The organism is Nocardia sp. CA-290969 (genome assembly GCF_050936135.1).
GTDB lineage: Bacteria > Actinomycetota > Actinomycetes > Mycobacteriales > Mycobacteriaceae > Nocardia.
Map to the genome: position 1 here is coordinate 3204869 of NZ_JBNJNJ010000001.1, position 57671 is coordinate 3262539.

Sequence of the window (57671 nt, forward strand, 5' to 3'; positions counted from 1 at the left end):
CCACGCGTCGAACAGGCCCGATTTGGCCATCACGCTGAGCAGCCAGATCGGGGTGTCCACCGAACTCATTCCCCGCCAGTTGCCGCTGTCGAAATGGCCCGCATCGAAACTGTGCGAGGGCACCGCCATGTTGAACAGCATGTGATGCGCCATGCCGTAGCGGGCACCGTGCACACTCTTGGCGTGTTCCAGCAGGGTCCGGCTCAGGTAGATATCGCGGATCTCGTCGTAGAAGGCCACGCCCTCTTTGGCCAGGTAGCCACGGAACACCGGTGCGGCGAAGTCCGAGAGTTTCGCATCCGGGCGGCGGTTCGCCCCACCCGAGACGGCCAGATACTCCTCGGTCGAGGAGAAATGATGCGCCAGGATCAGCGGCCAGGGACCGTGCTCGGCGATCACGCCGAACAGGGCGGCGACCTCCGCGCTCGAGTAGAGGTCGGCGACGACGCTCGGCGGCGCGACCGGAACGAGCGGATGCCGACCGGACGGGGAGAGAGTGGCAGTCATGATGTTCCTTCTTCCTTCGATCCCGATGCCGCGACAACGCCGCGACCGGAGAGTGCGGGCGGGCGCGGCCGGCGCGACGGAATGCGGCTGCGCTACGCCGGGCCGGCCGGAGGGAGACGGCCGGGGGTTTCCGCGCCCGCGTTCCGCACGGCTCACATGCGTGCCGCCGAACTGCTGATGGCGCCCCCGCGCGGTCCGGATTTTTCACTTTCGACGCTAAGCCGCCGAAGCTGCGGATACCACCGTGCCTCCCGCTGAGCGAGAAGAACGGCGGCCCGGCCGGCCGACCGCAGTGAGACTTCTCGTCACAGGCGTTCGAACAGCTCCAGCACATGCCCTTCCGGATCCGCGATGAAGGCGACGCGGATACCGACGTCCGCCATCGTGGTGGGCGGTTCGGTGACAGTACCCCCGGCCTCCTCGGCCCGGCGCACGATGTCATCGAGACCGTGCACCTCGAAACCGATCACCGCGGAGCCCGGAGCCGGCGCGGGCCGATTCTTGTAGTGCAACAACACCAGTGACTGCTCGGATCCGTCCGGGGACGTCATGATGATCTCGGCCAGCGGATCGGGACGGTCGTCGAATTCGTATCGAGTTCGTTCCACCCGTCCGAATATCTTTGTGTAGAAATCGAATTGGGCCGGCAAATCGTTCACGAGAATTTTGGTGAAGGCGAATCGAGGACCGGGCATGTGTGTATTTCCTTTCTTCCGCGGTACGAGTGAACGGACCGCGACAACGGGACGACTCCCGAGCGCCGGGGAGGCCGGGGGTAACCGGAATCGGTGCGGGAGCGCTGTCGCTACCCGGCGGAGCTACCGAGAACCGCGTGGCGGTCGCCCAACTCGATATCGATCACGAAGGTTCGTTCGGCGATCAGCCAGCCCCGCGCCGACCGGATCAGCCGATCCCGGTACTCACCCGCGCATTCGTAGGTGATGTTCGCGTTCTCGCCGGCGCCGATATGCAGCACCCGGGCTTTGCAGACCGACGTGGCGGTATCGCCGTCGATATCGATGACGTGGTTGCCGAGCAGGTGCTGGGAGGGCCCGCACCGATCCAGGAAGGACCGGATCATCGCGACGATCGCCGCACGCCCGCGGACCGCGGGCGCCTCAGCGGCGCCGTAGCGGGCCACGGCGTCCGGGGTGAACACGTCGTCGAGCAGGTCCCAGTCCCGGCGGTCGAGGGCGTAGGTGTAGCGGTTCACCGTATCGGCGACGGCCTCGGCATCGGGTTTCACCCGCCCATGGCGTACGGAATCGGACGAAGAAGTCACGATCGGATCGTAGGGGTAGGTCGGTTCGGATCCGGGCCGTCGATCCCGATGAACGGGAGGGATGCTCACGCGGCCCTCCCGCGGCCGACCCGTACGGCGGGGCACTCGCAGCACCCCGCCGTACGGGGATTTCGGCCGGTCGTTCCTACGCATCGACGTCGAGACCGGATCTGGGACCGGTACGCGCCCCTCGGTCAGGCGTATGCCGCCGATGTCGCGCTACCTTCCTCTCCGGACGCGATATCACCGGCCGGCTTCGTCTGCTGGTGCGGCCTGCCGATGAACAGGCAGACGGCGGCCACGATCAGCGAGCAGACAATGAACCAGCCCACCGACAGGTTGAACGAGGACAACGTGGGCGCCGTGCTCCCCGGCACCGTCGAGATCGAGAGCATGACGGATACGATGGCCACACCGACCGCCGAGAATGCCTGCCGGGCCGTGCTCAGGATTCCCGTCGTGACACTGGTGACGTTGTCGGGAACCGATTCGATGACGATCTTCGGGTAGCCGGTGTACGCGAAGGCCGTGGCGACCGCCGCGACTCCGACAGAACCCATCATGACCGGTAGAGATTTGTGCCCCACGAAGATCATGACGTTGGCGATGGCGAACAGGGCGGCCCCGATCAGGAAGGCCGACCGGCCACCCCATCGGCCCGCGACCACTCCGGCCAGCGGCGAAACGACGAAACCGACCAGCGCCGCGATACCGGTCACCAGACCCGTGACCGTCGCCGACATTCCGAGTCCGACGGGTAACGAGGTCGGGGACTGCAGGATCATCGGAGTCACGATCTGCACCGCACCGACAGGTCCGAGTGCGAGCACGGACAGCGCGATCAGGTTGAGGAACATTCGTTTGCTCGCCAGCACCCGGAGATCGACCAGAGGTTCGCTGCGCCCCAGCTCCCAAAAGGTCCACACGGCCAGGATCGCGAGCCCGGCAAGGATCAGACCGAGGACCGGAAGGCTGGTCCACCCCCACTTCGGTCCCTGCGTGATGCCGTACAGCAACGCGAGCAGGCCCGGCGTCATCAGAATCGCGCCCACATAGTCGAACCGGGGAAGAGCCGACCTGGTATGCGAGCCGGGAAACACGACCGCGGCCACCGCGGACGCCACGACGGCCAGGACAGCGGCGACGACAAAGATCATATGCCAATCGGCGATATCGAGCAGGACACCCGCCAGCAGTGAACCACCCGCACCAGCCAGTAGTGCCGCACCGCTGAGAAATCCCACAGCGATCGATACCTTCTCGGCCGGTAAGGCCTCGCGGGCGAGGCCGTAACAGAGCGGCAGGATCGCGCCCGCGGCCCCCTGCACGCCGCGCCCCACGATGATCGCGGCCATCGAATCGCCGAACACACTGATCAGCGAGCCGAGCACGGAGATCAGCATGACGGCGATGAGAACCTGTTTGCGCCCGTACATATCACCGAGACGACCGCCGACCATGGCGGTCGCCGCCGCGACGAGCATGAAGGCGGTGACCGCCCACCCCGTTGTGGAGGCCGGCGCCCCGAAGATTTCGGCGAATCGCGGCAATGCGATGAAGATCGTGCCGGCTTCGAAGGCGCTCACGCATTCGGCGAGGATCAGCGCCGCGATGATCAGCGCCGGGGATCGGAACCCCGGCGTGGTTTCGTGACTCCCGGTGGTGAGCCGGGATGAGGGATCGGACATCGATTGTCCTCCTGAGACGAGATGGGCCCGGGTTCCGGCCGTTGCGCCACCCGGCACGCGCTCGCGGAACTGCGACATTCCACGGTGTTGACGAGGGTCCGCCGGCAGCACCCAGCGGGCCGACGACACCGCGGAAACTGCGCCGGCGCCGGCACCGAAACACGTATGGGACCCCGATCGGGCGCCCGTCGTGATGTAGGTCTCCGACTGCCGGCGCAACGGACGATAAGCCGTGCCCGAAATATCGTCCGGCGCTGTTTCCGGTCAGCGGGATCAGGCCGGTCCGGCGCCGACTTCCCATCTGACGGAACAGCGGCAGCCACGCGAGGACCCGATGCGGTCACATAGGTCTGTCGCGGCGGCCGACGGTGCCGTCGAGAAAGGAATCCGATGCCATCCACCGCGCAGATCGCCGCCACGGTCGCCGAATATGTATCCCTGTTGGGAAAGGGCACGGGGAAAGAAATCGGGGCACTGTACGACGAATCCGCCACCTTGGAAGACCCGGTCGGCGGCGAGGTCCGGACCGGGCGCGCGGATATCACGACGTTCTACAGCGCGCTCGACAATGTCACCACCGCCGCGGAACTGATCACATGCCGGGTCTCCGGGAACAGCGCGGCATTCCACATGCGGGTTGTCACCACCCTGCCGGATCGGATCGTCACCATCGAGCCGATCGATGTGATGACGTTCAACAACGAGGGGCTGATCACCAGTATGCGCGCGTACTGGGGACCGGCCGATGTCATCACCACACAAGGAGAGTGACCCATGCGTGAGCTGACGGGCCGGGTCGCGGTCGTCACCGGAGGCGCGAACGGCATCGGCACAGGGCTGGCGACCCGCTTCCTCCAAGAAGGTATGAAGGTCGTCGTCGCCGACAACGACGCCGGCGATCTGGAGACAGCGGTGACCGAGTTGTCCACGCTCGGCGAAGTTCTCGGCGTGCTCACCGATGTCGCCGACGCCGATTCGGTGCAGGCGCTCGCGAATGCGGCGATGGACCGGTTCGGCGCGGTGCACGTGCTGTGCAACAACGCCGGAGTCGGCGGAGCCCAGCACTTTTCGACCATCCCCCACGCCACCTGGGAATGGACGCTCGGCGTGAACCTCTGGGGTGTCATCAACGGCTGCCGGATCTTCCAGCCGATCCTGGCCGCCCAGGATGAGGCGTATATCGTCAACACCGCATCGATGTCGGGTTTCCTGACGGGTGGATACCTGACGCCCTACAGTGTCTCGAAGGCTGGGGTGGTGGCCCTGTCGGAAGGGTTGGCTTTCGAATGGGCCAGCGAGTTTCCGCATATCGGGGTCGCGGTGCTGTGCCCGGCCTACACCGCCACATCCATCCGGCACGACGAACGCAATGCGCCCGCCGGTCATATCCCCCGCGCTGTCGCCGATCCGTCCCTGATCGAACATCAGGCGGAGGTGGACCGGACCATCGAACAGGAGGGGATGCCGGTTTCGCAGATCGCGGAACTCGTCGTGCGCGGTATGGCGGAACGCAAGACCCATATCTTCCCCCACCCCGAGTGGCTGAAACTGTGGACCGACCGCGTGGAACGCGTTTCGGCACAGGTTGATTCGCCCGCCGCGGCGGAGCGGCCCGAGTAACCCGCGGCCACTCCGGCCGACGATGGCATCGACCGGTCCGAGTGGCGGCGCGATTGCCGGCGATCATGGCCGGCACCCCCGTTTCCCGTTCGTGAACTCCGAGGAGATGACCGTGCCCGTTCCCCCGCTCGATCCCGATGTCCAGGCGCGCATCGACGCCCTCGGACCGATGCCGTCGATGCGTTCCCGGGGTATCGAACAGGTTCGCGCCGGGGTCGAGGCGATGAAACCCCCGGCCGAGACCCTTCCGATGGCCGAAGTCGAGGACCACACCGTGCCCGGGCCGTACGGACCCATTCCCCTTCGCGTGTACCGGCCCACCACCGAAACCGCGGCCCCGGCCGTCGTCCACCTGCACGGTGGCGGTCTGGCGATGGGCTCCAACACGTCCTTCGAACCGCTCGCCCGGCAGATCGCGACCGCCGCCGGCGCGACGGTGATCGGCGTCGACTACCGGCTGGCGCCGGAATGGGGAGCGCCGGTGCAGATCGAGGAGTCGTACGCGGCCACCGCCTGGGTCGCGGCGAACGCGACCCGTCTGCGTATCGATTCCGGCCGCCTGGTGGTGCTCGGCGACAGCGCGGGCGGCGGTCTCGCGGCCGGCGTCGCGCTGCTGGCCCGGGACCGCGGCGGGCCCGCGCTCTTCGGCCAGGTGCTGATGTATCCAGGGCTGGACCGCGATATGGGCGCGCCGTCGATCGTATCCATGCCCGACGCTCCCATGTTGCTCCGCGACGACATCACCTATCTGCACGAACTCGCGGACACCGGTGCGGACGGGCCCCACGACTGCTATCGGATCGCGGCCTATGCCGAAGACCTGTCCGACCTCCCCCAAGCGATCGTGGTGACCGCCGAAGCCGATCCGATCCGGGACTGGGGCGAGCGGTACGCCGCCCGGTTGCGGGATGCGCGAGTGCAGACCACTGTCACGCGGTACCCCGGCGTGCTGCACGGCTTTCTCATGCGGCCGGAGAATTCGGCACGCGCGACACTCGCGATCGCCGAAATCGGCGGCCTGCTGCGCGCCAAGTTCGCCAATCCCCTGCCCTTCGGCCGATTCGCGGCGAGCCCCGGCTGAACCGTGTCACCCGATCGAACCGCCGGATCGGTGGGCAGTGAGATCAGTCCCTGATCGAGGCGCGGCATTTCGACCGATCATGCCCACAGGCCTTGTGGTTCTCCGCTCGCCGGAACAGAGTCCGGGCCGCCATCCCGCACCGAGCCGGCTGTGCGGCACGAATGGGGCACCGCACCCTGCCGGCAGAATCGTTTCGCAATCAGTCCTGCCCGGCCTCCGCGAATTCACGAGTGCGGATTTCGGCCAGTGCGCCGAGCTGCTCACAGTAGTGATCGGCCGAACTCGCCTCCATGCCGCAGCCGATGATCGTCGCACCAGCCGCTCGAGTGTCCTTCGCGTCCCGTCGGCGTCACCGAGTGGGTCCATGTTTCCCGCGGACAGCACGACGTCGAACCCCTCCGGCAGCGGACGCCGGTTCAGCATCGCGCCCAGCTCGCCGAGGCTCAGCCCGAACGGAACCCAGCCGTCCGCCAGATCACAGGCCCGGCGCAGCGACCGCTGGGTACGGCCACCGACCCAGAGTGACACCCGCGGCTGTACCGCATGCGGTTCGACGATCATGCCCGAGAACTCGTAGTAGGCACCGTGATACCGCGGTTGCCGATCGGACAGCGCGGCCCGCAACGCCCGCAGCGCATCGTCGGCCCGGGCGCCCCGATCGTCGAACGGAACGTCCAGCAGTTCGAATTCCTCGCGCGGACCTCGGCCACCGGCGCCGGGACGGCCACATGCTCACTGCAGGTGAGGTGGTGAAATCCCGCGCGGTCCGCGGCCACCGCGATCCGGGCGAGTTCCTCGATACCCGCCGTCCTCTCCCACGGCTGGTGCGCACCAGGGAAACGGGTCACCACAGGGCTGTTGAGGCCTATCCGCACCGCCGTCACCGCCCGGGCCTGTCCGTCCCCGCACCGGCGGCCGAGGCGGGCATCCCGGTCAAGAGGCGGCGCCCTTCGACGCTACCGTTCAACGGCCGGGTGACCCGCCGGGATACGCACCAGCCCTCGTCGGTCCGGCGCAACTCGATCCGATGGACACCAGCGCGCCAGATGTAGAACCTGCCGTCCTCATTGCGGACCAGGATCGATTCGCATACCGCCGTGGCCTCCTCGCCCTCGATACGCTCGATATGCGCGGGACCGAAGAAGTGGGCGCTGCCGCCGGTGATGATGTCCTGGTGCGATTCGGACCGCACCATGGTCCGCAGGTCGGCGCGTCCGATCATCCGCCAGCCCTCGACGTCGTATTCACCGTCTTCGGTCCACAGCGCCGCCACCGCGTCGGCCTCCCCCGCGTCGACGAGCGGGCCGTAGGCGGTCAGCTTCCGGATGATGGCCAGTTCGTCTTCCAGGCGCTGGACCCGCTCCGCCAGTCCGGCGAGTGACTCTTCATGGTTCATCTGTCGACCTCTCGTTCGTGGGATCGCATTCCGGCCCGGGTAGCCTCGCACCGGCATTTCGTATCGATCGGACACCAGCGGTACGGTGGCATGAAATCAGCAGACAGACCGGCCGACGGCGCTACGTTCCGTTGACCGGGAGCTCCGAGTTCCCGCTCGCCTTTGGCAGGTTCTGCCGTAATGTCATATCCTGACGATATTGATCGTGAGGCGGTGCCCTCGAACAGCATCGCCGCGGAACCCGCACGGGAGCAGGAAAAGGGAGGTCCGGTGGCCAAGTCGGCTCGCCCCACCCTCACCGAGCGCCGGGCGGAGGAACTGCGGCGGGCCATCGCCCTCACGGCACGGGACCTGTTCATCGCCGACGGCAACACCTCGGCCACGGTCGAGCAGATCTGCGAGATCGTGGGCATCTCGCCACGCACCTTCCACCGTCATTTCCCGGTGAAGGAGGACGTACTCTCCCCACTGTTCCGGCAGAGCGAAGAACTGATCGTCGAGATCCTGCGGACGGCATCCGCCGAGTCCGATCCGGTCGAAGTCCTCGCGCACGCGTTCACCACCGAGGTCCATCGGCGCCAGGTACCCGAGTTCGACCGGAAATTCATGGAGCTGATGATCAATACGCCGCCGTACCGGTTGCGGTGGCTGGAGTGGGGTGAGGGGCTGTACGGAGAGATCACCCGCTTCCTGGACCGGCATTTCGAACTCGGTCAGGACCCATTCGTCCGTGAGCTGCCCGCGCAGCTGGCGATGCAGACCATGCGCCAGGCCTACATCCACTGGGTCGACGCCGGCCACTCCGGCGATTTCGCGGAGGTGGAGCGCCTCCTGCTACGCGGTATGCGAATGCTGTTCGACGGTATCGATGCCGCCACACCCCCGCGGTGAGCCGACCTTCCCCACGATCCGCCGGGCGGCGGCGGTACCATTTCGGGCCCAGCGGCCGGGAATTCCGCTGAGTGGACATCTCCGGCGCTTCCCGGACGGTCACCTCGCTAGCGTCCGCATATGAATAAACCCTGGCCCAGAGAAGAACTCGAAACGGCGTTCCGGACGTGGGAGACAACGGTCGCGCGAGCCGCCGCCGGCGAAGGTAGCTGGCGCGAATTCGTCGATCTGTTCACACCCGACGCCGAGTACCACGAGCAGATGGTCGGCGTATTGAAAGGTCACGACGCCATCTGGGCGTGGGTGGAACCGACTCTCGCCCAGTTCCCCGGATCCGCGATGACCTCGTTCCCCGTCCATTGGCACCTGATCGACGATGTCAACGGTGTGATCGTGGTGAAGCTGAACAACCTGATGCGTGATCCCGGGGACGGCGCCCGGATGGGGGCGGACAACATCAGCATCCTCACCTACGCCGGGCACGGGAAGTTCTCCAAAGAGGAGGACATCTACGATCCCGCCGAATTCAACGAACTCGTGCCCGCCTGGATCGGACGGGCGATGGAGTTGGGCACACTCAGCGCGGCCGAACTCGAATGGTGCGCGCGGGCCCAGCAGCAAGGATCGGCGCCGAGCTGATCTCGCTCCGAACACGTAGGGCGAGTCGCGGCAACCCGACGACTCGCCCTACGTTCTCTCCACCCGAGATTCAGCGCGTGACCGCCTCCGCGCCCAGGTACGCGCGCTCGACCCGTTCCGGATCGTCCCGCAACTCCGCGGCACTTGCCCGGTCGGCGATCCGTCCGTGTACCAAGACCGCGGCCCGGTCGGCGACCCCCAGAGCCAGATGGACATGTTGTTCCACCAACAGCACGCTGGTGCCCTCCGCGGCCGCCAGCTTCTTCAGCACATCCAGGATCTCGGTCACGATCACGGGAGCCAATCCCATACTCAGCTCGTCGATCACCAGCACCGCGGGCCGCTGCAGGATCGCCCGCCCGATGGCGAGCATCTGCTGCTCACCGCCGGACAGCCGGCCGGCGGCAACCGGCAGCCGCTTCTCCAACGCCGGGAAATACTCGAGTACCTCGCGTAGACCGGCTTTTCGCCGCGCACGTTCCCCGACGGCGAGCAGAAGATTCTGCTTCGTACTCAGCTGCCGGAACAGGGCCCGGTCGTCGGGCACCAGCACCAGCCCGGAACGGACCGCGTCCCGGGGACGCCCGCCGCGGACCGCACGACCGGCGACGACGAGCTCACCCTCGGTACGCGGAAGCAGCCCGGCCAGGGCCGTCAACAGTGTCGTCTTGCCTGCGCCGTTCGGCCCGAGCAGACAGGTGATCTCGCCGTCCTGCAACGTCAGGTCGACGTCGCGTACGCACGGGCGTTCTTTCAGGTAGCCGGCGGTCACGCCTCGGCATTCCAGCGCTTTCATCGCGATACCTCCGGGGAAGTGAGCGGCCGGGCATGCAGTTCCGGGACAGCCCCCGCGTCGAGAGCCTCCGAGTCGGCCGGTACGCCGAGATAGGCGCGAAGTACCTCCGGGTTCGCGCGGATCTCCGCGGGTGTACCGGTGGCGATCACCGTTCCGAGATCGAGCACGATGACCTGATCGCAGACTGTCAGCACCAGTTCCATATCGTGGTCGACCAGCAACACACCGGTGCCGTCGGCGGCAACTGCGCGCAGTTTCTCGCCCAGCCAACGGCTTTCGGCGCTGTCCAAACCCGCGGCCGGTTCGTCGAGCAGAGCGACCGCGGGGTCGGCGGCGAGAACCCGTGCCATCGACACCAGCTGCCGCTGTCCCTGGGACAGCAGACCCGCCTCCCGGTCCGCCAGTTCGCTCAGGCCGAGGACGGCCAGCGTCCTGCTCACCCGCCGCGTGACGGGCAGCTCCGAGCCGGACCGGGCCGCGCCCACCCCGACGTTCTCGGCGACCGTGAGATCGTCGTAGAGCTCGACGTCCTGGAAGCTGCGCCCCAGTCCGGCCCGGCTGCGGGCGTGCGGAGGCTGCCCGGTGAGCGACCGGCCCGACAGCGTCACCGACCCGGTGGCCGAGGCGAATCCGGTGATCGCGTCGATAACGGTCGTCTTACCGGCGCCGTTGGGTCCGATCAGGCCGACGATCTCACCGGGCCGCACCTCGAACGCGACATCGGTGGCGGCCTTCACCACACCGTAGGTGACATTCACCCCCTCGACCGAGAGGATCGGTTCGGAACGGTCGGCCACCGTCCGGCCGGCCACCGGCTCCGTCGCCTCGATGCCCGCCGCCCCGCGACGTGGGACGGCAGGCCACGGGATCCGCGGCAGTTTGCTCGCGATCCCGTCGGGGTTGGCCAGCACGGTGACCACCAGCAGGATGCCGCTCAGAACCGCGTAGTAATCACCCACGTGCAGGAACCGGTCGACCAGGAGGTACAGAATTCCACCGGGCGCCATCACACCGGCGAGAATTCCCCCGGTGATGGAGGTGATGCCCGCGACGTATACGACAGCGAACAGCGAGATCCCGAGGAACACCGCGTACGGTTCCGGCGTGGCGAGCATCTGCTGATACCCGAGCAGGGCACCACCGAGGCCGGCGACGAACGCACCGAGGGCGAAAGTGATCAATTTGGTGCGGGACACATCGATACCCGCGGCCGCCGCCGAACGCTCGTTTGCCCGCACCGCGAGCATGGCGGTGCCGAGGCTGCTGCGCCGCAGCCACGCCACACCGAGTCCGACGGCAGTGAGGACAACAAGGCACAAGAGGCCGAATGCGATGCGTGGGTAGGCCTCACCCGCCCCGATGCCGAGGTCGATTCCGAACAGCCGTGGTGTATCGATCGGAGCGCCCTGCACACCGCCGTTGAGCTCGGGGTTGCGAAACCAGAACGCCTCCACGAACACCGCGAGGGCGAGCGTCACCACCGTCAGTGGCAGCCCGCGAACTCGCAACGCGGGCAGTCCCACGACGACCCCGACCACGGTCGCGAACAGCGCCGCGATGATCGGAGCGAACGGGAACGGAATGCCGAGGTGCTGATTCAGCACGCTCAACGCATAGGCCGAAACCCCGGCCAGCGTCAGCTGCGCCAGCGATACCTGACCCGCGTAGCCGGTGACGATGACCTGCGAGAGCCCGAGGATCCCGAAAACGATGCTGCTGACGAGCACGGCACGATAACTGCCGGTGGTGGCCAGCAGAGCGACCACGGCTACAGCAACCGAGAACAGTGCCGGAACGAGGATGTGGTCGGGACGCGGTGCCCGCCCGAGCGTCCGGTGGATCACCGAACCCCGATCGGGCAGCGGGCGTCCCTTGACCACCAGGAAGATCAGGATCAACAGCAGTGAGATCGCCTCCGCTGTACCGGATCTCGGCCACCAATCATAGAGTCCCTGCAAATTGGTGGCTTCTGCTTGCAGGGCGCCGATAACGATGCCCGCGGCCACCGTCAACCAGATCGAGGCGAAATTGCCCACCAGCGTGGCCGCCAGCGCCGGCACGATGAACAGGGAGTACGCCACGGGATTGAGCGCCACCAGCGGCGCGATGAGAATACCGCCCAGCCCGGCGACAACCGACGACAACGCCCAGTTGGCGAACGCGATCCGGTCCGGCGACAAGCCGGTGAGGTAGGCGCCCTTCTCGGATTCCGCCGCCGCCTCTGTGGCCGTACCGAACCGGGTGTAGCGGAAGACGAGGGTGGCCACGATCGCGAGACAGATGATGGAAACCGCCAGGAGCACACGATCGGTGGGCACCAGGTGGTCACCCAGCGAGAAGGTGTCGAGGGCGAAAATCGGTTTGACCGAGACCAGGCCCGTTCCCACCCGTTGTGCGATCACGGCCTGGATCACGATCATCAACCCGATGGAGGCGACGGCCTTGGCCACCACCGGGGCAGTGCGCATGGGCCGGAAGACCAAGGCGTAACACAGCACGCCGAGGACACCGGCGGCAGCCAGGGAGATCGCCATGGCGGGTGCCACATCGAGCGGCCCACCGAGGTCGATCGTCGGGGGCAATCCCGGTATCGGCACCAGCAACTCACCGGTCCGCAACAGGGCGTAGGTGTAGGCGGCGTAGAGCGCCACCGTGCCGGTCGCGAAGTTCACGACCCCCGAACTCTTGAAAGTCATCACGAGTGCGAGCCCGAGAGCGGCGTACACCGCCCCGTTTCCGAGGCCGAGCACGAGATACGAAAGGTGGTCTGTCATGACTGATCTCCCTGGCCGGAATACCGCTGGTGGGCGGGTTATCCGGTCACTTTCGGATTCACCGGCACACCCTGGTCATTGATCTCACCCATCAGCATCTGGCGCGAGCAGATCGACGGCATCTGCGGTACAGCGGTGCCGTCGCAGGTGAAGGTGATACCGCCGCCCGCGGGCATCTCCACGGCCTTCGCGGTGCGCAGCGCCTCCTTGATGCTCACCGGCGTGACGTCTCCCTGAATGTTGCCGGTGGCCGCGGCGAGCGCCATGACGACCTGGTAGCCGGAGGAGGCGGCACCCGCCACCGCCGCATCGGGGGCGTAGGTCTGCAGAACGGAGCGGTAGAGCACCGAATCGGGGCGGTCCGACAGATAGTCGGTCGCGGTGATGCCGATACTGCCCTCGATGGAGTCCACGCCCAGGATGTCGATGACATCGGGGGCCAGGCAGGTCGGGATGTAGACGCGTTGAACCGCCGGGTCGGTGGTCTGGATGGCCTTGTAGACCGAGGCACAGGTCGCCGCGTCGGCGATCACGCTCACACCTTGCGGCTTATCGGACAGCCCGGAAGTCACCAGCGGAGTGGGGTCCGGCACGCCCAGCGGGATCGGCACCACGTTCAGTTTCACCCCCGCGGCCTGGAAGAGCGGCGCACCCATCGCGTTTGCCAGGGCGCCGAGGCCGCCGCCGTCACTCGCGAAGAGCGTGAACGTGCTCATGCCCTTGTCCTTGGCCGCCGCCGCCATCGCGGTGATGGTGCCGGGCAGACCCGCCGACAGCGCCGCGGAATCGGGCGAGGTCAGTTCAAGCTGTGAGACGCCGTTGAGGGTCACGTAGGGGATACCGGCGCCGGCGACGATCGGAAGGATGGTTCCGCCCTGGGAGGTGCCCGGTGACAGCACCGCTGTCACCTTCTGCTCGACGAATTCGTTGGCGCACTTGGTGGCCGAGGTCGGCTCCTCCTGCTGCTTGCAAACCACGAGTTCGACCGGATGTCCCGCGATACCGCCGGCGTTCTTGTTCACATACTCGACGGCGGCCTCCGCACCCTCACGCATCTCCGGGAGCGACACCACCGCACCACCCTCGGTGGATACGAAGCCGATCCGCACCGGCGTCCCGGTGGCCGGTTCGTCGGGTAGCGCGGTGGTCGCTGCCCCGGCCACCGCGCTGTTGTTCGTTTCGTCGCCGCCGGCACACCCCGACGCGGCGAGCGCGATCGCCAGCGCCGCGGCGCCCATACCGGCGACGGCTCGCCGGTGCCGGCTCAGACCACCAAGTCCCATGGTCGGGTTCTCCTCTCCGAAGGCGAGGCCGCACACCAGGTGGTTCCCGATACACACAACGTCCTCGCGTGGTCCACATCACTTATCGATGCGGCGGAGAATTATGGACTCATGTACGACCCGACTCAGACGATCGCTTCCCATTCACCGGGATAATCGTGGCCGGGTGTCACCGGGTTCGCTAAACGCATCACCCGACGCCCTAGCTGCGAAAACGCCGCAGGTAGGCAGGTAGCCGCCGCAGCGGGACCGCACGCGGCCAATCGTCGGCGCGGAAATAGGCGTCGCTGCCGCCGTCGACGAACACGACACTGCCGCAGAGGAAGCGCGCAGCGTCGGACAGCATGAAGACCACCCATTCCGCCAGATCGCCGGCGTCCCCGAAACCGCCGATCGGTACCGGGAACCGGCGAATGGCGGCCGCTTCGGCGGGTGTGGCGAGTTGCTTCTCCAGCAGCGGCGTCAGGATGGCGCCAGGGGCCAGCACGTTGAGCCGGATTCCCGCGCCCGCCCAGTCCGCGGTCACCGCGTGGCGCCGGACCCAGCGGCTCACCGAAGCGGTGCACGCCACCGGCGCCGCTGTCTCGGCGCAGATCGGGCATGCCGGTCCGGTCGCCAACTCGCGCTCGAACGGCCTGCCGTCGCTGTCCCCGTCGACCAGACCCAATCCGCTGTCGATGAGTTGGGATCGCGCGGCTTCCGAGGCCGACATCCGGCGGATCATCGAGGACCACGCGCGGGCGACGCGGTACGCGATCGAGGTGGGCTTCGACGCGGTCGAAGTACACCTGGGGCACAACTATCTGGCCAGCTCGTTCTTGAGCCCGAAGATCAACCGGCGCAAGGACTCATGGGGCGGGTCGCTGGCGCGCCGCGCGGAGCAAATGCTCGAACGCGACGGCCACGTCGACGCACTCGAGCTGACCGGCGGCTCCTCACTGCTCAACCCGATGTACCTGTTCCGGGGCGACGTACCGATTCGTGAAATGGCCGAAACCCAACGCGGCATCGTCAAATTGGGCATGAAGCTGTTCGGCCGCCTGGTGTTCTCGCACTACCCCTACGAACCGCTCTACTTCCGCGACTACGCTCGCCAGTTCCGTGACGCGGTGAACCTCCAGCTCGTGCTGCTCGGCGGGATCACCGACCTCGCCGGTATGAAGGCCGCGATGGACGACGGGTTCGAGTTCGTGGCGATGGCGCGGGGCACTGCTGCGGGAACCCGACCTGATCAACCGCATCCAGGCGGAGTCTTCGACGGAATCGCTGTGCATCCACTGCAACCTCTGCGCGGCAAGCATCTTCACCGGCACCGCTGCCCACTGGTGAGCACCACCGAGAAGGCGAAGCCGGCCGACCAGCTGTCGTGACGGCATCCGAGAATTCCGGCGATAATTCGGGCGGCGTTCCTCTTTCCCGCCCGCCCGTAGCGTTGACATGTCAGTTTGCGCCGGACGGCGAGAGTGATGCGCGGACTTCCGCCGCGTCGAACGATCTGGGCAGGAACAACTCGCGCCTACTCGCCACCGGCCTTGTGAGTTGCGCCCGCAGGCCGTGCGACCCGTCGGCCATACGTACCGAACGGATACCGAGCTGCGGATAGTCCCGAGTCTGCCCAGAAGTTCTTGCCGGAGAGCAGCCGGAAGCGGTCCGCACCGACCGGTCGCGGAGTTCGGGACGTCGGCCGAGCTCGGAAGGTTCAGGGATTACCTCCGGCTCATCGAGTTCCCTGCAGTCTATCTATCAAGGTGCACATAGCTTCAGCCGGCACGTCGGCGGACCGCGCTGCAGTGCGCCCGGCTCAACCCGGTACGGCCCGGTACCGACGGCCGGATCTCATCGGCGCACCCGGCTCAGCGCTGAGCGGAGTACGCGGCCGCGACCCTGGCCCATACCGCCGGATCCGTGCGCAGCCCGCCCGGAGTGTCCGGACCGTATCGCTCGATCTCGGCCCCGATGTCCAGCGGCGCGGTCATCGAGGCGCCCCGGAGCGCCTCCTCGACATGTTCATCGGGGACGAGCCAGCACACCTCGAACTCGATACCGTCGGGGTCGCGCCCGTAGAGTGCCTTGGTGGATCCGTGATCTCCCGCGCCCGTCAGCGCTCCGGCATCGGCGAGACTCCGGCGCGCCGCCGCGAGCTCGGCCAGCGTGTCCACTTCCCAGGCCACGTGATACAGCCCGATCGATCCGGGTGCCGGCACAGCCGTACGCCGGGACTCGAACAACCCCAGGTCATGGTCGTTGGCCGAACCGGCATACCGTAGGAACGCGCCACCGGGGAACCCGCCGGGCAGCCGCTGGAATCCGAGTACCTGCTCGTAGAAGTCGAGGCTGCGCGAGAGGTCCGAGACGTACAGGACAACATGGTTGATTCCACGCATACCGGAAGACCTCCTGAGCCGATCACGACATCCACCCCGCTGCACCTCCTGGCGGAGCGGGCTTCCAACCCATCATGCTCCACCGCCGTGGCGGTCTCCCGGTAGTTCCCGGCGACCGGAACACCACGAACCGGACACGAGTCCGGCGCTCCGGATCAGCTCAGGCGTTGGAGGATCATCGCCATACCCTGACCACCACCGACGCACATGGTCACCAGACCGAACTGCTTGTCGTGGGTCCTCATGCCCGAGGTACTCGTACCGGCATTACCCGCGACGAACAGGACCGCGGGGGTGTGCGCGCACAGAACCGTGCCGAGCAGGCCCTCGCCAGCGGCGTCTCCGAGCGGGAGACTGCTTACCGGGATTCGGGAAACACCTGATCGCGAGCTCGTCGGCTCCGGGTGACCACGGCTCGGAACCCGAGTCCCGATTCCCCGGAACTCGGGTTCCGGTGGCTCAGCCGAGGCTGAACGGCTGCCCCCAGACGGTGACAACTTCCTTGGCCGTCGCCGTTTCCACCTCCACCTCGGCGAATGCCCTCGCCTGGGCATAGCCGGCGCAACCGGAAAGGCCGATGGTGCTGTTACGCCAGCTCACGCTCCCGTTGGTGGCGGCATGGGAGGAGAAGGGCCGATGCGATTCCGCGCCGAAGGCATCGGGGGCTTCCAGGTCCAGCAGGTAGAACTTCTTCGCCTGCCCGGGACCAAGGCTCAGATTCCCGCCGAGGCTCCCGCCGGCCGACGGATTCTGCCCGGCCCAATCCTGGCTGTAATTCGCGCCGCTGTTGGCACCGCCTCCGGCGATATTGACCTGGCAGCCGACCACATAGCCGGGTTTGATCTTCGAGCGCGCCGGCCCCGACAGCTCGAACTGGGCACTCGCGGACACCCACGCGTTGCGGTGCAGCGGTGTGGCACCCATGGACGGGCTGATCGTGGCCGATTCAGCGACGATGCGCACCGTGACAGCTGTTCCGTCACCGAGCGTTTCGGTGATCGCTGCCCCGGGCAACGGGACGAAGGTGTCGGCGGCGGCGACACCGATGGTCATCAACCCCGCCGCTGCCGCCCCCACGAATGCCGAACGGACGAGTTTCCTGTGATCCATCATTTCGAAATACCTCTCCGGGTTTCATGACTTGGTGACGGTCGGATATCTACCTCGCTCATCCGATACTGAACGGCGCCCCGTAGAGAGTGGTCTTCGAATAATTCTCCCCGATGATTTCCACCACCGTATAGGCACGAGCCTGCGCGTAACCGCCGCAACCCTGGATCTCCATCTCGAAATCCCGGTATCCGAGGCTGTAGACACCGGGACGGAGAATATCCTTGAAACCGATCCGGACGAATTTCACCTGACCGGGGCCGAGCTGGATACCGGCCGAACCACTCAACCCGGCACCGTTGGTGTTGACATTGCCGGAAAGCCCCGCGGTGATGGCACTGTCACCGATACTTACCTGGCAACCGACGATGTAGCCGGTGCTCACCTGCGACGCACCATGGGTCGACGAATTGTTCGTCCCCGGCCAGTTCTCCGGCGTGGAATACGGACCCGGACGTTCGACCGTCGGCGTATTGGTGACATCGGCAGTGACCGCGCCGGACACCCAGACCACCCGGCCTGCCCCGTTAGCGGCCATAGACGGGGAAATCACGGCATGTTCGGCGGTGCGGCTGAGGGTGGCCCCGGGGGCGACCTCGTGACCATCCGGCAACGGCACGAAGGTATCGGCCGTGGCGTGGCCGGCGGACAGGACGGCGACAGCGGCGAATACCGCACTCATTCCGCTCAAACGCATTCCGCGACGGACGCCGCAGGAAAGTGGGTGACGTGGGACGTTTGCTGTCATCTGTATTCCCTCATCTCGATCGAAACATGCCCGCATCGGCAGGCCCTTCCGGACTGTCGCCGGAAAAATATGGGAAGTTCACTCCGCCGCGCGACGCGCGAAATTCCGACAACGCGGGCGCGAAATGTCCCGAATCGATTAAGGAACCCGGGTGACGAAGCGACCTCGATCTCCGAACAGAATGTCGGCGATCGGTGCAATAAATACGGCGAGTTTCCGCGCCGGACATCAGGCCCGCCGCCCGGCATCCCGGCGGCGGATACCGCGACTATGTGGGTTGAAACTATTGGACTCCGGTGGTGACGTTCCCTTCTTCTTCCGCACCTGCGCGGAGGTTCTGCGGCGCCCGGCCGTTTCTCTCGTCGACCGATTCGGTCGGACGCACAGGCATTCCGGACGATTCGATACCGACGTTAAGTCGACTCCGCAGAAGAGACCATCGCCACTCCCGCCCAGCGGAAATCACCAAGCCAGCGCACGCTGGATCGGCCCGACAGAGGTTGCGGGCACTTCGCCGGCGCGCCACCGGGGACAGTCGATGGCAGTCCGGTGTTCATCCCTTATCGACTGAGTGAATCGATGGCGGCTACTTGCCTAACCTCGACCGGCACCCACCCTGACCACACGGAGAACGAGTCCATTCCCGGGCCCGGGCCACCGCTGATGCCCGAACTCGGGAACCGTTTCTCCCGATGAGTGGAAAAGGTCGCTTCTGCAGCCCGGCCGGACAAATACTGTCCGACCCGGCTCCGGGGCAAGGCCCCTCGGGTGAGCCGGCGGTGGACTGACGAGGAGACGACGAATGCATCCCAATCCTGTTCGGGAAAGCGACCGGCTCGCACGCGATCCCGATGGCGCCGACGAGGTCGACGTCATCGTCGTGGGGATAGGCGCCGCCGGGTGTGCGGCCGCACTGTCCGCGCATGCAGCCGGCGCCGACGTAGTGGTCTTGGAGAAGACGGGCCCCGCGGAGGCGGGTGGGAACACCCGCGTCTCCGGCGGCGCATGGTTCCACCACGACGATCCGGACGGCGCGGCCGATTACCTTCGCGCACTGTGCGGTGACCGGCCGGTTCCCGAGCCCGTGGTGCACGCATGGGCAGCCGGGACACGCGAGGTCACGTCGTGGATCGAGTCGCTCGGAGCGCGGGTCCTGCCGAACGGCTCCTATACCGCAGAATATCCGGAACTCGACGGGAGCGACTGCTACGGCGGCTACCGAAGCGTCGACGGCGTACTCGGCGACGGGCGATTGTTCGGTGCGCTCACGAGGGCGCTCGACGAGCGCGACATCGAAGTACGCTACGACACACCGGCCGTCGAACTGACAACCGATCCTGCCACGGGTGCGGTGACCGGCGTGGTCACCGCCGCCGGCCGGCGGATCACGGCACGTGGCGGCGTCGTCCTGGCGACCGGTGGTTTCGAAGGCGATCCAGAACTCGTGCGTACCCATCTCGGGTTACACGACGTACCGGTATGGGGCAGCACCGCCGCGACCGGCGACGGATTGCGCATGGCCGAGCAAGTGGGCGCGGACCTGTGGCATATGGACAATATGATGACGGTCAACGGAATCGCCCGGCCGGGATCGAGACACGGATTCTTCGCCATGTTCCTGTACTCCCGCGGCTATGTCTGGGTCGACGAGAACGGCCGCCGGTTCGTCGACGAATGTGTCCCCAGCGGTCACGGTCAAGCGCTGATCGACGGCCGCTACGAGTTGCACCCCAAGCAGCCGATGCATGTCGTCTTCGACGAGCGTACGCGGGCCGCCGGCCCGATCAGCCCGGACGCGGAGGTCATGGCCGTCGGCTGGAACGTGCTGATGGACGGGTACCGGTGGAGTGCGGACAACAGTGCGGAGATCGCCGCCGGGTGGATTCATCGCGCCGATACCCTCGCGGAACTGGCCGGCCGTATCGGCGTGGACCCGGCCACCCTGACCGCCACGGTCGACCAGTACAACCGCGCCTGCTCCGCAGGACGGGACGATCTCTTCGGCCGTGCCCCGGCGACTCTCACTCCGGTCACCGCGCCCCCGTTCTACGCCTATCAGAGTGCACCTGTCCTGGCGTGGACCAATGGCGGCCCGCGCCGCGACCAGCACGCGCGAGTGTTGTCCCGGTCGGGCGCAGCGATCGACGGTCTCTATGCGGCCGGCACCGTGAGCTCGACCTACAGCTGGGCAAAAGACGGCGGTTTCCATATCGCTGATGCGATCGTGTTCGGCCGGATCGCGGGTGCCCACGCAGCGGACCGGGTCCGCTGAGCGCCGCCGGCAGTATCGTCTCCACGTGCAGGAGAGCCATCAAATCCACGTCCGACCGATCCGACTCCAGACCGGCATCGCGCATCCCTGTCGGGACTCATGAGCTCCTCCGCATCAAGTACGGATATCAGCGTTTCCGGCCGGCACTTCATAGTCGAAGCCGCCGAAACCTGCTATGAACGCTTTACATCACCCGTAATCGGTGAACGAGGCGATGTCGAGCCACCAGAACAGCCCGACCTGATGCCGGGTATCCAGCCCAACACCCGCGATCACAGTCGGGGTCGACCGCACTTTGAGGACGGGATTGCCCGCCGCAACGCGACTCAAGTGGATTCGCGATGGACAACGATGAACCCAGGCGTAACGGGCTGTGGAGCCGTTGTCCTGTACCCGGCGCCGTGCAGCGCAAGTTCGGCGACGTAGCGGGCAAGCCCACCCATTTCCATGCGCACGCTCGACAGTGCGGGGACGAACACCTCACTGAACCGGGTGTCGTCGTGTCCGATCACTGCCAGTGGGGCCGGTACGCCGATCCCTGCGCGAAAGGCGGCTCCGGCGACCAACGCGGCGGTGTAGTCGTTGTACGCAATCACCCCGGTGATTCCGTTGTCCCGCCAGTGTTCGACCGCTTGGGCAGCCGAACGCTCACCCGCTTTACCGACCTGCCGGGCATCCGGAAGCTGCAGGCCGAGGTCGCGCGCCGTTTCCCGTGCGGCGGCGAGACGGGTCGCCGCCAGGTCGGCCAGGCGCGGGTCGTCCGGGAGCGCGTAGGCCAGCCGACGATGCCCTCGTTCGTGCAGGTGCCTGACCTGGTGACCGGCTCCGGCGGCAGCCACCGCCGCCGATGCTTCGAGCGGCGCAGTGACAACCGTACGCACCCCACTCTCGTGTGCCGAGCGCACTTCGGCCTCATCGAGCTCCCCGAGCCCGATTATCACGTCGGGATGCAGCGCCTCCCACAGCGGCCGCGCGCGGTCACCCGCCCGGCGCGTGTAGGGCACGAGCGTGTATCCGGCTCGCTCGAGGTGGTAGGAGACCTCCTCGAAGAACTCGGACATGCTGGTCTCGACCGGCCAGTCCGGTTGCAGCAGCATCACCAGCCGGGTGCTGCCTCGTCGCAGCGCCTGGGCCGCCGCGTTCGGCCGGTAACCGAGTCGTTCGGCCTCGGCGAGCACACGCCGGCGGGTGGCCTCCGGAATGGTCTGTCCCGGCGTGTTGTTCAAAACGAAACCGACGGTGGCACGCGAAAGACCCAACGACCGGGCCACATCGGCGGCGGTCACACGTTTTTTGGTCGTCGGCATTCCGAATACCTCCCGAAGCGCCGGATGGTCACACGATCCAGCCTTCCGGACACTAGCACGTGCAGATAGCATCGCCCCTCGGCGTGGCCTGCTGTTACGTCGGCAAATCAGGCTTCTACCTATTAACGCGGGCTCTTCGGGCGAGAATTAGCTGCCGGTCTGCAGATATCACTGGCTCCCGCCGGCACCGGGACCGAGCGCCGCCACGAGATCGGCCTGCAGTTCCGCCGAGGCACCCGGGACATACTCGAGCAACGTGTTCAGGGAGATCGCCGCGGCTTCGGGAGCCTTGCCGTCGATCGGCACGCCCGGGAAGTGCTTACCGAACACTGTTGTCAGGGCGGCCCACACTTGCGAGTCGTCGGCCAGAGTCCGCAGCGGGGTATCCATCGTGTATCCGGGTGCATCGGGGGCATGTGGCAGGCTGTATTCCCACCGATGTTCGCCCCCGTCCACGGTCACGACCCGGCCCTCGGGATCATGTGGCAGCACCACTGTCGCATCGACTCCCTCCGGGATGGTTACCGCTACAGACATGACACCGTCGGAGATCCGCCAGGCGACCCGGAAGCGCCCGTGGGCGGTGTCGTGGGTCAGGGTCGCATGCGTGAGGTCACCGCCGGGCAGTGGTGCGATTCGCACCGCGCGATATCCGGGTGCGACGGCTACGAGCCCGCCCACGGTCCGGTGCATCCAGTCGGCGACGGCACCGTAGGCGTAGTGGTTGAGCGAGGTCATCCCGGAGGGGTTCAGGCTGCCATCAGGGCGGATGGCGTCCCACCGCTCCCAGATCGTCGTGGCGCCCATGGTCACCGGATACAGGAACGACGGCAGTTCGGTCTGCAGGAAGGTGCGATATGCGTCCTCTGCCCGGCCGGCCGTGGTCAGGGCCGGCAGTACGTGTGGTGTACCTGCGAAGCCGGTGGAGATCCGGTATCCGTTCCGCGCGGAGATCTCGGCGAGCCGGTCGCCGGCGCGGCCGAGCTGATCCGCGTCGAGGAGTTCGAAAGCGACAGCCAGTGCGTAGGCGGTCGCTGTCTCACCGACAACCCTCCCGGACGTGGTGACGTACTCGCGCCGGAAAGCGGCCCGGACGCGGGCGGCGAGCTCCTCGAACTCCGTGGCGTCGGCATCGAAGCCGAGAATGCGGGCGGTGCGCGCCATTTGCCCGGCGGCCCGGCAGAAGTATGCCTGCGCGACCAGGTGCCGGTCGGTTTTCGCTTCGGAGGGGCGATCCTCCGGGGCGTCCGGGTCGAGCCAGTCACCGAACTGGAATCCCGAACTCCACAGGTCCTTCGCGTCCAAGCGTCCCGCCACATCGCGCACGTACATCGTCATCGAGGGGTACGCGCGCCGCAGGATCTCTACCTCGCCGTACTCCCAATACAGTGCCCAGGGCACCCCGACTGCGGCGTCACCCCACAGTGCCGTCTGCGGCGAAGGAGTATCGAGCACATCCGGAACCACGAACGGGACCTCCCCCTGATGCGCTTGCTCGGCCGCCAGATCCGCGAGCCACGACCCGAGCACGCCGCGCACGTCGTACAGGAAGGCGGCCACCGGCGCGAAAGCGTGGATATCACCGGTCCAGCCGAGCCGTTCGTCACGTTGCGGGCAGTCGGTGGGGACCCCGACGAAGTTGCCCCGCATCGACCACACCACGTTGGAGTACAAGCGGTTCACTTGCTCGTCGGAGGTCTCCAGCCAGCCGGTCCGGATCATCTCGCTGTGCACAACGACCGCCACCAGTGATTCGGGCTCGAGCTCACCGGGCCATCCGTCGACCTCGACGTAGCGGAAACCGTGAAAGGTGAAGCGTGGTTCCCACGTCTCGATGCCCTCTCCCCGCAGAACGTAGCGGTCGGTGGCCCGCGCGGTCCGCAATGTGGCGGTGTCGATTTCGCCGTCGCGCAGCACCTCGGCGTGCCGGAGTGTGACCGTTGTTCCCGTGGCGCCCTCTACGGTGAGCCGTGTCCAACCGGTGACGATCCGGCCGAAGTCGACGAGGTAGCGGCCGCCTGGACGGGCTGTCACCGATATCGGCGCGAGCTGCTCGATCCGGCGGATCGGCGGACCGATGGGGTCGACCAGTGTGTCGGTACTCCAGTCGAAGACGGTCACCGGATGCCAGCCACTGGCGTCGAATCCGGGTGTGCTCCAACCACTCGGTTCGAGCCGGGCATCGTGGGTCTCGCCGTCGTAGAGGCTATGGGCTGTCACCGCACCGGTGGCGGCTGTGAATTCCGGACCGGTAGCGATGGTCTCGCGGTGCCCACCGTGGTCGAGTTCCAGTTCGAGGAATAGGGCCGGCCGGTCGGCGTAGTGGTGGTTCCGTCCGTCGTATCCGACCCGGCCGACCGCCCAGCCCTCGCCGACGACCGCACCGACCACATTCTTTCCGGGCTCGATGAGGTCCGTGACGTCATAGGTGCAGACCTGCACACGATGGCGATAGGCGGTCCATCCGGGAGCCAGCACCTCATCGCCCACCCGAGCGCCGTTGAGATGCGGTTCGACCAGACCGATGGCCGTCACACGAAGGATCGCACGCTCCGGCCGGTGCGCGATGTCGAACTCGCGGCGGAAGTACGGTGCGGGCCCTGCCTCGCCAAGATCGAAATCCGGCGTCACGAAGACACCCGGCCGGCCCACTGCGGACGCGGTCGTCATTTGATCACCTCGATGTTGGACATATCTACTCACTTTCGTTTCGGTCCGGATGCCGGGCGGCGATCTCGGCCTGCTTCTCGGGCAGTCCTTTTTCCACGTTCAGCAAAGCCAGCAGGGCGAGCATGATGACACCGGTGACGATGCCGAGTCCGAGGAACGCGAAGGTGATCATGTCCTGGACCTCCGGAGACTGCCGACTGATCAGCTCCCCCGTTTCGCCGACATGCGGTGCGGAGTATCCGACACCGGCCAGCAGCCCGTTGAACAGACCGGTACTGAGCCCGACCACACCGATACCGATGGTGCTGAACACCGACATGGCCACCCCGTCGGGCCGGAAGCCGTTGCGCCATTCGAGGTCGTCGAGAGTGTCCGCGAACAGGGCCAGCAGTACATAGGCCATCGGCAGACTACCCACATTCTTCACGAACTGCCCGACGAGCACGGTCGCCATATCGTGTGGATCGATCAGGCATATCGCGCTGCCCAGGAGCGTGAGGACGACGCCGGCGCTGGTGATGTTGCGTTTGCCCAGTCGTTTTGCCAACGGCCACACCACGAAGATCCCGATCCCCATGGGCAGTCCGCCGATCACGGCCAATAATGCTTGGGTAGATCCGTCGTTGTAGGTGCCGAGCACGAAGTTGCTGTAGTAGACCAGCGCGATGTTCTGCACGCCGAGGGTGAAGGTGTTCAGGAGCACGACCGCGAACAGGACAACGAGATAGCGGCTGCCTACGATCGCCCGCCACTGCCGCGCGTACCCGATCGGCTCCTCGCCGGAGTCCTGTTCCTCACTGATTCGTTCTTTGGTGAAGTAGTACTGCAGCAGGGTGAGTGGAAGTGCAAGGATCGCGAACACGCTCATCACCGCGATCCATCGGCCCTGGTCGATGCCGATCACCGGCAAGATCACCGCCGGGAAAACGAGCGCCACGAAGATGCCCGAAACCGCGATTGTGGAAATCTGGACGAAGACCGAGAGCTTGCCGCGTTGCTCCATGTTCCTCGTCGACAACGGCACCATCAGGCCATGGCTCATGCTGAACAGCGTGTATGCCAGTGCATAGAACAGGTTGTAGGAGACGAAGATCCAGATCACCTGCACGGTTTCTCCGGCTCGGGGGACCGTGAAAAGCAGGATCGCCGTGAGCGTCAGCAGCGGTGCACTCAACAGCAGGTACGGACGCGCTTTGCCCTGCGGCGTGCGAGTCCGGTCGATGAAATACCCCATCGCGAGGTTGGTCAGCACATCGACCACTCGTGCGAGCACCGGAAGGACAACGAGGAATGTGCCGCCCCAGACGGAGGTCAACCCCAGCACGTCGGTGTAGTAGACGTTGAGATAGGTGGCCAGCACAGCGTTGAGAAGCAGCGCCCCGGCCGGTCCCAGCAGGTAGCCGATCCACGCCTCGGAGCGACCCACGTCCCGAGACCGCACCCGCGAATCCCACAGCGGGGACTGCAAGAACCCGCCCATCGCACCAGACGGAGCGGGTGGCCGCGTACCCGCCGATCGGGAACTCACGCCGGGCCGCCCCGCAGCAGGGACCACAACCCGCGCACTGTGTGCCCGTTCGCACTGTCGACAAAGAATTGGGCGAGGCGTGGCGACATCGTCCCCTGACTCATTCGTGCCATGTTGCGCAGGGGCAGCCCTGCGACGGAGTGCATCTGCATTCTGAAATGCACATCGTCGTAGTCGACACGGACGCCGGCGCGCCGGGCGACTGTGCGCTCCACCCCACGGAACAGGACGCGGCATGCAGGACTGGCGTCCTTCAGGTCGAAGAGCGAGCTGCCGAGGTCGAAGGCCCCTCTGCGGGGGGAGGCGACCGGCGGAAACGGCTCGTGCACCGTGAGGAAGTCCGTGAGTGTCGGTGCTCCGGCCGGACGTTGATACCACTCGGCCGCTGTCGACGGCCGCGGCTCCACGCCCGAGACTTGCACTACCTCGGTGAGCCGGATATCCCGCGAACTGGCCGCGACGCGCAACTCGTACTCGCCCCGCTCCACAACCCAGTCCTGTCCGGTCGGGTCGAAGTGCGCGAACGCGCGCCGGTCCAGGTGCAGGGAAACCTCCCGGGCCGAACCGGCCGCTACCGCAACCTTGGCGAATGCCCGCAGTTCCTGTGCCGGCCGGTGGACACCGCCGGTACGCGGCGACACGTAGAGCTGGACCACTTCGGCCCCCTCTCGGTCACCGGTGTTGGTCACAGTGAATACGACCTCTACCCGGTGGTCGCTGTGGGTCGTCACCCTCAGCCCCGAATACTCGAATGTCGTGTAGGACAGCCCGAACCCGAAGGGATACCGAACCGGTACCTTCGCACTGTCGAAGTACCGATATCCGCAGTACATGCTCTCCAGGTACGGCGACTGCTCAGGGCGCACGCCGAAGTATCCGCTGCTGACGACATCGCGGTAGCGGAGTGGATAGCTCTCCGCGAGCTTGCCGGACGGATTCACCCTGCCGAAGAGCAGATCCGCCGCGCCCGCCGCGCCCGCCTGGCCCGCGAGCTGCATGTGCAATATTGCCGCGGCGCTCGCTTCCCACGGCATCTCGACGGCACTGCCTCCCGTGAGAACTACGACAACGCGGTCCGAAAGATGAGCCAACGCGTCCAGCAGGGCGCGCTGGCCGGCCGGAATACGCATATGTTCGCGATCGAAACCCTCGCTCTCGGAGATCTCGGTGAGCCCGGCGCAGACGATGACGACTTCCGCGGACTCCGCCAGCTGTACAGCCTCGGCCAGCAACGCCGCGTCGTGTTCCTCCGACGACGCCCGGTAGCCTGCCGCGTATACGACTTCCGCGTGTTCGGCGATACTCTCGCGCATCCGGGTTACCCGAGTCGGCGTGACTCGGGAGGAGCCGGCGCCCTGATACCGGGGTTGCTCGGCAAGTTCGCCCAGCAGTGCCACCCGGATGCCCGGAGCCAGTGGAAGCCGATGATTCTCGTTCTTCAGCAGTACGCCGCACTCGGTGGCTGCCCGGCGGGCCAGAACGTGGTGCCGTTCGTAGAGGTCACCGGATTCAGAGCTGCCGCGGCCCACGGTGCGCGCGGCGAGCTGACGCATCCGCTCCACCGACTCGTCGATAAGCTGTTCGTTCAACCGTCCCGCGGTAACCGCATCATGCACTTCGGCATCGGAAGCGCCACCGATACCGGGCATCTCCAGGTCGACACCCGCTGCATAGGCGGCCACCCGGTCGTTCATCGCACCCCAATCGGTCACGACCGTCCCGCGAAACCCCCACCGACGACGCAGGATCTCGGTGATCAGCCGCTCGTTCTCGCTGCAGTACACGCCTTCCACCCGGTTGTAGGCGCTCATGACCGTGGTGGGCTCGGCCTCTTTCACAGCGATTTCGAAGGCAGGCAGGTAGTACTCGTGCAGTGCACGGTCGTCCACCCGCACGTCGGTCGTCATGCGGCCGGTTTCCTGATTGTTCAAGGCGAAATGTTTGAGGGAAGTGCCGGGGCCGGACGACTGCACCCCGCGGATCCACGAGGCCGCCAGCTTGCCCGCCAGTAAAGGATCTTCGCTGAAGTATTCGAAGTTGCGTCCACACAACGGGTTTCGCTTCATGTTTACACCGGGGCCGAGCACGACATCGACATTCTGGTCGACCGCCTCGGCACCGATCGTGGCGCCCACTGCGGCGAGCAGATCGACATCCCACGAGGAGCCGAGAGCACCTGCGGTCGGAAAACATGTCGCCGGCCGGCTCGCCCCGATACCCAGATGATCCTCCCGCTCCCCCTGGGCTCGCAATCCGTGAGGACCATCGGTAAGCATCAGCGAACGGATCCCCGGCACCGAGCGGGTCCGCCAAAACGATGCTCCGGAGCCCACCGCGATCTTCTGCGCGAGGGTCAGGGCCGGCGCGGTGGCCGCCTCTTCGGTCTTGTCCATGAAGGTTCGAATCCTCTCGACTATCTCGTGCTAGTCACCGTAGCAAACCCGCACGGACCGCCGGGGCTTTCAGGCCGACCGCACAAGCACCCCGCAGCAGGCTCGACATCGCCCATAACGCTCGAACCGAGCGATACGGGCCACGAATCCAGGGTGCCGCAGTCCGCACTCGGCGGACAGTCCCGCCGCAGCGCCTCCGACGGAGGTGCACTCACAGACGGAGGTGCACTCACAGGAAAGAGGTCTCGACTAGCACGTGACAGCATCAGCATTGTGAGATACGGTACTGCCTCGTGCTAGTGACGCACATCTCACTGCCGCCGGGCAGTGATGCGTACCACTTCGATGAGGAAGTTCGATGAGAATTTGCCGTTCGACTTTCACCGCCGCACTCGCGGCCACGGCCGTTGTGGTGGGCATGTCCACCGCATCCGCCGACCCGAATCCCACTCCCGCGGCGGCGGTTGCCTACCAGGCCGCTCTGGTCGACAAATCGGTGGTCACCACTCTCGACCAGGGCACCTTCTCCCTGCAGCACGCCGGCGCCTCCGTCGCGGTCCGCAACACCGCCGGTGAGGTCGTGGATACCCTCCCACTGACCTACTCACTGGACGGACAACGGCTTGCGCTCCGGCAAGAGATCTCCGACGACGGCCGTACGCTGACGATCACGCCCGACACCAGCGGACTGAACCGGGCAGCGCTGCGCCCCGTGGCCTCACCACTCGAGAACCAGCTGGCGATGAACGACCTCATCAATGCCGTCAGTATCAGCACATCCCTCGGCACGCTGGTCGGCACCGCGATCGGCGCGATCGCGGGAATCGGAGTGGGCATAGTGCTTTCCGGCGCCGCATGTGTGGCCCTGAGCCTCGGTTGTATCGTCGCCGTGCTGCCCATCATGAGCCTCACCGCTGGGGTCGGCGGAATCGCCGGCCTGATCATCGCCGGCGGCCCCACCGCCGCCGCGGCCGCGTTCGAATACGTCACCACGCTCAACGCGCCACCTGGAACGAGCAAATATGCCGAGCAGACACAGGGCAAACCAGGGGGCGCTCCGGCACCGGGAACACCGCAGTGATGGCCACCGGACGCGGCCGACCGGTCCGGTGCACAGCGGTAGCCGCTCTGACGGCGATCGGCGCGCTCACCGTCACGGCGCTTCCCGCACAGTCCCAGCCCCCGTTGCCACCAGAGTTTCGCACCACAATCGCGGACAGTTCGGTAGTCACCCAGCTCAATGGGGCGACCTTCGCCGCCGGCCCCGACGGCCGCACCGTGCAGATTCTCGGCGCGCGGGGAGAGATGCTCACGGAACTGCCCTTGACGTTCCAGGTGAACAACCAGCAGTTCCGGATCGGGCAGCAGATCTCCGCGGACCAGCGCACGCTGACCCTGAGCCCGGATGTCACGGGGGTGCACCGAGCCGGGTTAGCGCCGGTGGCCTCCCCGATGGAAGATCAGCTGGCGCTCAACCAATTATCCGGTGACCTGGGTCGCAATCTCGGCGTCGGCGGGTTCGCGGGCACTGTGATAGGGGCCGGAATCGGGGCAGTAATCGGGTTGGGTTCGTGCCTGCTCGTGGGGCCCGCCTGCCTGGCCACTGCGCCTGCCGCCATCGGCGCCTTCGCCGGAGCAGGTGGCGTCGCAGGCCTGCTGATCGGCGGCGGGGCGGCACTGGCCGACGCCGGCTGGAAATACCTGCTCACCATTCAGGCCCCTCCAGGACAAAGTCCGTACGCCGGTCAGGACGGACTACTCGACGGGAACGGCACCGGGGTGCCCGATGCCAACCTGCGGCTGCCCTCGGGATCGGCCGACGGGTTCAAGAGTGGTTCCTCCGCCGGCTCCGGCGGTTGACCTGCTGGTCTCCGCCGGGTGGCAACTGCCCGGCGGAGACCGGAATTCGAATCCCGGCTCCCCCAGCGCCATCACATCGCGTACCGGTCGCCGCAGGCAGACCTGGCTGCGCGCGCACGGCAGCCGACACCCTCGGATTATGTCGCAATGTCGGCCGACACATCCGTCATTGCCACGCTCGAACCATCGAAAGGCAAGTCGGTGACCACAACCGCAACGCAACCGCACGGAAGTCGCGGCACCGGCCGCAACGCCCGCTATGCCCTGTTGCTGATCTCTCTCATCTGGCCCGCCCAACTGCTCTCGGTCATCGGACTACTCGCCGGGAACGCCCAAGCGCAGATAGCCATCCATTTCCAGACAACACAAATCGCGTGGTTCAGCCTGAGCGCGGCCTTGGTCGGTACATTCCTGATGCCGTTCGTCGTCAAGGCGGCCGACCTGTTCGGCAAGCGCAGAGTGATGATCATTGTGACGGCCACCGGACTGGTGGGCGATCTTCTGGCCGCGCTGGCCCCGAACTATGCACTCCTGTTGACCGGAAAAGCCCTGAGCGGAATCTACCTGAGCATGGGAGCGCTGGTCTTCGCCATCGCACGCGATGTCTTCCCACGTGGCCTGGTCGGCCCCGCCAGCGGCATGATCGGCGGCGCGGTCGGGCTCGTGGCACTCGGTGGTCCGTTCCTGTCGGGCTGGCTGCTCGACCACCATGGCTTCCGCGGCGTGCTGTGGTTCCTGGTCGCGGCAACGGCAGTCAGCCTGCTGATGCTCGCGTTGTTCGTGCCGGAAAGCCCAGTGCGCAATCCGAACCGAACCTTCGACTGGTCGGGCGGCCTACTGCTCGGAGGCGGGCTGACCGCCGTTCTCTATGGAGTCGGAAAAGGGTCGTCCTGGGGCTGGACCGACCCGGCGACGCTGGCGTTCCTCTTCGGTGGTGTGCTGGCTTTGGTGGCCTTCCTCATCGTGGAAGTGACCGTATCCGAACCGATGTTCCAGCCGTCCCTATTACGGCGGCGCGAGGTATGGTCGGTTCTCGCCGTCACTGCGCTGCTCTCGGGCACCGTACTCACCGCGGGAACCATTACACAGCTGCTCGCCCTGATGCCGCCCATACCCACTGCCTCCGACGGTCTCGGCTACACCGCCACGAGAATGGCCGTCATCGGGGCGCCGGCCAGCGTGATCATTCTCGTCGCCGCCGCGCTAACCGGGTTTCTCGCACGTCGGATCGACACCCGACTCCTCCTGGCAGTGGCCGCGTCCGCGACCGTCGTGGGCTACCTGTTGATGGCGCAGTATCACTACACGCCGAGCCAATTGGCAGTAACCGGCACAGTCGTCGCTGTCGGTATCGGTATCGCCGCGGCCCTCGCGCCGATCATGATCATCGAAGCGGTACGCCCGCACGAACAGGCCCTGGCAAATGGTATGCAGGGCATGGTCCAGGGCATCGTGACCGCCGTGGTCACACAGGTCATCTTCCTTGTGATGGCTCGCGGCGGCACGGTGCTGCAGGGCACCCAGTTCTATCGCGACGCGGGATACCGCAACGCCTTTTACTTTGTAGCCGGACTCGCGGTGGTGGTGTTGATCTCCATAGTGCTGATCCCCCGGATCAAACGTCTGGACGAAGCCGAAGTCGGCGAGGCCGCCATCGCGTAGGGGAACCACCCTGGGCTGTCGCCCGCCGGGCTATGCCGAAATTGGACGACCCGAAACCGAACAGACTGTGGTCGCGTTTCCGGGGAACTGGTCGGGCTGACAAGTGGATTGGACCGTCCGGTGCCGAGGCCGGCAGTCTGATCGGTGGGCTTGACCGGTCGTTGTGAAGATCCTGTGCCGAGCGCTGAAGCCGATGTCAAAGTTTGGTGGCGGTGTATCTTGCGCGGCAGCGACTCCGGCCGACAGCAACTCTCCGTCGTGGGTGCTCAGTCCCGCGGCGAGACCGGGCCAGCCCAACAGCGGCCCGGCGCACACCCATCCAGTCCGATGCCCGTGTGGAACAGGTCCTGATCTGCTACTATCTCGTGCTAGTTCACTGGAGCGTGAGCACCCGGACCTTACGAAGGGAATCCCCGTGACCCGTCAACCCACGCCAGAGGACAAGTTCTCGTTCGGCCTGTGGACTGTCGGATGGACCGGAGCCGATCCGTTCGGCACCGCGACCCGGCCGGCGCTCGCACCATGGGATTATGCGCAACGGCTGGCCGAGTTGGGAGCCTGGGGAATCACGTTCCACGACAACGATGTATTCCCCTTCGACGCCGATGACGCCACGAAGGAACGGATCGTGCGACGCCTCCGGCAGGCGACCGATCGCGCGGGCCTGACAATCGAGATGGTCACCACCAACACGTTCAGCCATCCGGTCTTCAAGGAAGGCGGGCTGACCGCAAACGATCGCGCTATTCGCCGATTCGGACTCCGGAAAATTCTTCGAGCTGTGGATCTGGCTGCCCAGGCCGGAGCAAGCACCTTCGTCATGTGGGGTGGCCGCGAAGGCAGCGAGTACGACGGATCGAAAGACCTCTACGCCGCCCTCGAGCGGTATCGAGAGGGCGTGGACACCGTTGCCGCGTATATCAAGGAACAGGCCTACGACCTGAGAATCGCGTTGGAGCCCAAGCCCAACGAGCCACGCGGAGACATCTTGCTACCCACTGTGGGGCACGCGCTCGCGTTCATCGCCGAGCTCGAGCACGACGACATCGTCGGCCTGAATCCCGAGACAGGCCACGAACAGATGGCCAACCTCAACTACACACACGCACTCGCGCAGGCGCTGTGGAGTGGAAAACTGTTCCACATCGACCTCAACGGCCAACGCGGCCTCAAATACGACCAAGACCTGGTTTTCGGCCACGGCGACCTGATCTCGGCGTTCTTCACCGTCGACCTGCTCGAGAACGGTTTTCCCGCACATCCCGACGGACCTCGGTACACCGGCCCACGGCATTTCGACTACAAACCCTCCCGCACCGAACACATGACCGGTGTATGGGAATCAGCGAAAGCTTGCATCTCGACGTATTTGACGCTCACGGAGAAGGCGCGCACCTTCCGCGACGACCCGCGAGTGCAGGAGGCAATGACCTACTCCGGACTCCTCGAACTCGCGCAACCGACACTCGGCAATGACGAGTCGATCACCGAGTTCCTCACGACCGACGAAGATTTCGACCCGAACAAGGCCGCAGAACGCGATTTCGGATTCGTGCGGTTGCAGCAACTGGCCATCGACCACCTGCTCGGCTGATGAACCCCACTCCGATGCTGGTCGCTGGGGTCGACTCCTCCACCCAGTCATGCAAAGTCGTCGTGCGTGAAGCAGAGTCGGGTCTACTGGTGCGCCACGGCAGCGCGCCGCATCCACCCGGCACCGAGATCGACCCCGAACACTGGTGGGGCGCACCTATGCGACAGGTTCGTTGTCCGGGATGACCACGTCCACGATGACACGAACGAATTATGCCCGCGCGGCTGTCGAGGGCTTGGTCTGTCACATGGCCGACGCGGCCGAATCCCTGCGCCGCCGACCGGTGCCCGTCGACCGCGTCGCCCTCATCGGAGGAGGCGCACGATCGGCCGCGGTCCGTGAGATCGCTCCCTCGGTACGCGAGGTGCCCGTCGATGTACCGCCGCCGGGCGAGTACGTGGCCGACGGCGCGGCCCGCCAAGCCGCGTGGACGCTGCTGGGCGGCGCCCGCCCACCGAATTGGGCACTGTCGGAGGTCCAGATTTTCACCACACCGCCGGCACCGGAAGTGCTCCGCCGCTACCGGAGCACTGCCACGCAGTACGCCTCATACAGCCGAGACCGGCAGCCACATCAATCGACAGGTACCGACTCCCCGTTACATCCAGTGAAGGAATTGAGGACCGATGACTGACCACGACAAGCCCGGCGACTACCGCAGCGATGACCTATCCGACCGTGTGAACGACCTGGTCGATCGAATGACGTTGCGCGAGAAGCTGAGTCAACTCGTCGGCTTCTGGCAGACCGTCGGCCCCCCGGTCGCACCCGGGCAGGATCTCCTGCACACCGAGAGGGCGGCTTTCGAAGACTTCGCCCAGCACGGTCTGGGTCAGATCACCCGCCCTTACGGTTCCCGCCCGGTCGAGCCGGATGAAGCTCGTGAGGTGTTGATTGCCCGACAGCGTTGGCTTCGCGAGAATACGCGCCTCGGCATCCCCGCCATCGTCCACGAGGAATGCCTCACCGGCCTGACCGCGTGGAAGGCAACGATGTTCCCGGTACCCCCCGCTTGGGGTGCGTCCTTCGACCCTGACCTGATCGAGGAGATGTCACGCGGCATCGGCAACACCATGTCCACGCTCGGCATACATCAGGGCCTCGCACCCGTTCTCGACGTCATCCGCGACCAGCGCTGGGGACGGGTGGAGGAGTGCATTTCCGAGGATCCCCATGTTGTCGCCACCATCGGTGCGGCCTATATTCGCGGTTTACAGTCCGCCGGCGTGATCGCTACCCTCAAACATTTTGTCGGCTATTCGAACTCGCGCGGTGGACGCAACACCGCACCGGTCCACGCTGGGCCGCGCGAGATGGCAGACGTACATCTACCTCCGTTCGAAGTCGCGATCAAGGACGCGAGTGCCAGGTCGGTGATGAATTCCTACGCCGAGATCGACGGGGTCCCCGTCACGGCCGACCCGTTCTACCTGACCGAAATCCTGCGCGACGATTGGGGTTTCACAGGCACGGTGGTCGCGGACTACTTCAGCGTCGTATTCCTGCAGGCCTACCACGGCGTCGCCGCGGGCCTGGAGGATGCGGCGGCGCAAGCGCTTGCCGCCGGTATCGACGTCGAATTGCCACAAGGCGTCGCATATCTCGATCCAGTGGTCCGCATGATCGAAAACGGGGGCCTGGACGAGAAGCTGGTCGACCGTGCTCTTCGCCGCGTGCTGCGGCAAAAGGCGGAATTGGGCATGTTGGACGATGATTACGATCCAGATCCTCGCCGGCCGATCGAAATCGACAACCGCGCCACGCAGACAATCGCGCGGCGCATAGCTGAAGAATCCATTGTTCTGTTGAGCAATGACGGAGTTCTCCCCCTCGATCCCGCCAGTTCGCAGCATATCGCGGTCATCGGACCGAACGCCGATACAACTACAGCCCTCTTCGGCGGGTATACCTTCGCCAATCACCTACTACAGAAGTATCCCGAGGTTCCGCTGGGCGTAGATGCCAAAACGGTCCTCGAGGCGATAACAAGCGAATTCCCTTGTGCTGTAATCGACTATGCGCACGGTACCGGCGTCAACGACGACGACCGTACCGGCATTGCCGAGGCGGCGGCATTGGCAGCGGATTCAGACCTGACAGTACTCGTCCTCGGCGACAGGGCGGAGATGTTCGGTGGTGGCACCTCGGGCGAGGGTTCCGACTCGATCACCCTCGACCTTCCCGGTGCACAGCAGGAACTCGCCGGTGCGGTCCTAGCGGCGGGCACCCCCACCATCGTTGTATTGATGACCGGACGCGGCTATCAAATCTCGCAGATTCTCGACAACGCCTCCGCCGTTCTGCAAGCATTTTTCCCTGGGCAGGAAGGCGCGGGCGCGATCGCCGGCGTGCTCAGCGGCGCGGTGAACCCGTCGGGCCACCTGCCCATGAGCTTGCCGGGACCGGGCACCGTCCAGCCTTATAGCTACCTCCACCCGATCCTCGGAGGGAAGCCCGCCTACAGTCAGATCAGCTCTGTCGACCCTACCCCCGCCCTGCCATTCGGACACGGGCTCAGCTACACCGAGTTCCAGTACGGGCAACTGAAATTCACCAGCAACGAGGTTGACGCGACACAGCCGATCCAGTGCTCGATCGATCTGACCAACAGCGGCGAGCGCACGGGGGCGGATGTCGTCCAGCTGTACGTCCACGATCCGGTCGCCTCTGTCACCCGGCCGCTCGCCCAGCTTGTGGGTTACGCGCGCGTAGCGCTCGAACCAGGCGAGACGGCGACAGTCGGTTTCGACGTGCCTCCTCGCCAGTTCTCCTTCACCGGTCGGGATGGACGGCGCATCGTCGAACCGGGTGAACTACGGGTCAGCGTCCGACGATCACTGACCGAAGTGGTCCAGGAGGTATCGGTGACCGTGACCGGCCCAGCACGGGAGGTACCCGGCACCGAACGGCGTCTGACCGACGTCGAAATGGTCGCGGCACAATCGACTTCATCCGGGTAGCGCACACGCCTTCTCGGGTTCGGCCCGAACCCGAGAAGGCGTCTTCGCCATCCGTCAAGCGTACGCCGCGGCACCTTCGACCTGGAACGATCCGAGGCCGGGTACTTCCGCAATCTGGAGCGGCGCATCGCGCAGCTCGGTGAACTGGGCATACAGGCGGACCTGATCCTGTTTCACGTATATGACCGGTGGGGTTTCGCTGACCTGGGACCATCGATCGATGAGTGCTACCTCCGCCATGTCGTGAGACCAACACCATATGCACTTGCGACACACAGGGAATCGCGGCAAGCGCCGCAGCCTTCAGGCTCATTTCGGCGGCGACGCCGTCGATTGAAACAGCGCCAGGCCAACAGAGTTCCCGCGAGCAAGGCTATGCCGCCCGCTTGATCACCGATCGGCTGAATCCATCCCCGGCGTCCGCACGTACCTCGTCTTCGCTCTCGAAGCCAGTATTGCGTACTACAAACAGTTCGGTTTCCGGCGCGCCGAGCTATTTTCGCTACCGATCGGTCAGAGACCTACCGTATGGCCGATGACCGTCAACTGCCCGGGAGACACAACAGGTTCAGACGGTGAGTCGGCCTGCCCGAGCAGTCGACGACGGGACTGTTCAGCGCGACCTTCCCACAGGGACATATTCCCCATTGTCGGTGAGTGCCTCGATGATCCGGCCCGTGGTCGCGACGCGTCCGAGCAGTTCGAAGGTGGCGAGTGTGGCGTCGTGCGCGGCGTCGGTGGCGGCGGCACACGCGTCGGAGGCGATCACGACCTGATAGCCGAGATCGGTCGCGCTGCGGGCGGTGCCTTCGACGGTGACGTTGGTGGCGACGCCTGTGAAGACGAGGGTGTCGACCCCTGCGTGGCGGAGAATCGAGTCCAAGGGCGTTGTGGCGAAGGCTGAGGTCCCGGGATGGCTGACGATGGGCTCGTCGGTCAGCGGGGCCAGCTCTGGGATGATCTGTGCGCCGGGTGAGCCGTCGACGAGTGCACCCAGATCCACGATCGCTTGGTTGAGGCCGGTGTTGAGGATCAGCTCGGGGTAGCCGGGGATGAAGGCGGCCCGGGCGAATACTACGGGCGCCGAGGCCGCACGGAAGCTGTCGAGCAGTCTGCGGGTGGTGGCGACAACATCGTGGCGTTGCACGGACTCGGCGAAGAAGGGCGCGAAGGCGCCGCTGGCTGTGACGATGTCGCGCTGCCAGTGAACGTTGACCAGAGCTGTACGGGAAAGGGTGAGGGAAAGAGGTGATTGCTGTTCGGTCATCGGCCTGACCGCTCGGCCGGTGTGATGAGGAAATTGCTGAATCCGCCGTTGCGGGCGGCGACGCCGCCGATGGCTTCGTTGACCTTCGTCAGGGGGTAGATGATGTGTTCGAAGATCGAGAGATCGAGCAGCCCCGCGTCGGCCATCGCGGCCATGGCCTGGCCTTCGCCGGCGGAGAACCAGCAGGAACCCAGCAGTTGTAATTGCTGGTCCATGATGTGATGGACGTCGATAGGCACCTCACCGGCGGTGGCGCCGATGTTGACGGCGCGCCCGCCGCGGCGCAGCGACTTCAGCCCCTGCTGGAAAGGCTCGTGCGGTGCGCCGGGGCCAAGCGCGTCGATGTGGACATCGACTCCACCACCGAGGGTTCGGTGCACCCAGGAATCGATGGCGCCGTCGAGAGTGGAGAAGGTTCGGATCCGGCCGGGCGCCAGCGCCTCGACTCGGGCGAGCAGGTCGCGATCACGGCCGGTGCCCAGGATCGTGGTCGCGCCCATCGCCAGGGACAGCAGGGCAACGCCCAGTCCGAGTGTGCCGCTGATGCCGTTGATCAGGACGGTGGTGTCGGTGCCGACGCGGGCTTTGCGCAGGGCGGCGTATCCGGTTCCCAGGTAACCGAATCGGGCCGCTTGTTCGAACGAGATGCTGTCGGGCAGTTTCACCAGGGAGTACTGGGGTGCGATCATGTATTCGGCGAGACCACCGTAGGGGTAGCGGTCGAGCAGGCGCGGCGCGGTGGCGGTGAAGCCGAAGTAACCGGAGAACGCGTAGCTGGTGCAGTCGTTGTGTTCGCCCCGGCGGCACGACAGGCAGTCACCACAGTAACGTCCCGGGTTGACGTACACACGGTCGCCGGGGGCGAACCCGTGCACATCCGATCCGACCGAGTCGACGACACCTGCGGGGTCGAGTCCGAAGATCGCCGGCAGCGCGGGCAGCGGATTCTGCGGGAACCAGGTGGTCCAGTTCTGCAGAATGTTGGCCAGGTTGGGCACGATGTTGCAGGCTCGGACCGAGACCCGTACGTCGTGGGGCCCGGGCTCGGGCACAGGCACCTCGTCGAGACTCATCGGATCCCCGACGTGATGCATCCGAGCGGCCAGCATGGTTCCTGCCATGGTGTTTACTCCTTGGAAATTCATGAGACGGCGTCGCTGCCGACTTGTTCTATATAAGACTCTCTGATGTGATCGCTGCCATAGGATTTCTGTCCAGTGGGAAACTGGTTGTATCGGCTGCGAAGGAGGACCATGTCGGGCCGCAATACTTCGCCGGGACGGTCGGTGACCAGCAAGATGTTCGCCATCCTGGAGGTATTCACAGGTGAGCGCACCGAATGGTCGCTGTCGGAGATCGCCCGCGCCAGCGGGCTGCCTACCAGCACGGTGCACCGGCTCATTCAGGAGTTGGTCGAGTGGGGCGGCCTCGAACGGACCAGCCGAGGTAACTACCGCGTGGGAGTGCGGCTGTGGGAGGTCGCCGCTCGCAGTACCCGCACCTACGGCATGCGCGAAACCGCATTGCCGTTTCTGCAGGGATTGTGGGAGATGACCCACGCTCACGTACTGCTCGCGGTGCTCGACGGTACCCAGGCCATTCTGGTCGAGAAGATCAGTGGAACGCGAGACGTTCCGCCCGTCGGCCGGGCCGGTGGCCGCTTGCCGTTACATGCCAGCGCGGTCGGCAAGGTTCTACTCGCATATTCGGGGCCGGACCTGGAGCGGGAGATCCTCGGCAAGCCGCTCAAGGCATACACCGCTCAGACGATCACCGACCCCAACGCTTTGCGGCACGAGATCGCCCGAGTGCGGCGCAGTGGTAGCGCGACCTCCGTCGAGGAGTTCACTCCGGGATCGGCATCATGCGCTGCCATTGTCACCGGCCCGCCCGAGATCGGGCCGGCGGCGGTATCGATCCTGGGTACCCCGCGCACCCGGGATCTACGCGAAATGACGCTCTTGGTTCAGTCGGCAGCTCGGGGGCTGACCTACGCCTTGAACAACACCACACCGGCAAACCCGATTACTCCGCGGCTGCCCAGGCCGTGGGCCGACAGCTGAGTCCGAGCACGTTCGGGACCCGGCCTGGTGGGGTTCAGAATGCCCCAGCAGGTAGGTCGCGCAGCTCGCCGGTGGTGTTCTGCATCGCTTGCAAGGTGGTCGGCAGGCCGATGAGCACTGTTCGGGCGAACCAGGAGCCTGCTTCGACCTTGCCCTGGTAGAACGGGCGATCACCGTCTTCGGCGTTGTCGAGCCGGCGGTGAGCGATCTGCGCACTGCGCAGCAGCAGCCAGCCACACAGCAGGTCGCCGAGCGCGAGCAGTAGGCGGGTGGTGTCCTGTGCCGCGAGTTCGCGTTCGGTGTCGTTGCGGTCGTTGCCCCAGCGGGTGGTGAGCAGGGCGACCATGCCGCGCACCGATTCGATGGCGGCGAAGAGAATGGCTCGTTCGTGAACGAAGCGAGTATCAGCCGCCCTAGTGGTCTCGACCATCTCCCCCAGTATGCGTTCCAGGGTGGCACCGTTGTCGCGCAGTATCTTCCGGGAGAACAGGTCCAGGCCTTGGATTCCGGTCGTGCCCTCGTAGAGGGAGTCGACCTTGGTATCGCGAACGTATTGCTCGAGCGGATAATCCGTGAGGAATCCCGAGCCACCGAACACTTGCAGGCACTCCTGCCCGAGGACCCGCCAGGCAGTCTCGGCGCAGTATCCCTTGATGACCGGGAGCAAGAGTTGGTGGCATGCGTCGGAGTCGTGGTCCGTTTCGCCGGCGGCGCGTGCGGCCTCCACCTGGTCCTGTTGAGAGCCGGTGTAGAGGATCAGCGCGCGCATCCCTTCGGCGTACGCCTTCTGAGTGATCAGGGACCGGCGCACATCGGGGTGTTCGATGATGGGCACGGGGTCGGCGGTGTCGCCGACGAGGCGGCGTCCCTGTACCCGGGTGGTGGCGTATTCGCGGGCGTTGAGGTAGCCGGTCGACAGCGCGGCGGCCGATTTGACGCCGACCAGCATGCGCAGATGCTTGATCAGCTCGAACATCTGCCGCAGTCCGGCATGCGTGTCACCGAGCAACCACCCGGTTGCCGGTGAGTCGGCCCCGAACTCGACCTCACAAGTCGGGCTGCCATTGAGGCCCATCTTGTGTTCCAACCCGGTGACCACGACACCGTTGCGGTCACCGAGCTCTCCGGTTTCCGGGTCGAAATGGAATTTCGGGACCACGAACAGCGACAGTCCGCGGGTGCCGGGCCCACCAGCCCCTTCGACGCCGACCGGCCGCGCCAGGACCAGGTGGATGATGTTGTCGGTCAGATCATGATCGCCGTAGGTGATGAATCGTTTGGTGCCTTCGATATGCCAGCTCCCGTCCGGCTGCGGCACGGCGCGAGTGCGCCCGGCACCGACGTCGGAGCCCGCGTCGGGTTCGGTGAGCATCATGGTGACCATCCAGCGGCGTTCGAGGATCAGTTCGGCGAGCCGCCGTTGAGATTTGTTGCCCTGCTGCCACAGCAGCCGGACGACCTGAGGGACAACGTTGAGGCCCTGCGGGATTGCCGGATTCGCACCGAGCATCAGCTCGGTCACACACCACCGCAGCGTAGGCGGAGCGTTCTGTCCGCTGATCTCCGCGGGTAGGTCCAGGTCGAGCCAGCCGGATTCGAGGTACTCGGCGGCCGCGGCGCGGTATGCCGGTGGCAATCGCACGCTATGGGTTGCCGGATCGAATGTGACCGGGTCCCGGTCGGTGTCGGAGAAGGTCCGGGCGAGCCGGTCGGTGGCATAACGTGCCGCTTCGGTGAGAACCGCTGTGGCCGCGGAAGGGTCGACGTCGGTGAAGGGTGCGTGGCCGTAGCGGGACCGGCCATCGAGCAGATCGAACAGCACGAACTGCATATCCCGGATATTGCTGTGGTAGTGACTCATCGGCCTTTTCTTTCGTCCACCGAGCCGGACGAGCGCTCGGGCTTTGCGAGACTTGTGCAGGAAGGAGCGGTTGGTGCCGCCGGTGTCAGCGAGGGGTGTCAATCGCCGAGGGGGCGGCCGTATCCGGTGCCAACCGGATATCGAAGCGCACCCGCGTCCAGGGAGCTCCGGAAAGATCTCGTCCATCCGGAGTCGGGGTGCCGGCGGGCATGGATTCGAAATCCTTCACCAGTGAGTCCCGTACGCCGAAGACCGTATCCGAGTCGAGGAGCGCATCGGTGCGGTCGAAGATGTGCGTGACGAGAGTGCGGTACCCCTCGGCGCTGACCATGAAGTGCAGGTGGCTGGCTCGCATCGGGGAACGCCCCGTTGCTTCGAGCATCCGTCCCACCGGACCGTCGTGCGGGATCGGGTACGGGGTGGGCCGCAGCCCCCAGAATGCGTACCGGCCTTCGGCGTCGGTGTACAGATGCGCGCGTGCGGCGACTCTCCCGTCGTCGTACTGCACATCGTAGAAGCCATCCTCGTCTGCCTCCCACACCTCGATGCGAGCGCCGGCGACGGGGTTGCCCTCGGTGTCGGTCACCGTGCCCTCGGCCCAGCACGGTTCTCCTGGAGCGCCGCCGGAGATATCGCCGCCGATAGGTATTTGGGGTGCGTCCTCGACGAAGAAAGGCCCGAATACCGTGGCTTCAGTGGCGTCGCCATAGGCCTCGTTGTTGACTGTCACGGTCTGCATCGAGGCGCCGAGGACATCGGAGAGCAGGATGAATTCCTGGCGCCTGTCGTCGGTGATGTGCCCGGCCGCGGTGAGGAACTCGATCGCGGTCTGCCACTCCTGCTCGCTGAGACGAACCTCGCGGATGAAGGCGTGCAGGTGGTGTACCAGAGACTGCATGATCAGCCGTAGACGCGGGTCGGTGCACGAGTCGAAGCTCGCCACCGCCCGGTCGGTGAGATCTTGTTCCCGCCGGCTCTGCTCGGCGCCGGAATCGGTCGTCATGGCTTCACCTCCGAGGTCGGTATGTCGCCTGCCCAGGCGGCACGCAGCAACCGCGCGAGATCGTCGGCACTGACCTCACGTGGCGTGTTCTCGGGCACGACGGGAAGAATCAGCTGCGCGGCCTCGTCGATCGCGGCCGCATCGAACCCGTAGTCTGCGAGAGCCAGCGGAGCATCGAGTACTTCTCGTAACCGATTCAACCCGGCGACGGCGTCGCTGCTGCCGAATGCGGCGGCTATTCGTTCTGCCGCGGCCGGAGCCGCGGGTGCCAGGTATGCCAGCACATGGGGCAGGATCACCGCGTGGGTCTGCGCGTGGGGCAGGTTGTAGGCGCCGCCGAGCACATGGCAGATCTTGTGGTGCAGACCGGAACCGGCAGAAGAGAACGCGACCGCCGACAGGTATGCCCCGTACAGGGTCTGTTCACGTCCCGCGCGGTCGCGTGGATCCTTCTTCACTGCCGGCAGCCCGGTACTCAGCGCCCTGATGCCTTCGGTGGCCATGGCCTGATCGATCGGGTCGGTACGTGGCGCCCACATGGAATCGACGCAGTGGGCCAATGCGTTGAGGCCGGAGGCCACCGACAGTTCTACCGGCAGAGTGTAGGTGAGGGCCACGTCGTAGATCACTGTCACGGGCAGGACTCGATCGTCGACGCCGGTGGTCTTGCGCGCGTTCTCGGTGAGGCCCCAGACGTTCGTGGCTTCGGAGCCCGCGTAAGTGGTGGGAATCGCCACGATCGAAATACCGGTGCTGAGCGCGACCGCTTTCGCCAGTCCCGTTGCCGACCCGCCGCCGATGCTGACCACGAGGTCGATTCCGTGCTCGGCACTGAAGCGCCGGGCGTGTTGGGCTGTCTCCAGCGGAACGTGTGGGGCGACGCGGTCATAGATCAACGCCTGGGGCAGGCGAGCAGCCAGCTGCGTTGCCCGCGTGCGGTCGGACGCTTCGGCGATGATCATGATCGCGTGGGCGTCGAGCCTGTTCACTTCCGCAAGGAGGTGATCGGCTGCCTGTCCCTCGCCGAAGAGCACGCGTTGACCGAGGGTCCGGTGGGTGAAGGTCAGCATTGTGCCAGTGCCTCCCGGGCTGCGGCTTCGGCGTCATAGCCGTAGATCCATCCACTGCGTACAAGGGCATCTCCCGCACCGAGTTCGGCGTCTCGCCGCTGCTGGTCGGCACCGTCGGGCAGATGGTTGATGTCTTTGCGTTCGTGGCTGAGCTGTTGCAATCGGCCTGCCCGGGGGATCCTCAGTTGTTCATAGACAGAGAGAGCCTTCTCGGGATTTTCCGGTTCGCCGGCCAGGCATTGAGCGAGCGCGGCGGCGTCTTCGATGGCCTGCACTGCGCCCTGGGCGAAGAAGGGAAACATCGGGTGGGCGGCATCGCCGAGCAGGGCCACTCGACCGCGGGTCCACCGCGACAGCGGGGCTCGGTCGAGGAGGGCCCATCGGCCGGGAGTACCCGCGTTCTCGATCAGTTTCAGCAGGCGCGGGTCCCAGCCGTCGAACTCGGCCAGCAACTCCTCGACGGTGCCCTGGCTGCTCCAGGACTCGTCGGTGAAGTCCCCGGCGGGGGCGAACGCCACAATATTGATCTTGCGTCCCCCCGAGACGGGGTAATGCACCAGGTGATGATCGGGCCCGATCCACAACGTTTGCACGGGGCGGCGGCTGAACTCGGGGGCGGCCTCGGCCGGAACGAGTGCGCGGAATGCGCACATACCGGAGTAGGTCGCGGGAGCGGGCGCGGTGATGTGCCCGCGGATCGGCGAGTGTACGCCGTCGGCACCGACGACGACGTCGGCCTCGACGGAGGTGCCGTCCTCGAAATGGACGCCGACCTTGTCGGTTCCGGCATCGATTCCGGTGCAACGCTTGCCGAGGTTCAGCAGGCCCGGTGGTACCGCTGCCCGGATGGCTTCGAGCAGATCGGCACGATGGCTGACATACGCGTTCTCACCGTACAGCTGGGCACAGCGTCCGCTCATCTGCTCGGACGACAGTACCGAGCCGTCCTGCCAGCGCCGGAATTCCCAGGCGGTTTCGAGTTCGACGGCGGTGTCGAGGAATCGGTCGAGATGACCTAGCCGGCGCAGCAGCCGCACCGCGTTCGGGGAGACGACCAAGCCGGCTCCTACCTCACCGAGCTGCGGTGCCTGCTCGTACACGGCGACATCGATTCCGGCTCTGTGCAGAAAAGCGGCAGCCGCCAGGCCGCCGATGCCGCCGCCCACGACGACGACGCGCAGCGCGCCGCCGGATCCTTTTTCGGGTACGGAAATGCTCATCGGGTGTGCGCTTTCTCGGTCAAGGTGTGTTCTCGGTCGGCTCGGCCAGTGCGCGCCGCAGCAATTTGCCCACCGCGCTGCGCGGCAGCTCCGATCGTGTCTCGATTGCGCGCGGGATTTTGAACTTCGCTAAGTGCGGCTGCAGAAAATGCCGCAGATCCTCGAGGGTGACCTCGACGTCGGTGACGAGCACGGCCGTGATCACCTCGCCCCATACCGGGTGGGGTCTTCCCACCACGGCTGCCTCCCGGATCCCGGGATACTGGGCGATCAGGTGCTCGACCTCAGCGGGATCGACGTTCTCACCGCCGGTGATGATGGTGTCCTTGGACCGCCCCGTAACCCACAGGTCACCGTCCTCGTCGAGGTATCCGCGATCCCCGGTGATCAGCCACTCCCCCGCGAAGGCGTCCGCGGTGGCCTCGGTGTTGCGCCAGTATCCGGAGGCCAGGTTCGGGCCGCGCACCCAGATGTCCCCGACCGTGCCGGTAGCACAGTCGATACCTTGCGGAGAGACGATGCGCAGATCGGTCAACAGCGCCGCTGGTCCCGAGGATCCTGACTTCGACGAGCCCTCGTCGCGCCTGCGGAAACTGACCGACGGGCCTGCCTCGGTCATGCCGAAGCTCGGCAGTACCGGCACCCCTCGACCGGACCACGTCGCCACCAACGCCGGAGGCATCGGCGCCCCACCGCCGAGGACCCACCGCAAGCTCGTCAGGTCGGCGAGGTCGAACCCCTCGGACCGAGCCATCAGTGCCAGCATCGACGGCACCGCGAACATCGTGGTTACCCGATGCCGGTGTATCTGGTCGAGACAACGGCGCGCATCGAAACCGCGATCGATCACCACCGTCCCGCCCTTGTACAGCGTGCTGACTGCCAACGTGTTCAGTGCGGCGGTGTGGGACAGGGGCGTGTTCACCAGCGTGACATCGTCGGAAACGATATCGAGACCCAGGAGCGTGTTGAGACTGTTGAACCACAGCGCCCGATGGCTGAGGATCACCCCCTTGGGACGGCCCGAGGTACCCGAGGTGTAGACGATCAAGGCGGGATCTTCGGGATCGGACCGATGGACGTCCACCACCGTGTCGGCACCCGCCGGAATCACGTCCAGCGAGGTGCCGCTAGTGGGTGCGAGCAGATACAGCGCAGTGTTGGGACCGATATCGCCGGCGAGGCGATCGGCCGTCTCTGCGGACACCAGCACCACCCGCGCGTCGAGGTCGTCGACGATATGGGTGAGCTCCTCGACGGTGGAGGCGACCCCCACCGGGGCGAACACGGCCCCGAGGCGGGAGCAGGCGTAGAGCGCCACCAGCATTTCGGGACGGTTCTCCGAGAAGCACACCACGCGGTCACCCGGAACGACTCCGCGCCGGCTCAGGAACTGCGCCGCCGCGTGAATGCGATCACGCAGATGGCCGTAGCTCCAGCACCGGTCCTCGTGCACGATTGCCACCCGGTCGGGCTGACGTTCGGCTCGACGCTCGATGAGCTCCCCGTACCGGGGCACCATCGCTGCGAACGGGTTGTCGCCCGGCGCGGGGGCAGTGCTGTGTGTCATCGCAATGTCTCCACTCAGATCGGGTAATGACGATGCTCGGAGGAGACGGTGACCCAATGCAGTTCGGTGAACTCCTCGAGCGAGGCCTGCGAACCGAACCGGCCGTACCCGCTGGCCTTGACACCGCCGAACGGCATCTGTGCCTCGTCGTGGACCGTTGCTCCGTTGATATGGCAGATACCGGAGTCGATCCGGCGGGCCACCCGCAGCCCGAGGTCCGTATCGGCGGTGAACACCGCAGCGGACAACCCGTACTCCGAATCATTGGCCACGTCCACCGCTTCGTCCACACCGTCGACAACGATGATCGGCGCCACGGGGCCGAAGGATTCCTCACGGTAGATCCGCGCATCGGATCCGACTCGGTTCAGCACCGTAGGCGGGTAGAACAAACCATCGGGTTCACCGCCGGTGAGCAGCGTCGCACCGTGCGCGACTGCGTCCTGGACCAAAGCATGCACATGGTCCACCGCGGCCTCGTGGACGAGAGGACCGAGCTGGGTCCCCGGATCCTGCGGATCGCCGACAACGAGCGCCCGGGCGCGCGCGGTGAGCTTCGCGGCGAAGGGTGCGGCCACCGCACGGTCGGCGATGATCCGCTCGGTGGACATACAGATCTGGCCCTGGTTCATGAACGCCCCGAACGATGCGGCGGCGGCGGCTTCGTCGAGGTCGGCGTCTGCCAGCACCAGGAACGGTGCTTTGCCGCCGAGTTCGAGCACCGAGCGGGTCAAGTGCCGGCCCGCCAGCTCACCGATTCTGCGTCCGACGCGGGTCGAGCCGGTGAAGTTGACGCACCGCACGGCCGGGTGCGCGATCAGTGCTTCGACGACTTCGGGGGCGTCCTCGGCGGCGTTGGTGATCAAGTTGACCGCGCCGGCCGGGGCGCCGGCGTCGACGAGGCACTGCACGATGGCCGCGTGGGTGGCCGGAGTTTCCTCCGACGCTTTGAGCACGACGGTGTTGCCCAGTGCCAGCGGCATCGCGATCGCCCGGACTCCGAGGATGATCGGGGCGTTCCACGGCGCGATTCCTACGACGACGCCCAGCGGCTTGCGCTCGGCCAGTGCGGTCATCCCCGGCACATCCGACGGAATCACCTGCCCGACAGTGGAGTAGACCTGGGCTGCGGCCTCGCGTAGCATGCCGGCGCCGAGCTTGACGTTGAAGCCGCACCACGCGGCGGCCGCGCCCATCTCCTGCCCCATCGTCGCGGCGATCTCCGCGCTCCGTTGCTCGAGCAGTTCGGCGGCGCGTTCGAGAATCGTCCGGCGGGCGGCCGGGGCCAGCCCGGCCCATGCGGGGGCGGCCTCGGCCGCAGCGGTTGCGGCGCGGATGGCGTCGGGGGCTGTTGCGGCGGCTACCCGGGCGATTTCGCGTCCGGTCAGGCGTTGAGACTTGACGAAAAAGCGTCCGTTTTCCGGGGCGGTCGCAGTACCACCGATATGCAAGTTCACCGTGACGGCGTGAGTTGTGCTGGTCATCGGCGTGCTTCCTGATCAGAGTAGGTCTCCAAACCGGGCCGGTAGGTCTTGGTATCGAGGAACTCGGTCATACCCTGTTCCCGGGCGTCGGCGTCGAACAGGATCGCTTGGTCATGCTTGGCGTACAGGAAGTCTTCGGCCGCCTCCCACGACATCAAGCGCGAGTGCCGGAAGCCGATCTTCGTGCAGCGGACCACCCACTGGCTCAGCGACGTCAGTTTCAGGGCCAGTTCGATGGTGCGTTCGCGCAACTTCTCCGCTGGTACGGCCTCATTGACCAGTCGCATCTCTGCGGCGCGGCGGCCGTCGAACGGTTCACCGGTCATGATGTGGTACATCGCGTCGCGAGTGGGGATGGTTTCCGCGAGGGCCCGGGTCACGAGATTGCCCGGGGTGACACCCCAATTGACTTCCGAGAGCCCGAAGGTCGCGTCCTCGGCGGCGATTGCCAGATCGCAGGACACCAGCGGGACGAAGGCACCGCCGAAGCACCAGCCGTTGACCATCGCGATGGTCGGCTTCGTGAAGTTGTACAGCTTGCGGAACTGCCAGTTGGTGCCCTCGCCACGTACCCGGTGCTGCACAGCGCGCGGTTTACCGTCGGTTTCCCGGAAGTACTCCTTGAGATCCATGCCCGCGGAGAACGCTTCACCGGCACCAGTGAGGACCACCACCGCACACCGCTCGTCGTCCTCGAGACGATCCAACGTGGCGAACATTTCCCGGTTCAGCGTCGGGTTCATCGCGTTGCGCTTGTCGGGCCGATTGAGACTCACCCACGCGATGCGGTGTTCGTCGAATTCAACCGTGACCGTGTTACCCCACGGCTCGTTGTCGGTGTCGATGGTCATCAGTTCTCCCTGAGGAACTCGGAACGGTCGCCGGCCGGGTGCTCGATACGAGGACCACCCCGGCATGTAAGAATCTCTGATATCGAAACATATCAGTGACTCTGATAACCTGTCAATCGTGAACGGAGACTCGGATGACGAGGAGTTCGGCGCTCACCCTGCCACGGGACCGCGCGTGACCTACCTGGTGAAACGCCTCGAATCCGCGGTGCGCCGCGACCTCGACGACGGACTGCGGAACCATGGGCTCACGACACCCCAATACGCCGCACTCAGCATTCTGGGTGTACATCCGGGGATGTCCTCGGCCCAGCTCGCCCGCCGAGCCTTCGTCACTGCACAGTCGATGCAGGTCATGGTGGCCGGGTTCGTCCGGTCCGGCTACGTCGAGCGTCGGCCACAGCCGGACAATCAGCGCATTCTGTGCAACTATCTGACCGACGCAGGGCGCGACGCCCTCCGCAAGTGCGAACAAGCAGCCGACACCGTCGAAAAGAAGATGCTCGACGGGCTCGACACCGCGGCGGTTGCCGACCTGCGGGAGGCCCTCGGACGATGCGTCCACAATCTCGCCGGCAGTTGACTCCGCAGCCCGCCACCAGGATGAACGCCCGGGCAAGCTGAGCCCATGGCCGCCACAAGAATGCCCCGCGTCACCCCCTCATCGGGTTACGCGGGGCATTCCCATGGGCCGCGGCCGGTGCTACGTCACGTCACCTGCCATCGCGAGAACCGCTCCTGGACCAGCCGCAGGAGTTGGTCCACCACCACCGCGACGACAATGGCTGCCACGGTCGCCGCCCAGACCATATTCACGTTGAAACTGTTCTGGCCGCGCACCATGAGATACCCGAGCCCTGAACTCGCCCCGGTGAATTCGGCAACGATGGCAGCCTGGATTGCGAAACCGAAGGTGATACGCGCGGATGTGCCTACCCACATCACCGCTGCGGGCAGCCGCGTATCTCTGATGACCTGCCAGCGATTCGCGCCGAGAATCCGGGCATGGTGCCGCACATCGATATCGACATCGGCCACACCCGCGGCCGTGCTGACGATGATGACGAAGACGATCACGAAGGCGACATGGACCATGCGGGAACCAACCGAGTATCCCAGTGCCACCGCGAAGAAAGGGTAGAACACCAGCCGGGGGAAGCCCTGCCAGAAGGAAACGAACGGCGTGATGACCTTGTTCACCGCGTCGAAAGTGCCTGCGATCGTGCCGATGACGATTCCCGTTATCAGGGCCGCGAGGTACCCGGCGACGGTAACGAACACGGTCACGAACGTATTGCTGACAAGAGTGCCGTCTGTGAGCCACCCGGTGAGCGTGTCGAGGATCTTCGATGGTGTCCCGACCACGAACGAGTCGATGACACCGGCTCGCACCGACCACTCCCAGCCCAGCAGTACTGCAACCACGAAACCGATCTGGGAAGCGACGAGGGCCGCGGTCCGAATTCCCCTGCGGTTCTCGGTCAGAACAGCCGCCATTGGGTGTACCTCCGTTCCAGGACGGACAATGCCTTGTCCGCTGCGAGCGAGATGAGCGCGATCACCACGGCAGCTGAAACCAGCAGTTCGGGCATACCGAGAATGTTGCCTCGGGACAGATAGGACCCGAGCCCGACCGACCCGGCGAGGTACTCGGCGACCGCTGCCCCGAGGACGGCCCAGATGGCAGCCAATCGCAGGCTGGTCATCAGCCACCCGGTCACCGCCGGGATGTACACCGAGGTCGCCAAGGCGGAGCCGCCGGCACCGAGGATCCGCGCGTTCTCGGCGTAGACAGGGTCGATCGTCGACAGACCGTTGAACACGTTGAGGTAAACGATCAGGAAGATGAGGGATGCTACGAACAGCGCGGCCGACGTCGTCCCGATTCCGAACCACAGGATGAACAGCGGCGCGAGCGCGATCCGCGGAATCGCGTTGGCTACGACGAGAAATGGCGAAAGGAAACGGCGCACCAGCGCGAACGGCCACGACAGCGCGACGCACAGGCACGCGGCCGAAACACCGACCACGAAACCGATCGCCGCATTCGTCAGCGTCACCACTACATCGCTCCAGAATTGCGCGTCGGCAACCCAGGACAAGATCTGTTCCGCGACCATGGCCGGCGACCCGATCAGGGGTTCGGCAGCAGGTGACAGGCTCACGACCGCCTGCCAACCCACGAGGAGTACCACCCAGAGGAGCACCCGAGCGGCGGGGATCCATAAGGACCTCCGGGTCGCCTTCAAGGCTTCCCCGGAATCAACAACTGTGGCGGTGGTTACGGTCACGACCGACCGCCCGTACGGGGAAGGACGACCTGTTCTCGCAGGTCATCCCAGAGCTGGGAGTGTATTGCGGTGAACGCGCTGTCGAACCGCAGTTCGAGCAGGTTGCGCGGGCGGTCGATCGGCACTGTGCGATCTGTCAGCACTGTGCCGGGCCCGCGTGTCATCGTGACGACTCGGTCGGCGAGGCCGACTGCCTCCTCGAGATCGTGCGTGACGAAAACGACGGTCTGGCGTGTTTCCTCCCAAAGCGCCAAGAGGTCGTTCTCCATGAGGTTGCGGGTCTGCGCATCGAGCGCGCTGAACGGCTCGTCCATGAGGAGAACTCGCGGTCGCAGCACGAGACTGGCAGCAATCGCAACACGCTTGCGCATTCCGCCCGACAACTGGTGCGGGTAGGAGTTTTCCGACCCTTCGAGACCGACTCGGCTGAGCCATCCACGCGCTTCGTCGTTGGCTTCCTTCTTCGGCGTGCCACGATAACGGAGGCCGAGCGCAACATTCTGCACGGCGGTCCGCCAAGGCAGTAGTGCATCACGCTGGAACACGAAGCCGACGTCGGGATGTGGGCCCTGGCGCGCGCCGACCGAGGTTCCGAGCACCTGCACCTCACCTGAGTGCGGTGGACGCAGTCCGGCGATCATGTACAGGATGGTCGACTTGCCGCATCCCGATGGACCGACAATGGTGACAAACTCACCATCTCCGATGGACAGGTTGACATCTTGGACCGCGGTCCGGACTCCGTTCTTTGTGGCGTACGCCTGCGTGAGATTGCGCAGTTCGATCGCAGCAGTGCTGCTCGCCTCGCTCCGCTCAGCAACGCTCGATTCGCGGGTGGAGAACATGGTTTACCTTTCGTATCGCGAAAACTACGCAAGTCCTGCAGGCGTTTGCACGCCGAGCCGGCCGTATGCCTCTAGTACGTATTTGTTGTCGAAGGTGCCCGGTTCGGGCTCGTAGCTGTCCGGCACGACATCGACCAATTTCGCGCCGGTGACCGTCTGCTCGATCTCCTCCGCCGAGAAGCCCCCCGTGGCCCGGGTGAAGCCTGACTGCGAATATTCCCACTGCCGGTTCCAGGTCGACCCGACGGCCTCCTTGAACCCTGCGGGCATATCGTTCAGTACCTCGTCGGCGGACGTCGAGGCACTGATCTCGGCCAGCTCGGAGACGATCGATGTCACGACTTCCTGGGTGAGGTCCGGATGGCGCTGCAGGAAGCGTGGTGATGCGGTGAGTACCGAGTTGAGCTGGTGCGCGATCGGCAGCGAATCGTCTGCTTGCGGGTTGGACACCAAGTAGGCCGTGCCCGATTCGACCGCTTCCGCGGAGTTCGCCGGCGAGGTGGACAGGATATCGGCACGATCGGAAGCAAGCATCGCCTGGGTTTCCGACCCACTTCCCAGCGGCATGCGTTGTTGGTCCTCCCATACCAAACCCGCATCCTCGGCGGTCAAGCGAGCGCTGATCTCGGAGATCGAGCCGACGCGGGTGAACGCCCAGCGCTGGCGATCGAACTTTGCCACGTCGGTGTTGTTCTCCCGTTGGAGAGCGCTGCGGGCGATGACCTGCTGAGAAGGGCCGTCGAACATGTTCATCAACGGCACCAGCGCACCACCCTGCGCGTTCACTCCGAGAACCGAGCTGCCGGGCAGGATAGCGATGTCGACGGAGCCACCCGCCAGCGCGGCCACCAGGTTGGAACCCGAGGGAATCGTCTCGATGGAAAGTTCGATCCCGCGCCGCTCGAGGACCTCGGACAGCGCGCCCGCCTCACCCGTCCCGGCGTAGAAAGCAGCGAAGGTTACGTCGCTGGAGAACAAACCGACCCTCAGTTCGTCGGGGTCCTCCCCCGCGTTCGTGCTCGCGCAGCCGGTCAGTGCTACCGCAACCGCAGCAGCAACGCCGGCGATGGCGAAGCGGGTTCTCGAATTCGGCATGGGTACTCCTGAATGGGGATGTGACGTGGATTACGCCGAGATGAGCATATATTCGCAGTCTCCCTAACGGTCGTCAAGTGTCATGACAAATATTCTTGCGTAAACCGCAGTTCACCAGGGAAGACACCATGTCGCGGCGGCCGCAACGAACCGCAAATGTCACCTTGCTTGACGTTCGACACTTCAGGTGCGATTCTTTTTCCGGGTGCTGAGAGCTGCGTCACCTACCTATCTGCCAGCGGCACCATCCGTGCCACCTACGTCCGCACCCCTCCGTCCCATCTTGTCCACTACACCTCCACTAAGCAGGAACGAAGTGCCGGCATCGACCGGGACGGCGTGACATCAGAGAGGAATCGACCGTGGCAGAACACGCGGGCTCGCAGGACCTCCTGGTGACCCTGCTGGGCACCTACTTCTTCGGGCAGCGCAAGCCGATCCCGTCGGCATTTCTCGTTCGCCTCCTGGAGGAGTTCGACGTCACCGAGATCGGGGCCCGCAACGGATTGAGCCGGGTGACCAGACGCGGACTACTCGAGGTGAGCAAGCCCGGCCGGTCGACCTATTACCGGCTCTCCGACAGCGCACACGAGCACCACGCCGAGAGACTCAGTGAAATCGTCGACTTCGGCGGTCGGGCCACAACCTGGGACGGCACTTGGTCGATCGTGATGTTCTCCGTCGCGGAGAAGAATCGCTCGCAGCGCCACCTGATCCGGCACCGCCTCGACGCGATGAGATTCGCGACTCTGTACGACGGCGTCTGGGTCAGGCCCGGGCCACCGCCTACGCCGCTGAAGGCCACTCTGGAGTCCTTGGAACTGCAGAAGGCCACGGTGATCGCCGGCGCCCGCATCGAAGAACACTTCGGGCTCGGTGACCCCATCCGCGCCTACTCGTTCGAGCACCTGGAAGAACGCTACAAGAGCTTCATCACCACCTTCGCCCCCTTGCTGGAGCGAGTCGACGTCGGCACGGTCGGTGCCGCGGAAGCACTAGTCCAGCGGGCACGGGTGATGCAACAGTGGCGGTTCTTCCCCGATCACGACCCACTCCTACCCCCAGAGATCCAGCCACCCCAGTGGCCGCTACGACAGGCCCGCGACATCTTCGTGGGCATCTACGACGGCTTGGCCGAACTCGCCGACCTCCGGTTCCGGCAACTCCTCGACGAATACGAACCAGCACTTTCCACCGACGTCCGCTCCCTCAGGAGCGCAGAAATCCGCCTCATGGCGATACCGGCAAAGGAAATGGGCCCGCTGACCGGCATGCCCTGACCAATCGAGAACGAAGGACATCAGATGACCCGATCGGCAGAACAACAGCACCACGGCACCGCGGTCGTGCTCGCGGTGGGCGATATCGGCCCGGACCGCGACGATGCGGGAGAACTGTTCGAGCCGACCCGAGAACTGCTCCGCGCCGCGGATATCACCTTCGGCCAGTTGGAATTCGTACTGGCCGAGAGCGGGGAACGGTTACCTCAGGTGCGTCACACGGTCAAAGGTGATCCAGCGGCGGCTCGAGCACTGGCCGACAGCGGATTCGACGTGATCTCCTTCGCCGGGAACCACTGCATGGACTTCGGGGCCCGAGCAATGCTCGAGACGATCACAAACCTGCGTGCTGCGCACCTGCACCCTGTCGGGGTGGGGGCGAACATCGACGAAGCACGACAACCTGCTGTCCTACCCGCCTCCGGCGGCGAGGTGTCGGTGCTCTCGTACAGTTCGATCCTTCCCCACAGTTTCTGGGCGACCGAGAACCGGCCGGGCTGCGCTCCGATGCGAGCCTTCACTGTCTACGAGCAGGTCGAGCACGATCAGCCCGGTACGCCGGCGCGCATTCACACCTTCGCCCATCGTGACGATCTCGCGGCGCTGCGCGCCGATATCGCCCGGCAGAAGTCGGCAGGCCGGTTCGTCATCGCCTCGTTCCACTGGGGCATCCATTTTATTCCCGCCGAGATCGCCGATTACCAGCGGGACGTGGCCCGAGCCGCCGTGGATGCCGGCGCGGACATTGTCATCGGCCACCACTCACACATCCTGAAGGGCATCGAGATCTACAAGGGTGTTCCGATCTTCTACAGCCTGGCCAACTTCGCGATGGACACGAGGATCACTCCGGAGCATGTCGCGTCGAAATCGTTTCAGGAGATTCTGGCCCTCAACCCCGAGTGGGTTCCCAACTACGAGTCGACCTTCAACTTCCCCCCGGACTCCCGCAAAACGATCATCGCGAAGTTCGTCATCACAAACGGCCGTCTTACCGACTACGGGTTCTTCCCGGGGTGGATCAACGACAACTCCCAGACCGAACAGATCGCACCCTCCGATCCCCGTTTCGCTGATGTCGTGGACTACATGACAACCGTCACCCGACAGGCCGGGCTGAGCACAGAGTTCCGGACGGACGGAGATTTCGTCCGGCCGGAAGCCGTTAGCGCACAGGCCCAGTCGTGACCCATTCGCCGACGGCCCCGGTCACAGCCGAGCTGGCCGATTTCATCGCCGGCACGAAATGGTCGGATGTGCCGGCGGCGGTGATCGACAAGGTGACGATGCACGCCGCCGACGGAATTGCGGCGATGATGGCGGCCAGCACGCGACCGTGGACCGAAGCCGCACGCTCGCTCGCGCGGCGGGAGAGCGCGGCCGGGCACAGCGCGATCATCGGCCACGCCGCTCGGCTGCGTCCGGGACCGGCAGCCTTGGTCAATGCCACCGCGATGCATGGACTGGAACTCGACGACTACCACGTTCCGGCCGCCGTCCACGCCGGCTGTGTCGTCGTACCCGCCGGAATCTCGGTAGCCGAGGAGATCGACGGACGCGGACGGGACCTGCTGACCGCCTTGGCGGTCGGATACGAGGTGACCATTCGGCTAGGGCTGGCGATGTCCCCCGAAATCACTCAGGACCGCGGCTTCCACGTCACCAGCAGCTTCGGCCCGCTCGGCGCTGCAGCTGCAGCTGCCAGGCTGTGGCAGCTGGACGCCACTCGGACGCGGCATGCCCTCGGCCTCGCTGTTGCGCAGGCAGGGGGAACGACCGAGTTCACCCGGTCGGGCGGAGAGGTCAAGCGACTGCATGCCGGCTTCGCCGCGGCCGCGGGTATTCGTAGTGCGGAACTCGCCCAGCTGGGTGCTACCGGGCCCGGTCATCCCATCGAAGGTGACCGAGGGTTCGCGAGGTCGTTCGGCGGGCGGCGGGTCGAGCTCGACCGTCTCACAGACGGCCTCGGCGAAACCTGGCACTGCGACGGATTGGGCATCAAAGCCTGGAGCACCTGCACAGGCAACCACGCAGCCCTCGCAGCGATGGGCACGCTCCGAACCCAAGGTTTGCGCGCCGAGGAGGTCGAAAGCGTCCGCATCTATACCGACCGCACTACCGCCGCACACTGTGGGCACCTGGGGCCTCGAGCTCGAAGCCTGACAGAGGCGCAATTCAGCCTGCACGTGACCGCGGCCATGGCCATCGCACTCGGCGGCAACGATCCTTCGCACTACGACCTACTGGAACGCTCCGCATTCGAGATTCCCGAGGTGACCCGGATCGCCACCAACACGAATGTTCTGGTCGGAGAGGAACAGGACCGTGCATTCGCTCACGGCTTGTCCGCCCGCGTCGAGGTAACTCTGCGAAACGGAACGCAGGTCGAGGCGTCCGCATCACCACCGGGCTCCCCCGAGAACCCATACGACTGGCCTGAACTGTTCGAGAAGATGTACCGATCCGCTGCCGGGTATGCGGGAAAGACAGCCGTCGACGACATGGCTACCGACGTCAGACGCTGGCAATTGCCAGCTTCACGAGTGCGCGGGACTCTGCCGATCCCAGCTGCCGGAAGTCCAGGTTCGGCGTAGCCACAGCGGAGTCCCGAGGAAGCCCCTTGTCACAAACATACTAACATGTTAGCATCTTTGTGATGCACACCACATGACGTGCATCACTCATCAGGTTCTTGCGCACGCCGTTGCGTCCCCGCCATCGGGCGCCATGACTCGGACGCGCACATCGAAGGGCCTCAGCACAGGAAGAATCAGTATGGGAAATGCCCTGTCTCGATTGGTCCGCACCGGACTGTCGCTGACCGCAGCCGTCGCGGTGCTAGGCGCCTGCGCAACCACCGCGCAGGACAATGTTGCGCCGCCGATCGGCGGAAGCGACACCCTCTTCGCCAAGCTCCCGCAGGAGATTCGGGACGCCGGCGAGCTTCGGGTTGCGGCAGATGCCCATCCCCCATACCGAATCGTCGAACCGAGCGGAAAAATCACCGGGATCGATGCGGACGTATGGGATGCGTTGAGCGGCGAACTCGGGATCCCCGTCAAGTTCGAGTCCGCGGCCTCTTTGCCCGCCATTCTCAGCGGGCTGGGCTCCGGCCGCTACGACGCATACAACGGCCCACTCGCAGTGTCACCACAGCGTGAAGAAGCTCTGGACATGGTGACCTGGCTCCAGGAGAGCATCAGCTATCTCTACGAGACCGGCGGCAATACCGGAGTTTCGACGATCGCCGACGTATGCGGCAAACGGGTCGGCCACGGTGTGGGCAACATCGTGGAGGACATGCTGCCCAAGCTCGGTGACTGGTG

The 57671-nt window shown here is 65.6% G+C and carries 47 protein-coding genes and 4 pseudogenes (2 of these 51 running past the window's edge); 19 read left to right on the forward strand and 32 right to left on the reverse strand.

The genetic code is table 11. The annotated features are described in order from the left end of the window. The 4 genes from ACQEVO_RS14450 to ACQEVO_RS14465 all read right to left on the reverse strand — a co-directional run. Window positions 1-507, reverse strand: the beginning of a protein-coding gene (locus ACQEVO_RS14450; RefSeq protein WP_432913210.1) for a hypothetical protein. 546 nt of this gene lie to the left of the window's left edge; the window shows 507 of its 1053 coding nt (coding positions 1-507); its start codon is at window positions 505-507; its stop codon lies off the left edge, out of view. 305 nt (window positions 508-812) lie between these two features. Continuing rightward, complete coding sequence (locus ACQEVO_RS14455) at window positions 813-1202, reverse strand: VOC family protein (protein ID WP_432913212.1); 390 nt, start codon at window positions 1200-1202, stop codon at window positions 813-815. Between the two features lie 110 nt (window positions 1203-1312). Further along, window positions 1313-1789 carry a nuclear transport factor 2 family protein gene (locus ACQEVO_RS14460; protein ID WP_432913214.1) on the reverse strand — a complete coding sequence of 159 codons (477 nt, stop codon included), beginning with the start codon at window positions 1787-1789 and terminating at the stop codon, window positions 1313-1315. A gap of 194 nt (window positions 1790-1983) precedes the next feature. Further along, window positions 1984-3477, reverse strand: coding sequence for an MFS transporter (locus ACQEVO_RS14465; RefSeq protein ID WP_432913216.1), 1494 nt, complete (start codon window positions 3475-3477; stop codon window positions 1984-1986). Between the two features lie 390 nt (window positions 3478-3867). Here ACQEVO_RS14465 and ACQEVO_RS14470 point away from each other — a divergent pair, with 390 nt between their 5' ends. The 3 genes from ACQEVO_RS14470 to ACQEVO_RS14480 all read left to right on the forward strand — a co-directional run bounded on the left by ACQEVO_RS14470 (window position 3868) and on the right by ACQEVO_RS14480 (window position 6178). After that, on the forward strand, window positions 3868-4248 hold the full coding sequence (locus ACQEVO_RS14470) for a nuclear transport factor 2 family protein (protein ID WP_432913218.1): 381 nt from the start codon (window positions 3868-3870) through the stop codon (window positions 4246-4248). Window positions 4249-4251: 3 nt separating this feature from the next. Beyond that, the gene (locus ACQEVO_RS14475; protein WP_432913220.1) at window positions 4252-5097 is read left to right on the forward strand and encodes an SDR family NAD(P)-dependent oxidoreductase; all 846 of its coding nucleotides are present in this window, start codon (window positions 4252-4254) and stop codon (window positions 5095-5097) included. Between the two features lie 106 nt (window positions 5098-5203). After that, window positions 5204-6178 (forward strand): alpha/beta hydrolase, encoded by a 975-nt coding sequence (locus ACQEVO_RS14480; RefSeq protein ID WP_432913222.1) that lies wholly within the window; start codon window positions 5204-5206, stop codon window positions 6176-6178. 199 nt (window positions 6179-6377) lie between these two features. On the opposite strand, the pseudogene ACQEVO_RS14485 reads toward ACQEVO_RS14480, so the two are convergent. Together ACQEVO_RS14485 and ACQEVO_RS14490 are read right to left on the reverse strand one after the other, a co-directional pair. After that, window positions 6378-7053, reverse strand: a pseudogene (locus ACQEVO_RS14485) (LLM class flavin-dependent oxidoreductase). A gap of 5 nt (window positions 7054-7058) precedes the next feature. Beyond that, window positions 7059-7574, reverse strand: coding sequence for a nuclear transport factor 2 family protein (locus ACQEVO_RS14490; protein ID WP_432913223.1), 516 nt, complete (start codon window positions 7572-7574; stop codon window positions 7059-7061). 213 nt (window positions 7575-7787) lie between these two features. Here ACQEVO_RS14490 and ACQEVO_RS14495 point away from each other — a divergent pair, with 213 nt between their 5' ends. Continuing rightward, window positions 7788-8465 (forward strand): TetR/AcrR family transcriptional regulator, encoded by a 678-nt coding sequence (locus ACQEVO_RS14495; RefSeq protein ID WP_432913225.1) that lies wholly within the window; start codon window positions 7788-7790, stop codon window positions 8463-8465. 120 nt (window positions 8466-8585) lie between these two features. Beyond that, window positions 8586-9104 carry a nuclear transport factor 2 family protein gene (locus ACQEVO_RS14500; RefSeq protein WP_432913227.1) on the forward strand — a complete coding sequence of 173 codons (519 nt, stop codon included), beginning with the start codon at window positions 8586-8588 and terminating at the stop codon, window positions 9102-9104. Window positions 9105-9174: 70 nt separating this feature from the next. On the opposite strand, the gene ACQEVO_RS14505 is transcribed toward ACQEVO_RS14500, so the two are convergent. From ACQEVO_RS14505 to ACQEVO_RS14520, 4 genes and pseudogenes are all read right to left on the reverse strand, one after another. Then, window positions 9175-9900 carry an ABC transporter ATP-binding protein gene (locus tag ACQEVO_RS14505; RefSeq protein ID WP_432913229.1) on the reverse strand — a complete coding sequence of 242 codons (726 nt, stop codon included), beginning with the start codon at window positions 9898-9900 and terminating at the stop codon, window positions 9175-9177. Next, window positions 9897-12674 carry an ABC transporter permease subunit gene (locus tag ACQEVO_RS14510; RefSeq protein ID WP_432913231.1) on the reverse strand — a complete coding sequence of 926 codons (2778 nt, stop codon included), beginning with the start codon at window positions 12672-12674 and terminating at the stop codon, window positions 9897-9899. The genes ACQEVO_RS14505 and ACQEVO_RS14510 overlap by 4 nt, the downstream gene beginning before the upstream one ends. 38 nt (window positions 12675-12712) lie before the next feature. Beyond that, window positions 12713-13957, reverse strand: coding sequence for an ABC transporter substrate-binding protein (locus ACQEVO_RS14515; protein ID WP_432913233.1), 1245 nt, complete (start codon window positions 13955-13957; stop codon window positions 12713-12715). A gap of 202 nt (window positions 13958-14159) precedes the next feature. Continuing rightward, window positions 14160-14510, reverse strand: a pseudogene (locus ACQEVO_RS14520) (SDR family oxidoreductase); the annotation flags it as partial. On the opposite strand from ACQEVO_RS14520, the pseudogene ACQEVO_RS14525 reads away from it, so the two are divergent. Further along, window positions 14500-15327 (forward strand): annotated as a pseudogene (locus ACQEVO_RS14525) (NADH:flavin oxidoreductase); the annotation flags it as partial. The pseudogenes ACQEVO_RS14520 and ACQEVO_RS14525 overlap by 11 nt on opposite strands. A gap of 483 nt (window positions 15328-15810) precedes the next feature. Here the strand turns inward: ACQEVO_RS14525 and ACQEVO_RS14530 are convergent. The 4 genes and pseudogenes from ACQEVO_RS14530 to ACQEVO_RS14545 all read right to left on the reverse strand — a co-directional run bounded on the left by ACQEVO_RS14530 (window position 15811) and on the right by ACQEVO_RS14545 (window position 18148). Beyond that, entirely contained in the window at window positions 15811-16341 is a 531-nt protein-coding gene (locus ACQEVO_RS14530) for a VOC family protein (protein WP_432913235.1), read from the reverse strand. A gap of 155 nt (window positions 16342-16496) precedes the next feature. Then, window positions 16497-16583 (reverse strand): annotated as a pseudogene (locus ACQEVO_RS14535) (hypothetical protein); the annotation flags it as partial. 217 nt (window positions 16584-16800) lie between these two features. After that, complete coding sequence (locus ACQEVO_RS14540; RefSeq protein WP_432913236.1) at window positions 16801-17454, reverse strand: MspA family porin; 654 nt, start codon at window positions 17452-17454, stop codon at window positions 16801-16803. A gap of 55 nt (window positions 17455-17509) precedes the next feature. Then, window positions 17510-18148 carry an MspA family porin gene (locus ACQEVO_RS14545; protein WP_432913238.1) on the reverse strand — a complete coding sequence of 213 codons (639 nt, stop codon included), beginning with the start codon at window positions 18146-18148 and terminating at the stop codon, window positions 17510-17512. Between the two features lie 853 nt (window positions 18149-19001). Between ACQEVO_RS14545 and ACQEVO_RS14550 the strand changes: the two genes are divergently transcribed. Continuing rightward, window positions 19002-20471: an FAD-dependent oxidoreductase gene (locus ACQEVO_RS14550; protein WP_432913240.1), complete on the forward strand. Its 1470-nt coding sequence runs from the start codon at window positions 19002-19004 to the stop codon at window positions 20469-20471. A gap of 326 nt (window positions 20472-20797) precedes the next feature. On the opposite strand, the gene ACQEVO_RS14555 is transcribed toward ACQEVO_RS14550, so the two are convergent. From ACQEVO_RS14555 to ACQEVO_RS14570, 4 genes are all read right to left on the reverse strand, one after another. Then, entirely contained in the window at window positions 20798-21778 is a 981-nt protein-coding gene (locus ACQEVO_RS14555; RefSeq protein ID WP_432913242.1) for a LacI family DNA-binding transcriptional regulator, read from the reverse strand. A gap of 168 nt (window positions 21779-21946) precedes the next feature. Beyond that, the gene (locus tag ACQEVO_RS14560) at window positions 21947-24448 is read right to left on the reverse strand and encodes a family 78 glycoside hydrolase catalytic domain (RefSeq protein ID WP_432913243.1); all 2502 of its coding nucleotides are present in this window, start codon (window positions 24446-24448) and stop codon (window positions 21947-21949) included. A 25-nt stretch (window positions 24449-24473) separates the two neighbouring features. Next, entirely contained in the window at window positions 24474-25928 is a 1455-nt protein-coding gene (locus ACQEVO_RS14565) for an MFS transporter (RefSeq protein WP_432913244.1), read from the reverse strand. Between the two features lie 44 nt (window positions 25929-25972). Beyond that, window positions 25973-28369: a glycoside hydrolase family 3 C-terminal domain-containing protein gene (locus ACQEVO_RS14570; protein ID WP_432913246.1), complete on the reverse strand. Its 2397-nt coding sequence runs from the start codon at window positions 28367-28369 to the stop codon at window positions 25973-25975. Window positions 28370-28727: 358 nt separating this feature from the next. On the opposite strand from ACQEVO_RS14570, the gene ACQEVO_RS14575 reads away from it, so the two are divergent. From ACQEVO_RS14575 to ACQEVO_RS14600, 6 genes are all read left to right on the forward strand, one after another. Continuing rightward, entirely contained in the window at window positions 28728-29450 is a 723-nt protein-coding gene (locus ACQEVO_RS14575; protein WP_432913248.1) for a hypothetical protein, read from the forward strand. Between the two features lie 104 nt (window positions 29451-29554). Next, window positions 29555-30229, forward strand: coding sequence for a hypothetical protein (locus ACQEVO_RS14580; RefSeq protein ID WP_432913249.1), 675 nt, complete (start codon window positions 29555-29557; stop codon window positions 30227-30229). Between the two features lie 147 nt (window positions 30230-30376). Then, entirely contained in the window at window positions 30377-31891 is a 1515-nt protein-coding gene (locus ACQEVO_RS14585; protein ID WP_432913251.1) for an MFS transporter, read from the forward strand. A 415-nt stretch (window positions 31892-32306) separates the two neighbouring features. Then, window positions 32307-33485: a xylose isomerase gene (gene xylA / locus ACQEVO_RS14590; protein WP_432913253.1), complete on the forward strand. Its 1179-nt coding sequence runs from the start codon at window positions 32307-32309 to the stop codon at window positions 33483-33485. 196 nt (window positions 33486-33681) lie between these two features. Continuing rightward, window positions 33682-34119, forward strand: coding sequence for an FGGY-family carbohydrate kinase (locus tag ACQEVO_RS14595; protein WP_432913255.1), 438 nt, complete (start codon window positions 33682-33684; stop codon window positions 34117-34119). Next, window positions 34112-36445 (forward strand): beta-glucosidase family protein, encoded by a 2334-nt coding sequence (locus ACQEVO_RS14600; RefSeq protein WP_432913256.1) that lies wholly within the window; start codon window positions 34112-34114, stop codon window positions 36443-36445. The genes ACQEVO_RS14595 and ACQEVO_RS14600 overlap by 8 nt, the downstream gene beginning before the upstream one ends. 54 nt (window positions 36446-36499) lie before the next feature. Here the strand turns inward: ACQEVO_RS14600 and ACQEVO_RS14605 are convergent, their stop codons facing one another. The 3 genes from ACQEVO_RS14605 to ACQEVO_RS14615 all read right to left on the reverse strand — a co-directional run bounded on the left by ACQEVO_RS14605 (window position 36500) and on the right by ACQEVO_RS14615 (window position 38833). After that, window positions 36500-36685, reverse strand: coding sequence for a hypothetical protein (locus ACQEVO_RS14605; protein ID WP_432913258.1), 186 nt, complete (start codon window positions 36683-36685; stop codon window positions 36500-36502). Window positions 36686-37058: 373 nt separating this feature from the next. Further along, window positions 37059-37712 (reverse strand): cysteine hydrolase family protein, encoded by a 654-nt coding sequence (locus ACQEVO_RS14610; RefSeq protein ID WP_432913260.1) that lies wholly within the window; start codon window positions 37710-37712, stop codon window positions 37059-37061. Beyond that, complete coding sequence (locus ACQEVO_RS14615) at window positions 37709-38833, reverse strand: alcohol dehydrogenase catalytic domain-containing protein (RefSeq protein ID WP_432913262.1); 1125 nt, start codon at window positions 38831-38833, stop codon at window positions 37709-37711. Before ACQEVO_RS14615 ends, ACQEVO_RS14610 begins: the two co-directional genes overlap by 4 nt. Before the next feature lie 132 nt (window positions 38834-38965). Here ACQEVO_RS14615 and ACQEVO_RS14620 point away from each other — a divergent pair, with 132 nt between their 5' ends. Then, on the forward strand, window positions 38966-39775 hold the full coding sequence (locus ACQEVO_RS14620) for an IclR family transcriptional regulator (protein WP_432913263.1): 810 nt from the start codon (window positions 38966-38968) through the stop codon (window positions 39773-39775). Between the two features lie 34 nt (window positions 39776-39809). On the opposite strand, the gene ACQEVO_RS14625 is transcribed toward ACQEVO_RS14620, so the two are convergent. From ACQEVO_RS14625 to ACQEVO_RS14655, 7 genes are all read right to left on the reverse strand, one after another. Beyond that, window positions 39810-41636 carry an acyl-CoA dehydrogenase gene (locus ACQEVO_RS14625; protein WP_432913265.1) on the reverse strand — a complete coding sequence of 609 codons (1827 nt, stop codon included), beginning with the start codon at window positions 41634-41636 and terminating at the stop codon, window positions 39810-39812. An 85-nt stretch (window positions 41637-41721) separates the two neighbouring features. Then, window positions 41722-42639 (reverse strand): intradiol ring-cleavage dioxygenase, encoded by a 918-nt coding sequence (locus ACQEVO_RS14630; RefSeq protein ID WP_432913267.1) that lies wholly within the window; start codon window positions 42637-42639, stop codon window positions 41722-41724. Next, window positions 42636-43709, reverse strand: coding sequence for a maleylacetate reductase (locus ACQEVO_RS14635; protein WP_432913269.1), 1074 nt, complete (start codon window positions 43707-43709; stop codon window positions 42636-42638). Before ACQEVO_RS14635 ends, ACQEVO_RS14630 begins: the two co-directional genes overlap by 4 nt. Next, window positions 43703-44929, reverse strand: a complete 1227-nt coding sequence (locus tag ACQEVO_RS14640; protein WP_432913271.1) for an FAD-dependent monooxygenase — start codon at window positions 44927-44929, stop codon at window positions 43703-43705. The genes ACQEVO_RS14635 and ACQEVO_RS14640 overlap by 7 nt, the downstream gene beginning before the upstream one ends. Window positions 44930-44948: 19 nt before the next feature. Next, window positions 44949-46499 carry a class I adenylate-forming enzyme family protein gene (locus ACQEVO_RS14645; RefSeq protein WP_432913273.1) on the reverse strand — a complete coding sequence of 517 codons (1551 nt, stop codon included), beginning with the start codon at window positions 46497-46499 and terminating at the stop codon, window positions 44949-44951. A gap of 14 nt (window positions 46500-46513) precedes the next feature. Next, window positions 46514-47983 carry an aldehyde dehydrogenase gene (locus ACQEVO_RS14650; RefSeq protein ID WP_432913274.1) on the reverse strand — a complete coding sequence of 490 codons (1470 nt, stop codon included), beginning with the start codon at window positions 47981-47983 and terminating at the stop codon, window positions 46514-46516. After that, a complete protein-coding gene (locus ACQEVO_RS14655) occupies window positions 47980-48834 on the reverse strand; it encodes a p-hydroxycinnamoyl CoA hydratase/lyase (protein ID WP_432913276.1) in 855 nt (284 codons plus the stop codon). Before ACQEVO_RS14655 ends, ACQEVO_RS14650 begins: the two co-directional genes overlap by 4 nt. Before the next feature lie 118 nt (window positions 48835-48952). Between ACQEVO_RS14655 and ACQEVO_RS14660 the strand changes: the two genes are divergently transcribed. Beyond that, window positions 48953-49417, forward strand: coding sequence for a MarR family winged helix-turn-helix transcriptional regulator (locus ACQEVO_RS14660; protein ID WP_432913278.1), 465 nt, complete (start codon window positions 48953-48955; stop codon window positions 49415-49417). A gap of 125 nt (window positions 49418-49542) precedes the next feature. On the opposite strand, the gene ACQEVO_RS14665 is transcribed toward ACQEVO_RS14660, so the two are convergent. The 4 genes from ACQEVO_RS14665 to ACQEVO_RS14680 all read right to left on the reverse strand — a co-directional run bounded on the left by ACQEVO_RS14665 (window position 49543) and on the right by ACQEVO_RS14680 (window position 53065). Continuing rightward, window positions 49543-50331: an ABC transporter permease gene (locus tag ACQEVO_RS14665; RefSeq protein WP_280399758.1), complete on the reverse strand. Its 789-nt coding sequence runs from the start codon at window positions 50329-50331 to the stop codon at window positions 49543-49545. Then, a complete protein-coding gene (locus ACQEVO_RS14670; protein WP_432913280.1) occupies window positions 50316-51017 on the reverse strand; it encodes an ABC transporter permease in 702 nt (233 codons plus the stop codon). The genes ACQEVO_RS14665 and ACQEVO_RS14670 overlap by 16 nt, the downstream gene beginning before the upstream one ends. A gap of 104 nt (window positions 51018-51121) precedes the next feature. Continuing rightward, window positions 51122-51970 (reverse strand): ABC transporter ATP-binding protein, encoded by an 849-nt coding sequence (locus tag ACQEVO_RS14675; RefSeq protein ID WP_432913282.1) that lies wholly within the window; start codon window positions 51968-51970, stop codon window positions 51122-51124. Between the two features lie 24 nt (window positions 51971-51994). Next, entirely contained in the window at window positions 51995-53065 is a 1071-nt protein-coding gene (locus ACQEVO_RS14680; RefSeq protein WP_432913284.1) for an ABC transporter substrate-binding protein, read from the reverse strand. 362 nt (window positions 53066-53427) lie between these two features. On the opposite strand from ACQEVO_RS14680, the gene ACQEVO_RS14685 reads away from it, so the two are divergent. The 4 genes from ACQEVO_RS14685 to ACQEVO_RS14700 form a co-directional block, all read left to right on the forward strand. Beyond that, complete coding sequence (locus tag ACQEVO_RS14685) at window positions 53428-54345, forward strand: PaaX family transcriptional regulator (protein ID WP_432913286.1); 918 nt, start codon at window positions 53428-53430, stop codon at window positions 54343-54345. A 24-nt stretch (window positions 54346-54369) separates the two neighbouring features. Further along, window positions 54370-55533 (forward strand): CapA family protein, encoded by a 1164-nt coding sequence (locus tag ACQEVO_RS14690; protein WP_432913288.1) that lies wholly within the window; start codon window positions 54370-54372, stop codon window positions 55531-55533. Window positions 55534-55613: 80 nt separating this feature from the next. Further along, window positions 55614-56939 carry an MmgE/PrpD family protein gene (locus ACQEVO_RS14695; RefSeq protein ID WP_432922680.1) on the forward strand — a complete coding sequence of 442 codons (1326 nt, stop codon included), beginning with the start codon at window positions 55614-55616 and terminating at the stop codon, window positions 56937-56939. A gap of 202 nt (window positions 56940-57141) precedes the next feature. Further along, window positions 57142-57671, forward strand: partial view of a transporter substrate-binding domain-containing protein gene (locus tag ACQEVO_RS14700; RefSeq protein WP_432913290.1) — the 5' portion only. The gene runs 361 nt beyond the window's last position; 530 of the gene's 891 nt are visible here — the first part of the coding sequence; its start codon is at window positions 57142-57144; the stop codon falls past the right edge of the window.

Excerpts from the sequence above, each read along its gene's own strand:
- ACQEVO_RS14455 (WP_432913212.1), bottom strand. The coding sequence starts at position 1,202 with ATGCCCGGTCCTCGATTCGCCTTCACCAAAATTCTCGTGAACGATTTG.
- ACQEVO_RS14465 (WP_432913216.1), bottom strand. The coding sequence starts at position 3,477 with ATGTCCGATCCCTCATCCCGGCTCACCACCGGGAGTCACGAAACCACG.
- ACQEVO_RS14470 (WP_432913218.1), top strand. The coding sequence starts at position 3,868 with ATGCCATCCACCGCGCAGATCGCCGCCACGGTCGCCGAATATGTATCC.
- ACQEVO_RS14475 (WP_432913220.1), top strand. The coding sequence starts at position 4,252 with ATGCGTGAGCTGACGGGCCGGGTCGCGGTCGTCACCGGAGGCGCGAAC.
- ACQEVO_RS14480 (WP_432913222.1), top strand. The coding sequence starts at position 5,204 with ATGACCGTGCCCGTTCCCCCGCTCGATCCCGATGTCCAGGCGCGCATC.
- ACQEVO_RS14490 (WP_432913223.1), bottom strand. The coding sequence starts at position 7,574 with ATGAACCATGAAGAGTCACTCGCCGGACTGGCGGAGCGGGTCCAGCGC.
- ACQEVO_RS14500 (WP_432913227.1), top strand. The coding sequence starts at position 8,586 with ATGAATAAACCCTGGCCCAGAGAAGAACTCGAAACGGCGTTCCGGACG.
- ACQEVO_RS14505 (WP_432913229.1), bottom strand. The coding sequence starts at position 9,900 with ATGAAAGCGCTGGAATGCCGAGGCGTGACCGCCGGCTACCTGAAAGAA.
- ACQEVO_RS14510 (WP_432913231.1), bottom strand. The coding sequence starts at position 12,674 with ATGACAGACCACCTTTCGTATCTCGTGCTCGGCCTCGGAAACGGGGCG.
- ACQEVO_RS14515 (WP_432913233.1), bottom strand. The coding sequence starts at position 13,957 with ATGGGACTTGGTGGTCTGAGCCGGCACCGGCGAGCCGTCGCCGGTATG.
- ACQEVO_RS14530 (WP_432913235.1), bottom strand. The coding sequence starts at position 16,341 with ATGCGTGGAATCAACCATGTTGTCCTGTACGTCTCGGACCTCTCGCGC.
- ACQEVO_RS14540 (WP_432913236.1), bottom strand. The coding sequence starts at position 17,454 with ATGATGGATCACAGGAAACTCGTCCGTTCGGCATTCGTGGGGGCGGCA.
- ACQEVO_RS14545 (WP_432913238.1), bottom strand. The coding sequence starts at position 18,148 with ATGCGTTTGAGCGGAATGAGTGCGGTATTCGCCGCTGTCGCCGTCCTG.
- ACQEVO_RS14550 (WP_432913240.1), top strand. The coding sequence starts at position 19,002 with ATGCATCCCAATCCTGTTCGGGAAAGCGACCGGCTCGCACGCGATCCC.
- ACQEVO_RS14555 (WP_432913242.1), bottom strand. The coding sequence starts at position 21,778 with ATGCCGACGACCAAAAAACGTGTGACCGCCGCCGATGTGGCCCGGTCG.
- ACQEVO_RS14560 (WP_432913243.1), bottom strand. The coding sequence starts at position 24,448 with ATGACGACCGCGTCCGCAGTGGGCCGGCCGGGTGTCTTCGTGACGCCG.
- ACQEVO_RS14565 (WP_432913244.1), bottom strand. The coding sequence starts at position 25,928 with ATGGGCGGGTTCTTGCAGTCCCCGCTGTGGGATTCGCGGGTGCGGTCT.
- ACQEVO_RS14570 (WP_432913246.1), bottom strand. The coding sequence starts at position 28,369 with ATGGACAAGACCGAAGAGGCGGCCACCGCGCCGGCCCTGACCCTCGCG.
- ACQEVO_RS14575 (WP_432913248.1), top strand. The coding sequence starts at position 28,728 with ATGAGAATTTGCCGTTCGACTTTCACCGCCGCACTCGCGGCCACGGCC.
- ACQEVO_RS14585 (WP_432913251.1), top strand. The coding sequence starts at position 30,377 with ATGTCGGCCGACACATCCGTCATTGCCACGCTCGAACCATCGAAAGGC.
- ACQEVO_RS14595 (WP_432913255.1), top strand. The coding sequence starts at position 33,682 with ATGACACGAACGAATTATGCCCGCGCGGCTGTCGAGGGCTTGGTCTGT.
- ACQEVO_RS14600 (WP_432913256.1), top strand. The coding sequence starts at position 34,112 with ATGACTGACCACGACAAGCCCGGCGACTACCGCAGCGATGACCTATCC.
- ACQEVO_RS14605 (WP_432913258.1), bottom strand. The coding sequence starts at position 36,685 with ATGGCGGAGGTAGCACTCATCGATCGATGGTCCCAGGTCAGCGAAACC.
- ACQEVO_RS14610 (WP_432913260.1), bottom strand. The coding sequence starts at position 37,712 with ATGACCGAACAGCAATCACCTCTTTCCCTCACCCTTTCCCGTACAGCT.
- ACQEVO_RS14615 (WP_432913262.1), bottom strand. The coding sequence starts at position 38,833 with ATGGCAGGAACCATGCTGGCCGCTCGGATGCATCACGTCGGGGATCCG.
- ACQEVO_RS14620 (WP_432913263.1), top strand. The coding sequence starts at position 38,966 with ATGTCGGGCCGCAATACTTCGCCGGGACGGTCGGTGACCAGCAAGATG.
- ACQEVO_RS14625 (WP_432913265.1), bottom strand. The coding sequence starts at position 41,636 with ATGAGTCACTACCACAGCAATATCCGGGATATGCAGTTCGTGCTGTTC.
- ACQEVO_RS14630 (WP_432913267.1), bottom strand. The coding sequence starts at position 42,639 with ATGACGACCGATTCCGGCGCCGAGCAGAGCCGGCGGGAACAAGATCTC.
- ACQEVO_RS14635 (WP_432913269.1), bottom strand. The coding sequence starts at position 43,709 with ATGCTGACCTTCACCCACCGGACCCTCGGTCAACGCGTGCTCTTCGGC.
- ACQEVO_RS14640 (WP_432913271.1), bottom strand. The coding sequence starts at position 44,929 with ATGAGCATTTCCGTACCCGAAAAAGGATCCGGCGGCGCGCTGCGCGTC.
- ACQEVO_RS14645 (WP_432913273.1), bottom strand. The coding sequence starts at position 46,499 with ATGACACACAGCACTGCCCCCGCGCCGGGCGACAACCCGTTCGCAGCG.
- ACQEVO_RS14650 (WP_432913274.1), bottom strand. The coding sequence starts at position 47,983 with ATGACCAGCACAACTCACGCCGTCACGGTGAACTTGCATATCGGTGGT.
- ACQEVO_RS14655 (WP_432913276.1), bottom strand. The coding sequence starts at position 48,834 with ATGACCATCGACACCGACAACGAGCCGTGGGGTAACACGGTCACGGTT.
- ACQEVO_RS14665 (WP_280399758.1), bottom strand. The coding sequence starts at position 50,331 with ATGGCGGCTGTTCTGACCGAGAACCGCAGGGGAATTCGGACCGCGGCC.
- ACQEVO_RS14675 (WP_432913282.1), bottom strand. The coding sequence starts at position 51,970 with ATGTTCTCCACCCGCGAATCGAGCGTTGCTGAGCGGAGCGAGGCGAGC.
- ACQEVO_RS14680 (WP_432913284.1), bottom strand. The coding sequence starts at position 53,065 with ATGCCGAATTCGAGAACCCGCTTCGCCATCGCCGGCGTTGCTGCTGCG.
- ACQEVO_RS14690 (WP_432913288.1), top strand. The coding sequence starts at position 54,370 with ATGACCCGATCGGCAGAACAACAGCACCACGGCACCGCGGTCGTGCTC.